Annotated in this window: 37 protein-coding genes and 1 pseudogene; 16 read left to right on the top strand and 22 right to left on the bottom strand. The window is 67.0% G+C overall.

Annotated features, from left to right (window positions below; translation table 11 throughout):
• From QRO93_RS11465 to QRO93_RS11485, 5 genes are all read left to right on the top strand, one after another.
• Positions 1 to 639, top strand: a 639-nt coding sequence (locus QRO93_RS11465; protein WP_285304212.1) for an AraC family transcriptional regulator, incomplete at its 5' end; no start/stop codon positions are given.
• A gap of 116 nt (positions 640 to 755) precedes the next feature.
• Positions 756 to 1,133 carry a copper homeostasis periplasmic binding protein CopC gene (copC, locus tag QRO93_RS11470; RefSeq protein WP_180878630.1) on the top strand — a complete coding sequence of 126 codons (378 nt, stop codon included), beginning with the start codon at positions 756 to 758 and terminating at the stop codon, positions 1,131 to 1,133.
• A 10-nt stretch (positions 1,134 to 1,143) separates the two neighbouring features.
• Positions 1,144 to 2,028: a copper homeostasis membrane protein CopD gene (gene copD, locus QRO93_RS11475; RefSeq protein WP_180878631.1), complete on the top strand. Its 885-nt coding sequence runs from the start codon at positions 1,144 to 1,146 to the stop codon at positions 2,026 to 2,028.
• Positions 2,029 to 2,073: 45 nt separating this feature from the next.
• Positions 2,074 to 2,772 carry a heavy metal response regulator transcription factor gene (locus QRO93_RS11480; RefSeq protein WP_180878632.1) on the top strand — a complete coding sequence of 233 codons (699 nt, stop codon included), beginning with the start codon at positions 2,074 to 2,076 and terminating at the stop codon, positions 2,770 to 2,772.
• Positions 2,769 to 4,175, top strand: a complete 1,407-nt coding sequence (locus tag QRO93_RS11485) for a heavy metal sensor histidine kinase (protein ID WP_180878633.1) — start codon at positions 2,769 to 2,771, stop codon at positions 4,173 to 4,175. The genes QRO93_RS11480 and QRO93_RS11485 overlap by 4 nt, the downstream gene beginning before the upstream one ends.
• Here the strand turns inward: QRO93_RS11485 and QRO93_RS11490 are convergent.
• From QRO93_RS11490 to QRO93_RS11505, 4 genes are all read right to left on the bottom strand, one after another.
• On the bottom strand, positions 4,135 to 5,028 hold the full coding sequence (locus tag QRO93_RS11490) for a LysR family transcriptional regulator (protein WP_180878634.1): 894 nt from the start codon (positions 5,026 to 5,028) through the stop codon (positions 4,135 to 4,137). The genes QRO93_RS11485 and QRO93_RS11490 overlap by 41 nt on opposite strands.
• 228 nt (positions 5,029 to 5,256) lie before the next feature.
• A complete protein-coding gene (locus tag QRO93_RS11495) occupies positions 5,257 to 8,328 on the bottom strand; it encodes an efflux RND transporter permease subunit (RefSeq protein ID WP_180878635.1) in 3,072 nt (1,023 codons plus the stop codon).
• A complete protein-coding gene (locus QRO93_RS11500; protein WP_180878636.1) occupies positions 8,325 to 9,497 on the bottom strand; it encodes an efflux RND transporter periplasmic adaptor subunit in 1,173 nt (390 codons plus the stop codon). The genes QRO93_RS11495 and QRO93_RS11500 overlap by 4 nt, the downstream gene beginning before the upstream one ends.
• Positions 9,494 to 10,741, bottom strand: coding sequence for a TolC family protein (locus QRO93_RS11505; protein ID WP_180878637.1), 1,248 nt, complete (start codon positions 10,739 to 10,741; stop codon positions 9,494 to 9,496). The genes QRO93_RS11500 and QRO93_RS11505 overlap by 4 nt, the downstream gene beginning before the upstream one ends.
• 62 nt (positions 10,742 to 10,803) lie before the next feature.
• Here QRO93_RS11505 and QRO93_RS11510 point away from each other — a divergent pair, with 62 nt between their 5' ends.
• The 4 genes from QRO93_RS11510 to QRO93_RS11525 all read left to right on the top strand — a co-directional run bounded on the left by QRO93_RS11510 (position 10,804) and on the right by QRO93_RS11525 (position 15,102).
• Entirely contained in the window at positions 10,804 to 11,478 is a 675-nt protein-coding gene (locus QRO93_RS11510; protein WP_053449888.1) for a response regulator, read from the top strand.
• On the top strand, positions 11,471 to 12,853 hold the full coding sequence (locus QRO93_RS11515) for a sensor histidine kinase (protein WP_180878638.1): 1,383 nt from the start codon (positions 11,471 to 11,473) through the stop codon (positions 12,851 to 12,853). The genes QRO93_RS11510 and QRO93_RS11515 overlap by 8 nt, the downstream gene beginning before the upstream one ends.
• Before the next feature lie 214 nt (positions 12,854 to 13,067).
• Positions 13,068 to 14,066 (top strand): SUMF1/EgtB/PvdO family nonheme iron enzyme, encoded by a 999-nt coding sequence (locus QRO93_RS11520; RefSeq protein ID WP_180878667.1) that lies wholly within the window; start codon positions 13,068 to 13,070, stop codon positions 14,064 to 14,066.
• A 64-nt stretch (positions 14,067 to 14,130) separates the two neighbouring features.
• Complete coding sequence (locus QRO93_RS11525) at positions 14,131 to 15,102, top strand: SUMF1/EgtB/PvdO family nonheme iron enzyme (protein ID WP_080374926.1); 972 nt, start codon at positions 14,131 to 14,133, stop codon at positions 15,100 to 15,102.
• 58 nt (positions 15,103 to 15,160) lie between these two features.
• Here QRO93_RS11525 and QRO93_RS11530 read toward each other — a convergent pair whose 3' ends face one another.
• The 3 genes and pseudogenes from QRO93_RS11530 to QRO93_RS11540 all read right to left on the bottom strand — a co-directional run bounded on the left by QRO93_RS11530 (position 15,161) and on the right by QRO93_RS11540 (position 23,943).
• Positions 15,161 to 18,250 carry a DNA repair protein gene (locus tag QRO93_RS11530; RefSeq protein ID WP_180878639.1) on the bottom strand — a complete coding sequence of 1,030 codons (3,090 nt, stop codon included), beginning with the start codon at positions 18,248 to 18,250 and terminating at the stop codon, positions 15,161 to 15,163.
• Positions 18,251 to 18,277: 27 nt separating this feature from the next.
• Positions 18,278 to 21,091: a type VI secretion system Vgr family protein gene (locus QRO93_RS11535; protein WP_180878640.1), complete on the bottom strand. Its 2,814-nt coding sequence runs from the start codon at positions 21,089 to 21,091 to the stop codon at positions 18,278 to 18,280.
• Between the two features lie 502 nt (positions 21,092 to 21,593).
• Positions 21,594 to 23,943, bottom strand: a pseudogene (locus QRO93_RS11540) (GH92 family glycosyl hydrolase).
• A 403-nt stretch (positions 23,944 to 24,346) separates the two neighbouring features.
• Here QRO93_RS11540 and QRO93_RS11545 point away from each other — a divergent pair.
• Positions 24,347 to 24,592, top strand: coding sequence for a hypothetical protein (locus QRO93_RS11545; RefSeq protein ID WP_008267939.1), 246 nt, complete (start codon positions 24,347 to 24,349; stop codon positions 24,590 to 24,592).
• Between the two features lie 76 nt (positions 24,593 to 24,668).
• The gene (locus tag QRO93_RS11550; RefSeq protein WP_164086362.1) at positions 24,669 to 25,265 is read left to right on the top strand and encodes an NUDIX hydrolase; all 597 of its coding nucleotides are present in this window, start codon (positions 24,669 to 24,671) and stop codon (positions 25,263 to 25,265) included.
• A gap of 18 nt (positions 25,266 to 25,283) precedes the next feature.
• Here QRO93_RS11550 and QRO93_RS11555 read toward each other — a convergent pair whose 3' ends face one another.
• Both QRO93_RS11555 and QRO93_RS11560 read right to left on the bottom strand, forming a co-directional pair.
• Positions 25,284 to 25,607, bottom strand: coding sequence for a thioredoxin family protein (locus QRO93_RS11555; RefSeq protein WP_180878642.1), 324 nt, complete (start codon positions 25,605 to 25,607; stop codon positions 25,284 to 25,286).
• A 5-nt stretch (positions 25,608 to 25,612) separates the two neighbouring features.
• The gene (locus tag QRO93_RS11560; protein WP_053449896.1) at positions 25,613 to 26,029 is read right to left on the bottom strand and encodes a host attachment family protein; all 417 of its coding nucleotides are present in this window, start codon (positions 26,027 to 26,029) and stop codon (positions 25,613 to 25,615) included.
• Positions 26,030 to 26,211: 182 nt separating this feature from the next.
• Between QRO93_RS11560 and QRO93_RS11565 the strand changes: the two genes are divergently transcribed.
• Both QRO93_RS11565 and proP read left to right on the top strand, forming a co-directional pair.
• Positions 26,212 to 26,340: a hypothetical protein gene (locus tag QRO93_RS11565; RefSeq protein WP_258010884.1), complete on the top strand. Its 129-nt coding sequence runs from the start codon at positions 26,212 to 26,214 to the stop codon at positions 26,338 to 26,340.
• Between the two features lie 190 nt (positions 26,341 to 26,530).
• Positions 26,531 to 28,018, top strand: coding sequence for a glycine betaine/L-proline transporter ProP (gene proP / locus QRO93_RS11570; RefSeq protein WP_053449897.1), 1,488 nt, complete (start codon positions 26,531 to 26,533; stop codon positions 28,016 to 28,018).
• Between the two features lie 72 nt (positions 28,019 to 28,090).
• On the opposite strand, the gene QRO93_RS11575 is transcribed toward proP, so the two are convergent.
• The 10 genes from QRO93_RS11575 to QRO93_RS11620 form a co-directional block, all read right to left on the bottom strand.
• On the bottom strand, positions 28,091 to 28,717 hold the full coding sequence (locus QRO93_RS11575) for an AAA family ATPase (protein ID WP_053449898.1): 627 nt from the start codon (positions 28,715 to 28,717) through the stop codon (positions 28,091 to 28,093).
• A 3-nt stretch (positions 28,718 to 28,720) separates the two neighbouring features.
• Entirely contained in the window at positions 28,721 to 29,062 is a 342-nt protein-coding gene (locus QRO93_RS11580; protein ID WP_053449899.1) for a type II toxin-antitoxin system prevent-host-death family antitoxin, read from the bottom strand.
• A 71-nt stretch (positions 29,063 to 29,133) separates the two neighbouring features.
• Entirely contained in the window at positions 29,134 to 30,720 is a 1,587-nt protein-coding gene (locus QRO93_RS11585; protein ID WP_285304219.1) for a PAS domain-containing protein, read from the bottom strand.
• 9 nt (positions 30,721 to 30,729) lie between these two features.
• A complete protein-coding gene (locus tag QRO93_RS11590; RefSeq protein WP_053451320.1) occupies positions 30,730 to 31,134 on the bottom strand; it encodes a response regulator in 405 nt (134 codons plus the stop codon).
• 117 nt (positions 31,135 to 31,251) lie between these two features.
• Positions 31,252 to 32,706 carry a surface lipoprotein assembly modifier gene (locus QRO93_RS11595; RefSeq protein ID WP_180878644.1) on the bottom strand — a complete coding sequence of 485 codons (1,455 nt, stop codon included), beginning with the start codon at positions 32,704 to 32,706 and terminating at the stop codon, positions 31,252 to 31,254.
• A 90-nt stretch (positions 32,707 to 32,796) separates the two neighbouring features.
• The gene (locus QRO93_RS11600) at positions 32,797 to 33,561 is read right to left on the bottom strand and encodes a Slam-dependent surface lipoprotein (RefSeq protein ID WP_053449902.1); all 765 of its coding nucleotides are present in this window, start codon (positions 33,559 to 33,561) and stop codon (positions 32,797 to 32,799) included.
• A gap of 53 nt (positions 33,562 to 33,614) precedes the next feature.
• Positions 33,615 to 36,737 (bottom strand): TonB-dependent receptor, encoded by a 3,123-nt coding sequence (locus QRO93_RS11605; RefSeq protein WP_180878645.1) that lies wholly within the window; start codon positions 36,735 to 36,737, stop codon positions 33,615 to 33,617.
• Positions 36,738 to 36,919: 182 nt separating this feature from the next.
• Entirely contained in the window at positions 36,920 to 37,876 is a 957-nt protein-coding gene (locus QRO93_RS11610; protein ID WP_180878646.1) for a FecR domain-containing protein, read from the bottom strand.
• An 82-nt stretch (positions 37,877 to 37,958) separates the two neighbouring features.
• On the bottom strand, positions 37,959 to 38,462 hold the full coding sequence (locus tag QRO93_RS11615) for an RNA polymerase sigma factor (RefSeq protein WP_008266486.1): 504 nt from the start codon (positions 38,460 to 38,462) through the stop codon (positions 37,959 to 37,961).
• Between the two features lie 138 nt (positions 38,463 to 38,600).
• Positions 38,601 to 39,527, bottom strand: a complete 927-nt coding sequence (locus tag QRO93_RS11620; protein WP_180878647.1) for a LysR family transcriptional regulator — start codon at positions 39,525 to 39,527, stop codon at positions 38,601 to 38,603.
• A 150-nt stretch (positions 39,528 to 39,677) separates the two neighbouring features.
• On the opposite strand from QRO93_RS11620, the gene QRO93_RS11625 reads away from it, so the two are divergent.
• From QRO93_RS11625 to QRO93_RS11635, 3 genes are all read left to right on the top strand, one after another.
• The gene (locus QRO93_RS11625) at positions 39,678 to 40,544 is read left to right on the top strand and encodes a pirin family protein (RefSeq protein WP_053449906.1); all 867 of its coding nucleotides are present in this window, start codon (positions 39,678 to 39,680) and stop codon (positions 40,542 to 40,544) included.
• Positions 40,545 to 40,620: 76 nt separating this feature from the next.
• On the top strand, positions 40,621 to 41,301 hold the full coding sequence (locus tag QRO93_RS11630; protein WP_180878648.1) for an isochorismatase family protein: 681 nt from the start codon (positions 40,621 to 40,623) through the stop codon (positions 41,299 to 41,301).
• 61 nt (positions 41,302 to 41,362) lie between these two features.
• Complete coding sequence (locus tag QRO93_RS11635) at positions 41,363 to 41,761, top strand: OsmC family protein (RefSeq protein ID WP_180878649.1); 399 nt, start codon at positions 41,363 to 41,365, stop codon at positions 41,759 to 41,761.
• Between the two features lie 63 nt (positions 41,762 to 41,824).
• On the opposite strand, the gene QRO93_RS11640 is transcribed toward QRO93_RS11635, so the two are convergent.
• The 3 genes from QRO93_RS11640 to QRO93_RS11650 form a co-directional block, all read right to left on the bottom strand.
• Positions 41,825 to 42,154: a hypothetical protein gene (locus QRO93_RS11640; protein ID WP_008264586.1), complete on the bottom strand. Its 330-nt coding sequence runs from the start codon at positions 42,152 to 42,154 to the stop codon at positions 41,825 to 41,827.
• 98 nt (positions 42,155 to 42,252) lie between these two features.
• Positions 42,253 to 43,998, bottom strand: a complete 1,746-nt coding sequence (locus QRO93_RS11645) for a putative porin (RefSeq protein WP_180878650.1) — start codon at positions 43,996 to 43,998, stop codon at positions 42,253 to 42,255.
• 42 nt (positions 43,999 to 44,040) lie between these two features.
• The coding region (locus QRO93_RS11650; protein ID WP_285304220.1) for a TonB family protein at positions 44,041 to 44,429 on the bottom strand (389 nt) is incomplete at its 5' end.

Here is a 44,429-nt window from a genome sequence, read left to right on the forward strand (position 1 = left end):
CGACCGGGCCAGTTCAACGTGGTCCTGCCTGGCGACAGCGGCACCTACGCCAGCCCCGCTGTCGACGTGCTCGGCATTGCCATCGACACCCACGCGTACCCGCACCACGCGCTGGCGCTGCAGCAGCTGCAGCCGCTGGCGGCGCGGCTTCACCAGGATCCGGTGGTGGGCTCGGTGCTGCAGGCGCTGTGGTGCAGCGCGCAGGCCGGTGCGTGCCTGCCCGGTTTTCTCGAACACGGCGCGCAGGTGCTGCTGCATCGCCTGGGCCAGCTTGCCGGCCAACGGCGCGAGGTGGGCGGCACGGCCACGCCGCTGTCGGCGCAACGGCTGCTGCAGTTGAAGGACTACATCGATGCACAGCAGGGCCAGCCGCTGGGCGTCACCCAGTTGGCTGCCGCCGTGCAGATGCAGCCGTCCAGCTTCAGCCGCGCCCTGCGCGCCGCCACCGGGCTGCCACCGTACGCGTTCCTGACCCGGCACCGCATGCAATGGGCCCGTGCCGCACTGGCACAGGGCCGCACCGTCACCGACGTGGCCCTGGCCAGCGGATACGCCAACCCCAGCAAGTTCAGCGCGGCCTTCCGCCGTGTGCTTGGCTGTTCGCCCTCGGCCTGGATCGCGCAGGCGCGCAGCCGGTGATCCGGATCGCCGCTGTGCAGCACCGGCCAACCTTACAGACCGGTAATGTCCAGGTCAGGCCATCGAAAGGTGCCGGCCTCCACCCTGAGGGCCACAGTCCCCACAGGTGCTCCGCAATGATCCGCTCCCTGCTGCGTCCCGCCCCGCTCATGCTGATGCTGGCCGGCCTCGCCATCGCGCCACTGGCGTTGGCCCATCCCAGCCTGGTGCGGGCCACCCCGGCCGCCGATGCCACCGTGGCCCCGGCCAGCCAGATCGAGCTGCAGTTCAGTGAGAAGGTGATGCCGCGTGCCACCCGCATCGAGCTGAGCATGGACCACGGCCGCATGAAGATGGCCATGCCGACCACCGCGCAGGAGGTCTCCGAAGACGGCCACACCCTGCGCGCGCGCTTCGGCAAACCGCTGCCCGCAGGCCGTTACGCAGTGCAATGGCGTGCAGTCGGCCAGGACAGCCATCCGGTCACCGGCACCTACCGCTTTACCGTGAAGTAAGGCCGCGCTTGTGGTCGAGCTCCCGCCGTACGGGCTGAGGCTGGCACTGTATGTGGCGCTGATGCTGCTGTTCGGGCGCACGCTGTTCGTGCGTCCGGTGCTGCCGCGCGGCCCCTTGCTAGCAATGACCTTCATCGCGCTGCTGCTGGTGGCCGTCGACGCGCTGACCCGGCTTTCCGGCGTGCTCGGCATCGCGCCAACCGACATCGACGGCGCGACCGCACACTGGTTCCTCACCGGAACGCCGGTGGGCCAGGCAGGCCTGCTGCGGGGTGCGACCCTGCTGGCGATGCTGCCGCTGCTGGCGATCAACCGCCCATTGCAGGGCCGATGGCGTGCCGCGCTGATGCTGCTGTCGGCGGTCGCGTTGGCCAGCCTGGCCTGGAACGGCCATGCCGCCGCCGGTGACGGCCCCGGCGGCACGCTGCGGCTGATCGCCGGCATCGCGCATCTGCTGGCCGCGGGCGCCTGGGCGGGCGCGATCGCCGCCCTGCTGCAACTGGCGCTGCGCCCGCAGGGCGTGGGCCTGCGCGAGCGTACCCATGCACTGTGGCGGGCGGCGCACGGCTTCGCCCTGCCCGGCACGCTCATCGTCGCGACGCTGGCGATGACCGGCACCTATACCTATGTCGATCTTGGGGGATCGGTGCAGACCCTGGCCGGCACCACACATGGACGCTGGCTGCTGCTCAAGCTGGCGCTGGTGGGCGGCATGCTGGCGCTGGCCGCATTGCATCGCTGGCGGCTGGTACCCGCGCTGGCGGTGTCCATCCGCGGCGGCTGGCAGCCGCGCCCACTGCGCGCCCTGCGCCACAGCCTGGCCTGCGAGTCGGTGCTGGTGCTGCTGGTGCTGGCCTGCGTGGCGGTGCTGGGCACATTGGATCCGCTGGCATGAGCGGCCCGGCCCGATGCAGGCGCAAGCTGCGATGATGGGCGCACCATGAAACTGCTGATCATCGAAGACGAACCCAAGACCGGCAACTACCTGCGCCAGGGCCTGATCGAAGCCGGCTACGTGGTCGACCTGGCCTGCAATGGTGTCGATGGACTGCATCTGGCCGGCACCGGCGAGTACCAGCTGGTCATCCTCGACGTGATGCTGCCCGGGCTGGACGGCTGGAACGTGCTGTCGCGGCTGCGCGCGGAAGGCTGGCCGCTGCCGGTGCTGTTCCTTACCGCACGCAGCAGCATCGCCGACCGGGTGCAGGGGCTGGAGCTGGGCGCCGATGACTACCTGGCCAAGCCCTTCGCCTTCGCCGAGCTGCTGGCGCGCGTGCGTACCCTGCTGCGCCGAGGCCAGGCGTTGCCGCAGGCCGAGCGCATCGTCATCGCCGATCTGGTGGTCGATACGCTGCGCCGCCGGGTGGAGCGGGCCGGCCAGCGCATCGCGCTCAGTCAGAAGGAATACACCCTGCTGGAGCTGCTGGCGCGCCGCCAGGGTGAAGTGCTGCCCCGCTCGCTGATCGCCTCGCAGGTGTGGGACATGAACTTCGACAGCGACACCAATGTCATCGACGTGGCCGTCCGCCGCCTGCGCGCGAAGATCGACGACGCGTTCGACGCCAAGCTGATCGTGACCGTGCGCGGCATGGGCTATGTACTGGAGGCGCCGGAGGACGGCGCTGCGCGCGACGGATGAGCCTGCGCCGGTCAATGGCGGTGCGGTTGACGGTGCTGTTCGCCATCGTGGCCACGGCGGTGCTGGCGGCGCTGGGCATGGCGATCTATGTCAGCGCCCGTCACGATCTGGTCGCGCAGGATTTCAGCGAACTGGAGAACAAGGTGGCGCTGATCAATGATCTGGCCAGCCGTGGGCCGGCCGATGCACGCGCGCAGCGGCTGGCCGAAGCACTGGGCCACCATCCCGACATCGCCTTCCATATTGCCGATGATCGCGGCGGCGTGTTGTTTTCCACGGCACCGGCACTGCTGCGCGAACATGCCCGCCGCCAACCCGTCGATACGGTACCGCGCCGGCATGACTGGACGCTTGCCGATGGCCGCTGCATGCACGCCCTGCACCTCCGTCAGACCCTGGCCGACGGCAGCCAGCTGGTCACCCTGCTGGCCATCGACGATGCCCGCCATGCTGCGTTCCTGCAGCGCTTCCGCCATCTGCTTGCCATTGCGATCGTCGCCGCCGCGGTGGCCAGCAGCCTGCTCGGCGGCTACGTGGTGCAGCGCACGCTGCGCCCCCTGCGCACGCTGGCCGATGACGCCCGCGAGATCACCGCCGGGCGCCTGCAGCGGCGCTTGAGTGCGCAGCGGGCACCGGCCGAGCTGGAACAGCTGGCGCAGACCCTCAACGCCATGCTGGCGCGGCTGCAGCAGGATTTCGCGCGCCTGACCGAGTTCAGCGGCGACCTTGCCCACGAACTGCGCACGCCGATCACCAACATGCTGACCCAGGTGCAGGTCGTACTGGCTCATCCGCGCAGCAACGAGGCCTATCGGGAGACGCTGGCCTCCTGTGCGGAAGAGCTTCAGCAGCTGGCGCAGACCGTGGGTGACCTGCTGTACCTGGCGCAGACCGAGACACCCGGTGTACTGCCTTCGCGCGAGCCGGTGGCGCTGGATGCGGTGGTGGATTCGCTGCTGGACTTCTACGGCCTGCTGGCCGAGGACCGGCAGTTGACGCTGCGCCGCGAGGGTATCGCGCGCGTCGATGGCAACCCGTTGATGCTGCACCGTGCGATTGCCAACCTGTTGTCCAATGCGTTGAAGCACGCCCGCGCGGGAAGCGAGGTGCGGGTACGGCTGGAACAGGGGGCCGGCCTGTGCAGGATCAGCGTGCACAACCTCGGCACGCCGATTGCCGCCGAAGCGCTGCCGCGCCTGTTCGACCGCTTCTATCGTGGCGAGCGCAGCCGCCATGAAGGCGCCGGGCTGGGCCTGGCGATCACCCGCGCCATCGCCCAGGCGCACGGCGGCAGCGTCGGCGTCGCCTCGGATGAAACCGGCACCGTGTTCGAACTGCTGCTGCCGGGCGCAGCGGCCGGCACTACCCCGCCCGGTCGAACAGCGCCGCCACCCAGTCGATGAACACCCGCAACCGCGGCGAGGGCGTGCGGTTGCGCGGGTAGACCAGGTTCAGCGGGCTCGGCGTTGGCGGCATCTGCGGCAGCAGTTCGACCAGCTCGCCCCGCGCAATGTACGGATCCATGCGGTAACGCGGCGCCTGGATGATGCCCAGCCCTGCCAGCGCGGCGCCGAGGAACGCATCCGCACCGGACACCAGCACCCGTGCCGGCAACGGCACGTAGCGCACCTGCCCGTCCTGCTGGAACTCCAAAGGAATCAGCTGGCCGGTGGCGCTGGAGCGATAGCCGATCATTTCGTGGCCGTCCTTCAGGGAGTCGATTCCCTCGGGCAAGCCCCGGGCCTGCACGTAGTCCGGCGAAGCCACGGTAACCTCACGCAGCAGCGTCAGCCGTCGCGCCGCCAGGTCGCTGTCGGCCAGCGTGCCGACCCGGATCGCCGCATCCACGCCTTCGCGCAGCAGGTCGACATAACGGTCTCCCTCACTGACGTCCAGCTCGATGTCCGGGTAGCGCTGCAGGAAGTCCGGCAGGTGCGGAAACAGCAGATGCCGGCCCAGCGTGCCATGCACCTCGATGCGCAGCGGGCCACGCGGTGGCACGTCACGGAACGCGGCCTCGGCGTCGTCCATGTCGGCGATCAGGCGCAGGCAGCGACCGTAGAAGGCTTCACCCTCCAGGGTCGGTGCCACCAGCCGCGTGGTCCGGTTCAACAGGCGCACCCCCAAGCGCTGTTCCAGCGCCTTGATCGCGTCGGTCACCGTGGCCCGTGGCAGGCCAAGGTCCTCGGAGGCGCGGGTGAAACTGCGGCGCTCGACGATACGGACGAAGGCGCGCATGGCCGTAAAGCGGTCCATTGTTCGGCTGTCCGGATGGTGTGGGTTGATTATGCACGATTGTCCGCCGTGGGCAGGTGCTGTATGCCAACCAAGGTTGGCATCTACCAGATCACGGCACGCTGTTCGTCGCCCGCTGGGTGGCCGCCTTGGCGCATGCCAGCCGAGGTTGGCATCTACCAGGGCACGGCACATCGGTAGCCGCCCACCTTGGTGGGCGATTGGCAACATGCCAACCAAGGTTGGCATCTACCGCGCCTCGCGGCGGCGGTGCACCCAGTAGTACAGCGTGGGCAGCACCAGCAGGGTCAGCAGCATCGCCGACAGCAGGCCGCCGATCACCACTACCGCCAGCGGCTTCTGGGTCTCGGCACCAATCGCGTGCGAAGTCGCCATCGGCAGCAGCCCGAACATTGCCAGCAGTGCGGTCATCAGCACCGTGCGCAGGCGCTGCAGCGAACCCTGCACCACCGACTGCAGCAGGTCCATGCCCTGTTCGCGCAGCTGGGCGAAGCGACTGAGCATCACCACCCCGTTCAACACGGCTTGCCCGAACAATGCAATGAAGCCGATCGCCGCCGACACCGACAACGGAATGCCGGTCAGCCACAGCGCCAGGATGCCGCCGATCATCGCCAGTGGCACGTTGGCCAGGATCAGCGCCGCACTGCTGATGTCCTTGAAGGCATCGAACAGCAGCACGAAGATCAGCAGCACCGACAGCGGAATCACCCAGCCCAGCCGCTTCATCGCGCGCTGCTGGTTCTCGAACTCACCGGACCACTCCAGCCGGTAGCCCTCCGGCAGCTGCACGCTGGCATCCACGCGCTTGCGCATGTCGGCCACCACGCTGCCCATGTCGCGCCCGGCGATGAAGATGCTGACCGCCTTCACCCGCTGCGCGTTCTCGCGCGAGATGTTGATCGCGCCGCTGGCCATGCGGAACTCGGCCACATCGGACAGCGTCACCGCGTGGCCGTCACCGATGCCCACCGGCACCGTGCGCAGCCGTTGCAGGTCGCGGTCGGCGTCGTCCAGCCGCAGCGTGATCGGGAACCTGCGGTCGCCCTCCCACAGCTCGCCGACCTGGCGCCCACCCAGTGCGGTCTCGATCACTTCGTCGATGTCGCGCACATTCAGGCCATAACGCGCGGCCCGGTCACGATCGATCTCGATCTGCAGCTGCGGCAACGCGCCGTCGCGGTCGATGAAGGCGCTCTCCACGCCGTCCACGCTGCGCACCTGGCCGAGGATCGCCTGGGCCTGCCGGTTCAACACGTCCAGGTCCGAACCGCTGACCTTGATCACCACCTGGCCCTTGATCTGCGAAATGCTCTCCAGGATGTTGTCGCGCACCGGCTGCGAGATCGAGAATTCCGGCCCTGGTATGCGCTGCTCCAGCGTGCGCTGCAGGTCGCTCACCAGCTGCCGCTTGTCCACGCCCTTCGGCCATTCCTTCTCCGGCTTCAATGCCACCAACGCCTCGATCTGGTTGGCACCCTTGGCGTCGGAACCATCTTCCGGGCGCCCCAGCTTGGCCACCACCGTCGATACCTGCGGGAACGTGCCGACCAGTTCGCGGATGCGCCGCGACTGCTGCTGCGCGTCGGCCAGGCTGGTGCTGGGGTCGAGCGTGGCGGTCAACCAGATCGAACCTTCGTCCAGCTCGGGCAGGAACTCCGAGCCCAGCCGGGTGCCAAGCGCCAGCGTGCCGACCAGCAACGCCGCCGCGGTCAGCACCACCGCGCGCGGGCGGGCCAGCGCACGCTCCAGCACCGGCTTGTACCACCCGGTCAGGCGGTCCATCAGCGGATTGCCGTCGCGCATGCGGTCGCGCCGCAGCCACCAGTAGCAGAACAGCGGCACCACGGTCAGCGCCAGGATCAACGCACCGATCAACGCCGAGGTCACCGAATAGGCCATCGGCGCGAACATGCGGCCTTCCTGGCGCTGCAGGGTGAAGATCGGGATATGCGCGGCGATGATGATCATCATCGAGAAGAACGTCGGCCGGCCCACTTCCGATGCCGCTGAAAGGATGGTCGAGAAGCGCGTCTTCCTGTCTGCCGTGGGGGGCAGCTTCGACAGCCGCGAGACGATGTGCTCGGTGACGATCACCGCACCGTCGATGATGATGCCGAAGTCCATCGCCCCCAACGACAGCAGGTTGGCCGGCACGCCCCACAGGTGCAGGCCGAGGAAGGTCGACAGCAGGGCCAGCGGCATCATCGCCGCCACGATCAGCGCCGCGCGGGCGTTGTACAGGAACAGCCACAGCACCAGGAACACCAGCACGGCGCCTTCCAGCAGGTTGCGGAACACCGTCTTCAGCGTGGTCGAAACCAGCCAGGAGCGGTCGTAGAACGGCTCGATGCTGACCCCGGCCGGCAACTGGTTCGCCTCGATCTCGGCGATGCGCGCATGCAAGGCGTCGAGCACGTCGGACGGATTCTCGCCCTTGCGCATCAGCACCATGCCGAACACCGCATCGTCGTTGTCATCCTGCCCGACCAGGCCCTGCCGCGGCAGCCCGGTGTCGGCGATGCCGGCCAGGTCGCGCACCAGGATCGGCGTACCGCCGCGCTGCCCGACCACCACGTTGCCGATGTCGGCTGGCGAACGCATCAGGCCCACGCCGCGGATCAGGAACTGCTGCTGGCCACGCTCCACGTAACCGCCGCCGGCATTCGAACTGCCCTTCTCCAGGGCCTCGGCGAACTCACCGAGGCTGATGCCGCGGTCGCGCAGCTTGTCCAGGTCCGGCTTGACCTGGAAGGTCCGTGCGAAGCCACCGAAGCTGATCACATCGGCCACGCCCGGGACGGTGCGCAGGCTGCGCTCCATCGTCCATTCCTGCACGGTGCGCAGCTGGGTCGAGGTCAGGTGCGGGCCTTTCAGTACGTAGCGGTAGATCTCGCCCACCGCCGAACTCATCGCCTCCAGTTCCGGCGTCACCCCTTCCGGCAGCTCCACCCCCTGCAGGCGTTCCAGCACCTGCTGGCGCGCGAAGTAATCATCGGCCTTGTCATCGAAGGTCAGGATGATCATCGACAGGCCGAACTGGGTATGCGAGAACACCCGCACCGAATGCGGAATGCCGGACAGCGCCACCTCCAGTGGCATCGTCACCTCGCGCTCCACCTCTTCGGCGGCGCGGCCCGGGTGCAGCGAGACCACCGTCACCTGGGTGTCGGACACGTCCGGGAAGGCCTCCACCGGCAGCACGCGGAACGCGGCGATGCCCGCGCCGATGAACAACAGCAGCGCCAGCATCACCATCAGCGGCTGGCGCAGGCAATAGGCAATCAGGCGATCGATCATGGGGCGGCGTGCCCCGTGCCGCTGCTGGCCGCCGTCGGCGCACTGTCGACCAGCTGCTGCAGAAGCAGGCCACCTTCGACCACCACCCTGCTGCCTGCCGCCAGGCCCTCACGCACCCACAGGCGGCCATCGCCCAGTTCTTCGGCAAGCACGGCGTGGCGCACGAAGCGGCCCTTGCCCTCCTCCACGAACACCACCTGCGTGCCGTTGATCAACAGCACCGCCGCATCCGGCAGCGAAACGCCGCCCTCGGCCGGCAGCGCCACCTGTGCGCGCACATACTGCCCGGCCTTGAATCCGCGCGAGCGGTTGTCCAGCTCGGCGCGGGCCTGCACCACGCGACGCTCGCTGTCGACGAAGTCATCCACATGCTGCAGCGTGGCCTGCAGGGGTTTGCCATCGGCGCCGGGCACGCTCACCGGCATGCCGGCCTTCAATCGCCCGGCCAGGCTTTCGGGAATGTCCAGCAGCAGCCACAGGCGATCCGGATCGCCGATCACCGCCAGCGGCTGTTCGCTGTCGGGGCTGACCGACATGCCCGGGCTCATCCGCCGTTCCACCAGCAGACCATCAATGGGCGCACGCAGCGGCAGGCGTTGATCGACGTGCTGGCCGTTGCCATAGGCCTTGGCGAAGGCGGTTGCGCGCGCATGATCGGCCTGGCTGCCGGCGAAGTTGGCCTCGGCCTCGTCCAGCTCGCGCCCGGACGCCACGCCAGCGGCGTGCAGCTCGCGGGTGCGCTGCAGCTCCTTGCGCGCCTGCTGCAGCTCGGCGCGGCCGCGTGCGCCCTCGGCCTGGGCCTGGCCGAACTCGGGCGAAGTGATCCAGGCGATGACCTGGCCCGCCTTGACCTGCTGGCCCGGCTGCGCCTCGATGCGCGCGACCTGCCCCGGCAGCGGCGTGCGCAGGGCGCTGGAGCGGGTCTCATCCCAGACCACACGGCCTGGCAGCTGCAGGCTGGCACTGGCACCGGCGGTCACCGCCTCGGTGCGCAGCACGTCCAGCTGGCGGCTGTCAGCCGGGAACTGGATCTGGCCGGCACTGACCTGCGGCGCATCTTCGGCATACGACGCCGGCTCGCGGCCACAGCCACTGAGCAGGGCCAGTGCCAGCAACGCCGGCAGCAGCGCAGGGCGCGCGCGCGGGCGATGGGCGACGGTGGACTTCATCGGGACTCTCCTTCGGTAACGGATGTGGCGGCTTCCCAGCGCGCCAAGGCAATGGCATGGTCGGCACGCGCCTCGATCAGCGCGGCCTCGAAGTCGCGCCAGCTGCGGCGCGCATCCAGCAGGTCGGTCAGGCTGGCGGCACCACGGCGGTAGGCCAGCTCGATGCCCTGCACCGCCTTGCGCGCGGCATCGGACTGCAGCCCTTCGTAATCGGCGCGACGCTGCGCGGCGGACTGTGCGCTGGCCTGCAGCTGGTCCAGCTCGGCGCGCGCTTCGCGCTGCAGCACCTGCAGTTCCAGTGCGGCACTGTCCCGATCTGCTTCGGCGCGCTGGATGGCACCGCGTGCGCGCGACGGTCCACCCAGCGGAATCGTCAACGACACCCCCCAGGTGACACCGCTGATGTCGGTCGGCTCACGTTCGGCCTCCACGCCCAGCTGGATGTCGCGGTGGCGCTCGCTGCGGGCCAGCGCAACACCCGCATCGGCGGCAGCCAAGCGCGACTGTGCGGCACGCAGATCGGCCCGCTGCTGCGGGTCGAACGCACGCGTGGCGGCCACACTGCGGGTGTCGGGCCACGGGTCGTCGGCACTGAGGTTGCTGCTGTCATCGCTGCCGAGCAGCAGCCCCAGCGCGTGCCGGGCGTCGCGCAGATCCAGCGCCGCCTCGCGCGCGGCATCGGCCACGGCAAGATCGTCCACCGCCAACCGCGTACGATCGACCGGCGCCATCGCCCCGGTTGCGACCTGCTTGTCCGCTGCGGCCATCTGTTCGGTCGAACTCTGGCGGTTGGCCTCGGCAATCTGCACCCGCTCCTGCGCGCTCTTCAGGCCAAAGTAGGCCTCGTGCAGCGCCACCTGCTGGCGGCGTCGGGTATCAAGCATTTCCAGCCCGGCCACCTGCAGCAACGCGTCCGCCTGGCGGATGCGCAGCGCTCGCTTGCCACCACGCTCCCAGGTCCAGCCCACACCCAACGTGCTGTCCACCCGCTTGTCCTGCCAGCGGCCGGGGCCGATGCCATGCGTGGGGCTGATCTTGCTGCTGCCGATCGACAACTCGGCTGAGGGCCGCAGGGCGGCGGTCTGCGCGTCGCCCTGCACGCCGCGCAGCTCCAGCGCCGCCGCACGCAGGTCCGGATTGTGCGCCTCCATGGCGCGCTGCGCATCCGCCAGGGACAGCGCCGAAGCTGCAGGCGCCCACACGAGGGCGGCCAGCACAGCCGCAAGTCGAGAGGAGAAATTCATGCGCGTCACGGTAAGGTGACGCACTTGCGCCAAACTTGCCCCAACCTTGCACGAAGCTTGCAATGCGAATCCTGCTGATCGAAGACGACGCTGCCCTGGCCGATGGACTGATCCGCGCCCTGCAGGGCGCCGGGCACCTGTGCGACCACCTTTCGCGCGGGCTGCATGCGCCGGCCGCGCTGGCCAGCGCGCCGTATGACGTGATGGTGCTCGACCTGTCACTGCCCGATGTCGATGGCCTCGACCTGCTGTCGCGGTTACGCAACGACGGCGTCACCCTGCCGGTACTGATCCTGACCGCGCGCGATGGCGTCGACGATCGCATTCTGGGGCTGGACCGCGGTGGCGATGATTACCTGGCCAAGCCTTTCGCACTGGGTGAGCTGGAAGCGCGGCTGCGTGCTCTGTCACGCCGCCGCAGCGACGCACCGGCGCAGAAGCGGTTGGGCCGGTTGTGCTTCGACAGCATCCGCAACGAGGCGCAGGTGGATGGCCAGCGTGTCGAACTGACCGCGCGTGAGCTGGCGCTGGTCGAGGCGCTGATGCAGCATCCCGGCCGTACCGTCACCAAGCAGCGCCTGTTCGATGCGCTGTACAGCTGGGACCACGAGGCCAACCTGTCGGTGATCGAAGTGCATGTCAGCCGCCTGCGCCGCAAGCTGGAACAGGCGCGTGCCGGCGTTGGCATCCGCATGCTGCGCGGTCTTGGCTACCGGCTGGAGGCCGGCGGTGACTGAGCGCGTGCACAGCCTGCGTGGCCTGCTGTTGCGGCGCCTGTGGCTGCCGCTGCTGGTGCTGATGTTGTGCAGCGCAGTGGGCTCGTTCGCGTTGGCGCGCTTCTATGCTGGCCAGGTCTACGACCGCTGGCTGCTGGACTCGGCAATGTCGTTGTCCGAACTGGTGGAGGTGCAGGATGGGCGGGCCTCAATCGAGATCACCCCAGCGGTATCGCGCATGTTCACCTGGGACACCACCGATGAAGTGCATGGCGAAGTGGTCGATGCCGGGGGCGGACGCCTGTACGGTGACCTGCCCGAAGCATTGCCCCGCCCTGCCGTTGCCGCCGGAGGTGATGGCGAGGCCGTCTACTACGACGCACGACTGCGTGGGCAGCCGGTGCGCATGGTCGAAGTAGTGGTCAGCGCCGGGCCCGGCCACGAGATCCGGCTACGCGTGGCCGAAACACTGCGCAAGCGCCACCGGCTGGAGCGCAAGCTGCTGATGACCAGCATCCCGTTCCAGGCTGCGATTCTCGCGCTGGCGGCGTGGCTGGCGTGGTCGGGTACCGGCGCCGCCGCGCGCCATGCCAACCAGGTGGCACGCCGCTTGGCCAGCCCTCGCCCGGACCCGCTGGCGCCATTGGAGCCTGCACAGGAGGCGCCGCGCGAACTGTGGCCGGCGGTAGAGGCCTACAACGCGCTGCTGCAGCGCCTGGACGCGATGCAGGCCGCGCAACGGCGTTTCGTCAGCAATGCCGCGCATCAGCTGCGCACGCCGTTGGCGGCAATGCAGGTGGAACTGGAGAGTTCATTGCGCCAGCATGATCCGCAGGCGCAGCAGCTGGCGTTGTCCGGCACGCTGGCCGGGCTTGCGCGGCTGCAGCATCTGGTCAACCAGCTGCTGATGCTCAGCCGTTCCGAAGATCCGCAGGGCAGCGCGTTGCCGCTGCAGCCGGTGGATCTGGCGGTGCTGGCACGCGGCGTGGTGGAGCGCTATGCGGACAGGGCGTTGGCCGCAGGCGTAGACCTGGGTTACGACGGCCCCGACGAAGGCGTGTTGATCCAGGGGGATCCGCAACTCCTGCGCGAAGCGCTTGGCAATCTGCTGGACAATGCGCTGCGCTATGGCAGCGTGCGCGGCGTGATCACGCTCGGCCTGCAGCAGGACGCTGAAGGCGTGCAGGTGTGGGTGGACGACGACGGCGCCGGCATCGCCGAGGCCGAGCGCGGCCGTGTGACGGAACGCTTCTACCGGGCCAGCAGCGAAGGCGATGGCTGTGGCCTGGGCTTGGCGATCGTGGCGGAGATCGCACAGCGGCATGGTGCGGCATTGGTGATCGATACCGCTCCGATCGGTGGCGCGCGGGTGGGGCTGCGGTTTCGTTCCCGGTAAATGCCAACCTTGGATGGCACCCACTGCGACCGTAGCGGGACATATCGATGGACGCCAACCTTGGTTGGCGCTGCCCATCGGCAGCCCTTGATTACGAAGCGACCAGCCGTGTCCGCCCGCACCTGGCACGATGCCCGAGCCGTGGAGCCGCCACGCGCCTAGCGCCTGCATTGCTACGCTGATTCAGTCCATCCGGAACTGATCGGTGCTCCTCATGCCGCCTCTTCGACCTTCACTTCTGAAATCCCTTGTGCCAACAGCACTTCTGCTGACGGCGTGCCAAGGCCCGACCGTCAAAGCGCCCCAGAAGCACTCTGCTGAGCTCACAGCGCGCATCGAAGCACTGCCGCAAAAGACCAAAAAAGACCTTGTGGAGGTAGAAGGCGGCACCTTCATCATGGGTGATTTCGGCCCCATCGATCCGCGCGCGAAGATGCCTTACAGCGGTGAGCGCGACGACGACGCGCTGCGCGAGGTGACATTGAGCAGCTACGCAATCGGTGCGAAGAAGATCACCTACGCCGACTTCGATGTGTACACCGATGCGACGGGGCAGCCACGAACGGCGCAGTACCCGTTCGACCTAGAGTACAGAAACATACCGGACGACCTACCGGTAGGTGTGAACTGGGAGGCAGCGCAGCAGTACTGCGGATGGGTAGGAAAACTGATCGGGCGGAAGATGGAGCTGCCGACAGAGGCGCAGTGGGAATACGCGGCGCGTAACCGGGGCCAGTTCGTGATCTGGCCCACCGATGATGGCAGCGTCGACGACGGAAGGAATGTTGGCGACTACAAGACGCTCCGAGCGTATGCCTCCAAGCATGGCTACACGGTCGGTCCAACTCCTCTTGGTCAGTACCCGCCCACCCCACTGGGTCTGTATGACATGATCGACCATGGGTATGAGTGGGTCTTTGACTGGTATCGGGATCCTTATGACATCTCCGACACACAAGACCCTCGCGGACCAGTGCATGGCGATGAAAAAGTCCAGCGAAGCAGCGGCAATCAGGGTGGAGGCTCTCTTTTCATCGTATCGATGACATTCACTCGATTCAAACGCCATCCAAATCCGGGTCCAGATCCACTTCTGGACGACGATGCGAAGTATCTCTTCGACCCTAACAGCCTGAACAGGTTCCGATGCGCCGCCACTGCATCTCTGCGTCCTATGGAAAGTGCCGCCTCACACTCCTTGACCCCGTCATAAGTGCCTCCCCATATCTGGCATTGCTACGCTAATTCAGTCCATCCAGAACTGATCGGTGCTTTCCATGCCGCCTATTCCACCCGTCCTTCTGAAATCCCTTGTGCCAACAGCACTTCTGCTGACGGCGTGCCAAGGCTCGACCGTCAAAGCGCCCCAGAAGCACTCTCCTGAGCTCACAGCGCGCATCGAAGCGCTGTCGCAAAAGACCAAAAAAGACCTGGTGGAGGTGGAAGGCGGCACCTTCATCATGGGTGATTTCGGCCCCATCGATCCGCGCGCGAAGATGCCTTACAGCGGTGAGCGCGACGACGACGTACTGCGTGAGGTAACGCTGAGCAGCTACGCACTCGGCGCCAAAAAGATCACCTACGCCGACTTCGACGTATATACCGATGCAACGGGCCAGCCCCGGACAGCGCAGTACCCGAAGGATCTGAAGTACAGGAACCTGCCAGACGACCTCCCGGTCGGCGTGAGCTGGGAGTCGGCGCATCAGTACTGTGGATGGGTTGGCGGGCTTATCGGGCGCAAGATGGAGCTGCCGACGGAGGCGCAATGGGAGTACGCGGCGCGCAACCGAGGGCAGTTCGTGATCTGGCCCACCGATGATGGGAGCGTCGACGATGGAAGGAATGTCGGGGATTACAGAACCATCACGCACTATGCTTCCCAGCGTGGCTATATGTCTGGCCCTACTCCGCTTGGACAATATCCGCCCACCCCGTTGGGCCTGTACGACATGATTGATCATGGATTTGAGTGGATGCTTGATTGGTATAGCAATACTTACGACATTTCAGACACGCAAGATCCACGCGGACCTGCACATGGCAAGGAGAAGGTCCAACGAAGCCACAGCAATCGAGGAGGGGACTCGCTCTTCATCGTGTCGATGACGTTTACCCGGTTCAAGGACATTCCAGACCCTTCTCCAGACCCGCTTCTCTCGGAAGAAGGAAGGCGACTGTTCAATCCGAACAGCTCAAACAGGTTCCGTTGCGCAGCCGCCGGCCCTGCCAGTTCAAAGGACAGCTGACGCGGCCCAGCAACGGGCCTGCACCGCTATTCATTTCTGGGGTCGTGACGCCTGCAAACTAGGATGCGTTTGCAGGCGAACCACTGTGACCAAGTATCGCAACAGCCCGTTGTTCCTGCCCACGCGAGCGCAGGTAGTCGCCATCAATGCTTGCAAATGTAGGCGCGTCCCTGCCGTCAAGCGCCAGGAGCGCATCGAGGTCCATCCGCTGCAACTGCACTACCTCATACCCCTTTGGAAAGCTACCCAGCAGTCTTCTGCGATGGGCAATGAACTGCTCGACGTAGCTGCTCCCCAGCCGATCTGATGGCACATCACCTTCCACATTGATTGGATCAATTACTTTTCCTCTAAGGTCACCTGACAGCGAGTTCCCATAGTCAAGAAATTTAATTACATCGCCTTCAAGCTTGCCCAGTGACTCACCGCTAATCTCGCCGTCGGCAGTCATGTACTGAAACATCGCCAGCCATTCACTGACAAGGCTGACGCCCCTTATCACGCGGATTACAGCCTTCTTGTGATCAGGAAGGTAGTGCAGCTGAGGATCAAAAATCCCCTCGAATTCAGCTGGACTATTCATATGCGTTATCCAGTTGTGGCGAGTGATGGTGTAGAGGATCATTCCACGAGTCACAGGTGTTGCGTACAAGAGCCATGCACTATTGAGATCTGAATTTCCCGTAGCGGAGTTGATTCTTCGAACCAGTTCAATTCGATTCCGCGCAATCTGCGCTTTGCCAATCTGATCTTCTACAGCCTTGAGCGCGCGGTCGATGTTCTGGGCGAGGAACCTTTCTACAGATCCTCCGGCGGACACCTCGAGGAAGGCGATCTGGGAGAAGTACTTCAGCGCATCTCGCGCAAAGAACATCAGCTCCCTGAACCCCGCATGCGCCAACTGGTAATACACCCACTTGGCGAACTCCAGCATTCCCTCCACTCCCACCACGAAATCCAGCGCCCCCTTGCAGCCAATGCCCAGGCACAACCGCGCACTGACCTTGATCCTGAAACGTCCCTTCGCGTAGTACACATACAGCTGCGCCTTGGCGCCCACGCCCGCAGAACCCGCCGTATCCAAGCTCAGCTTCGCAAGCGTCACCGGTGTTCCCTGCTGGGGCGGCAGCCATTGCAATTCACCCGCAGGCGTCAAGCCCGCCTCAACACCTACGAAGGCTTCCGCATTCACCTGCATGCCATTCAAGGTCTCCGGCGGCTTCTCGCCCACCGCAGCCATCACCACGCGTCTCGACGGCCGACCGTCTTCGCCCGGCGGATCGCCCATATCAGCCCGCGGCATGCCGCGCACGATGTCGAAGCTGGGCACGAAGCTGTCATCACGATCACGTGGCTGCGCGTCAACCTTGGCAGCACCACGATCAATGCTCACGCCGGCAGCGCCCATCAACGCCCGTTTCGCGCCAGCAAAGCCGTGCAGCTCCAACGACATTTGGAATACGATCGCGCCCAGGTCGATATCGCCGTAGCGCTGCATCCACCCGGTACGCGAGGGAATCGACCACGTATGCACGGCTTTTGCTTCAAGCAGCGCCAGTTTGTAATGTGCACCCGCATCGACCTTGGCGCTGGCCTTGCGGTGCAGTGGGTCCCACTCGACCTGGGCACTGGCCCCGGCACCCGCCACAAACCGCAGCCACTGCGCGGAGGTCTCCACCGAGTAGGTCTCCGACGCGCGCACCAGCTCGGAGAACTGGTTCCCACCCAGCTCGATAAGGTCGAACTGGATGTTCGGCGCCTTGACGCTCCGGCCAATCTGGGCCTTGATCGTCATCAGCGATTCCATGAACTTGCGTGAATCAAAGTTCTGGAAGGCCGGCCCCTTCTGCCGGGCCGCGCTGCCCACGGACATCCCGCTGTCGCCTGCCCGTGTCGACATGCCCAGATCCACGCGGGTGGGCACGCCCATCACCCGGCGCCCCTTGAACTCGTCGTACTTGAACCGCGGCAGGTAGTTCCGGCGAAGGCCCACCTCCTGCTGCGCCCCGCCGTCCCCTTTGCGACTGTAACTCTCGAAGGTGATCACTTCGACCAGATCGGCCTTTCGGGCGAAGTTGCGGTTGAGCATGGCCGCTGCACGGTCCTCGGCCATGCCCAGGTTCTCCTCGGCCTGGGCCACCGCCTCCAGGCTGCGGCCGGCCAGCGCCTCCTCCAGTTGCCAGCGGGCGCGCGGCACGGCTGAGAGGCTGCCTTCAATGGATCGCGCAACCTCGCGGAACTCCTCCCAGACCTCGGGTGTCAGCAGCAGGAGTTCTTCGTCGGCCACATTCAGCAGCGCCGGTGCACTGATCTTCCCGGCCAGCTCCAGCGTGGCGCCTTCGCCGGGGCCGCTCACCACCGCATGCATCTTCACCGGCACCATCGGCACCAGGCGCGGTTGCCCGACCACCCGTGGCTCGGACAGCGCACTGCGCAGTTCGCTGCGGCTGCCCGGCAGGGTGAACACCAGCCGCAGATCCTGTTCGCAGAACAGACGCGGGGTCATCCCCTGCATATCCGTTACGCCACGGACCGGCCGCCCGTGCACGTCGAGGGCGACCACCTCAGTTCCATCGCGGTCGCGGCGGTAGCCCACAAAGCCGGCCTCCGCCACCGGTGTTGGCGGGCTCTGCCGCTGCAACTGCAGCTGGTGAAACGGCCGCAACCGCAGCCGCCGCACCTCCAACGCAGGCCGCAGCGACGCGTCGGCCCGTGGATCTTCGCTCCAGGGGCCCAGCTGCGCGGGCTCATGGCAGTCCGGATGCAACAGCGGATCGGTCCACTCGCCGCTGGCGTCATCGCGGACCTGCAGCTGGTATCGATGCTCACTCTGCGGCAGGCGGGCGCCCTGCCCGGCCCCGGCGGCTGCGTCCGGCACGTTGCGCCGCGGCCAGGGCAGCTTCAGGCCGGCCGGCCCCGGGCCGAGGTTCGGCCAGCCTCTGCGCCAGTTGGGTAGGGCCGGTGGTGCCGGAGTTTGCGCGCGCTCCGCCAGCGTCACCAGATCGGTTTCGCCGAGCGTGTCGGTCGTGCCGGATGCCACGACGGCGAAGCCATGCAGTACATCGCGGATACGATAGGTGACGTCCGCGCAGGGCACGACGTTGCCATGCCCGTCATGGCGGAACAGGGTGAACTTTCCAGAACTCATGTACCAGATTCCTTTCTTCTGACCCGCTCAGCTGTTGCCTGCGTCGCGCAGGTAGCCTTCGTGCCGTTCGTCATCCACGAACAGGCCCACCTTCTCCGGGCCATCGGTGACGACCTCCTCGGTGAGTCCGTCGCCGTCGGTGTTTCCACTCAGCCAGCGGCCATCCGGCAATTGCATCGAGTAGGCCGCCCCCACCAGCGGTGCACCGGCGTGATCGCGTACAAGGAAGCGGGCACGGCAGGGTGCGGCGCCCAGCGTGTGCAGCGGATAGGCCAGCGACGCCGGACCGATGAAGCTGTGTTGGCCCGCGTGCACCGTCAGGGTTCCCGGGCAGTTGAACTGGATGTTGCCGCCTTCGATCGTCAGGCTGGCGCCGCCTTCCACCTGCACCACCAGCGCACGTCCTGCCGCCAGTTCAACCGCTGCATGCGTACTGGCCAGGCGCTGTGATTGCCGAGACTGCAGCTTTACCGCGTCGCCCTGCGCCTGGATGTCGACCGGCTGCTCGCCGGCAGCGATGGTCATGCCGGACGGACATCCCGATGCAGAAGCAGAGGCCGAAGCCAGCACGCCGACAGACTGCGACGCATGAAGCCGCGCGTGGCCTTTCACCACGGCCTGCCCGGCAGCGCCTGCTCCCAGGAGCAGGCTTTGCCCGGCCTGCCAGAACACAGCCTGCCCCGCCACCAGCGCCTTGCGTGGCGCCACCATGCCCAACAGGGGTGCCGTGCAATGCGGGACACCACCCGCTGCAACCGTGTCACCGGCAGCATCACGCGCGCGGCCGAAGTCATCGGCCGCAACCACGCCCATTGCCGCGTCGCGCAGGGGTGTCAACGCAGTCGAGGCATGCAGCCCGGCAGTACCGTGCAGGCGCGCGCTTTGGCCGAACGCAGCGGCCAGCGTCCTACACTGGGCCAGCAACGCGCCGGCCTGCACCGCCGTACCTGCTGGCTGGGCAGCCCCTGCCGGATACGCACCAAGCCACAGGCCGCGCTCGCTGCGCACCACGCCCGCCGCATCGCTGCGCAGCTCGAAACCCTGCCCACGCAGGCTGCCACGATAATTGCCGCGCTGATGGATGACGTGGCCCAGGTTCAATTGGGTGCTGGCCTGTGTCGTGGCCAACTGCAGGCGGAGCTGGTGGTCGGTGTCGTCGAACTGGAGCGTGGAGCCGCCTTCACCACCCCACTCCCGGGAGCGGATACCCCAGAGCGCACCCGGATGGCGATGCGCCTGCTCGCCCTCGCCTGCTGCATGCCAGGCCGGCGCATTGCCACCGGCAAGGTTGCCGATGCCGCCAACGTGCGTATCGCAGGCCTGCGCGTGCAGCGATGGATCGTTCTCACCGCGTCCGTTGTACAGGGCACCCAGTACGATCGGGCGTTGCACGTCCCCTTCCAGAAAGCCCACCAGCACTTCCTGGCCCACGCGCGGCAGGAACTGGCTGCCCACCCCCGGGCCCGCAAACCGCTGCGCCACGCGCAACCATGCGCTGTGCGCCGGCCTGCCGGTTGCATCCATCAGAGGAAAGCGCACGCGGATCCGCCCGAGCGCGTCAGCGTGCACCTGATCGCCTTCGGCTACCCCGGTGCGATCGTCAGGACCGATCACGATGGCCGTCTGCCGACCTACCACCTGGGCTTCGCCCTCCTGCTCCGGTGCGCGCGGCCGCCAGGGGCGCTGGCGGTCAACGGCATGGAATGCAGCCGCATAGCCCAACTGCTGGGCATGGCGCTGCAGCGCGTCGGGCAGGAACCCATCCCGCTGCAGGGCGTGCTCCGGACGATGCTGGCGCAGCCGCGCGGGCAAGGTGTTGACCCCGGCATGCTCCACCGAGGTGAGCAGCAGCTCGGGCACCTGCTGCGGCGACCATTGGCTGATGCTGGACCACGTGCCGGCGCCTAGGCAACGCACCGTGGCAATGCCCTGCCATCCCTGCCGCTCCGCTTCATGGCGTTGAGCCAGAAGCGCGGCACGCCGCTCGGCCTCGGCATGCGACTCAAAGGCCTGGGCACCGCACGCCAGATATTGCTCGACAGGCGAATGACCGCCGCCGTCCACCGGCAACTGGACGGCCAAGGTACGGTCCTGCCGATAGTCATCGCTGACCATGCTCAACCGGCGCGGGCCAAGCCGCGCATGCCGGGCCAGCTGTACTACGCTGTCTTCCTGCTCGGCCGCGTGGCCGCGGTGGAAGCGCAGCGCGCCATCGCGTGCCGACAGCGGGTCCTGCGGCAAGGCTGCGCTGTCGAAGAACAGGACGATCCGATGCAGCGCGGGCGCCTCCGCGTCCGCCTCGACACGCCAGCCGATGCCTTCCTCGGCCAACAGGCAGGCCACGAAATCCATATCCGACTGGCGGTACTGAGCGCAGTAGTGACGCGGCGGGAGGGCGTCCAGGCGGGCCCGTGCATCATCGCTCCAGTGCCAGCAGGCACGTGCCTGATGCTCGGCGAACACGGCATCCACGATCTGCCTGACGGCTGCGTCACGGAAGACGCGGCTGTTGCGCTGCTGGCCCAGCCACCAGGTCCATGCCGCCAGGCGTATACGGTAGCGGGTGAATTCCCGATCGCCGTCCAGCCGACGTACCTCGCGCACCAGCCCTGCCCTTGGAATGTCGCGCCCCTGCGCATCACGCGTGTGCAGCGTCGCAGGCCGGCCCAACCAGTGTTCGCAGGCAGCATCCGCGCGCGCCGCAAGTACATCGATGTGGTAATCCAGACCTTCCGACAGTGCCTCGCGTCCGTGCCAGCGCTCCACCAGCAGAGACCCTGCGCCGGGCAGTTCAAACCGGTGCAGCAGCGCTGCATCCTCATGCGCATGCAACGTGTGCATATGACCTACACCCCGTGCACCACCCTGGCGCACTTCTGTGCGCAGGACCCTAGCAACGGGATGGGAGAGGTGAAATCAGAATGCTATGAATGTGGCCTGGAACGGTCCGGCGGCGACGCTGCGTCACCGATTCCGGTGCGAATCCTTCCGTTGAACCCTGATCCGCACTCGACAAATCATGCAGATCGCGACAGGCATCCGGGCAATGCATCGCAGACATCCAAGGCCCGCAGCGATCGGGTTCCGGTAGAGGCCAACCTTGGTTGGCGATGTTGACCTCCCGCGTGCCAACCAAGGTTGGCACCTACCAGAAGCGGGAACCACCCCATGTCGCCCCAGTGCGCAGCACCGGCATCTGGGCGATGCATCGCGGACACCCACGGCCCGCAGCGATCGGGTTCCGGTAGGGGCCAACCTTGGTTGGCGATGTTGACCTCCCGTGTGCCAACCAGGGTTGGCACCTACCAGAAGCGGGAATCACCCCACGCCGCCCCGGCACGCATCACCGGCTCATCGAATACGGCGCTTGCGCGCCCTGCCCCGGCCACTCCTTGTTCGGCTCTGCCTGCATGCTGAAGCGCAGTTCGCCACCGGCCAGGATCTCGTCGTGGCGCAGGAAGGTGCGCTGCAATGGCTTGCCGTTGAGGCTCACGCTGCCCACGTAGGTGTGCTTGTCGTCCAGCCCGTCGGCCACGATGGTGAAGGTCTTGCCGTCCGGCAGACGCATCGCGGTCCTGGGCAGGAACGGACGGCCCAGGATGTATTCGCCCGATCCCGGCGCCACCGGATAGAAACCCAGCGCGGTGAACACGTACCACGCCGACATCTGGCCGACGTCATCGTTACCGGCCAACCCGTCGGGGCGATCGGCGTACTGGGTGTCCATGATCTGCTTCAGGCGCGCCTGCGTGCGCCACGGCTGGCCAGCGTACGAATACAGGTAGGCCACGTGGTGGCTGGGCTCGTTGCCATGTGCGTACCAGCCGATCAACCCGGTAATGTCTTCCATGTGCTCGAAGATCGACGGATCGACCTTGGCGTTGAATACCTCATCCAGCCGCGCCAGCAGTTTGTCGCTGCCCCCGTGTGCTGCGGCCAGGCCGGCCACGTCCTGCGGCACATACCAGGAATACTGCCAGGCATTGCCTTCGGTGTAGTCGGTGCCGTAGCCGCTGGCGCTGGGGTCGAACGGCGTGCGGAAGCTGCCATCGCGCTTGCGCGCGCGCATGAAGCCGGTGTCCTTGTCGAAGGCGTTGCGCCAGTTGCCGGCGCGCTTGTCGAAGGTGGCCGCAACATCGGTCTTGCCCATGGCCTGCGCCATGCGCGCGATGGTCCAGTCGTCGAAGGCGTATTCCAGCGTCTTGCTAGCCGCTTCGCCTTCCTCGTCGATCGGCACGTAGCCCAGCTCGCGGTACTGCGCGATGCCGTCATAGGGACCGTAGTTCGCGGTCTCGACCATCGCCTTCAGCGCCTTGTCGGCGTCGAAGCCGCGGATACCCTTCACGTACGCATCGGCGATCACCGGCACCGCGTGGTAGCCGATCATGCACCAGTCTTCCAGGCCGTGGAACGACCACACCGGCAACATGCCATAGGGGCTGTGCTCGTGGTGGGCGAGCATGGAATTGACGAAGTCGCTGTTGCGCTTCTCCGGCTGCACCAGGGTCAGCAACGGATGCAGCGCACGGTAGGTATCCCACAGCGAGAACGTGGAGTAATTCGTGTAGCCCTCTGCCTTGTGCACGGCGTTGTCCGAGCCGCGGTACTGGCCGTCGGCATCCATGAACAGCGTCGGCCCCAGCATGGTGTGGTACAGCGCGGTGTAGGCACTGCGGCGTGCATGTTCCGGTGCATCGATATCGAGCACCGACAACGCCTGCGTCCATTCATGTTTCGCCTGCGCGCACGCGGTCGAAATCGAAGTCGGCCACTTCGGCGTCGAGGTTGGCGATGGCGCCGGCCTCGCTGACCGGCGAAATGGCCACCTTCAGCACCAGCGGTGCGTCCAGCTTGCCGAAGGCGAACGTACCGACCAGCTGCCGGCCCTCGATCTGCGCACGCTGCGCCGGGTCCTTCTCGCCCGGCGGCGGGAAGCCCTTGTAGACGATGTCCTGCTCGGTGTTGTGCAGTTCATGCCCGGCCAGCGGACGCGAGAAGCGCATCGCGAAGTACAGCTGGCGGCCCGGTGCCCAGCCGCGGGTTTCGCGGAAGCCGGTCACCGTGCCATCGGCGCGCACCCGCACCCGCGACCACAGCACCTTGCCCGGGTAGTCGTACATGCTGGTACGCATGTCCAACAGCACCTTGGCGTCGGTGCCCTTCGGGAACGCATAGCGGTGCACGCCCACGCGCGCACTGGTGGTCAGCTCGGCGCGCACCTTGTAGTCGTCCAGGGTAACCGCGTAGTAGCCCGGCTCGGCCTTCTCATCGTCGTGGCGGAAGCGCGAGGCATAGCCGCTGCGGGGCTTTTCCGGATCGCCGCGCTCCAGCCCCGGTGTGCCGGTGAACGGCATCAGCAGGATGTCGCCCAGATCGGAGTGACCGGTGCCGGAAAAATGCGTGTGCGAGAAACCGACGATGCTGCTGTCGTCGTAGCGGTAGCCGGCCGCCCAGCCATAGGCCTTTTCACGCGGCTGGATGCGCGTGTCCGGGCTGAGCTGGACCATGCCGAACGGCACCGTGGCACCGGGATAGGTGTGACCTTCGCCGCCGGTACCGATGAACGGGTCGACTGCCGCATAGGCGCGCTCGGCAGCGGATTTCGGTGTGGCAGCCAGGGCGGCACCGGAAGCCAGCATGGCAGTGGCGGCAACGGCGATCAGGAAACGACGGTCCAGCGTGGGCATCGGCATTTGGATCGATTCAGGCGATGGCCGATGCTAGCACCGGTATTGCGATGTCGCATGCTGCAGTGCGGCCGTCGGGACTGGCGCGCCGGTTTGCACTTAATTGCATGGCGGCGTGACGAATCGCCTCATAGGCTTGTTGCCTACCTCTCCATTAGCTGACTGCCATGCGTCAATTGTTGTCCATAACCTCCCATCTGAAAGACCACGCCTTTTGCAGAGGACGAAACAAGACGACACATCAATTGGCGCGTCGCGCCATGGCCTGTGCAGGATGGCGCCGCAGCGGACATACCGCTGCCGGGATTGGAACCCCCGAAAAGAAAGAGGGACAGACATCGCTCGTCATAAATGCGACGGGCACTGCCCGCCACCCTCGCGGTGGCCATCACACCCAGGGAGTTCCCGCATGATCCACGAACGTCCGCTCAGCCCGGCCATGGAATCGCTGCTCCATCGCATCGAACAGGCCTTCAACAGCGCCGAGGGCATGGCTATCCTCATCGGCGAGCAGTACGGCCCCGAGCCGAAGCCGCCGGCGCCGATGGGTTACAACCCGAAGCAGATTGCCACGGCGATGATCATGCTGAGCCAGCACGGGCGATGCCTGCTGCAGGCGCTGCGTGAGGAGGCGGAGAAGGTGACGCTTCACTGACCCCGACGGGGGTGAGTCGGCACTTGTCCGGCCCTCTGGGCCGCCCTACCCTGCGCCCAGACCAGGGAGACCCCGCATGGCCCGCCGCGCTGCACGATGGATCGCGATTGCAGGAATGATCACCACCGCCTCTGCTGTCCATGCCGATCCGCCACCACCGCCGCCCGCCGCAGCCCGCACCGCGCAGGACGACTACACCATCCTGCGCCTGTTGGTGGCCGACGATCAGGGCCGCCTGCTGCTGGAACACAACCGCAGCGGCTGGATGACGCCTGCCGTGCGCGCCAACCGCAAGCAGAGCGTGCAGGAAGCATTGCAGCAGCTGGCAACGGAGCTTGGCCTGCAGGTGTCACCATTCACGCTGGCGGCCCTCTACAGCTATCGTTTCAACGAGGACCCGCCCGACCCGACGCACGACGCGGTGTCGTTCCGCCAGCACTATCGCGCCACGCTGCGCAGCGGGCAGCCACCCGCCACCACTGCGGACAAGCAGTACCGCTGGGTGAGCCGCGACGAAGCCGCGCATCTGATTGGAATGCAGGCATTGCGCATGGAAACCCTGCAGGTGCTCGACCACCCCGAAACGCTGTGGGGTGGCGCCTTCGAGTTGTCGTTCAAGGGCGATGAGGCCACCGGCACCGAGCTGATCGAGCCGTTCTACCCGTTGCGCTAGACGCACACGTGGCTGCACTCAATCCGGCAGTGCCGCCTGCAGGGTTGCCAGGTCGGCACTGTCCAGTGGCCGCACCACGCGTGCCACCTCGTGGCCGTCATGCAGCAGCACGGCGGTCGGCCACAGCTTCACCTTGAACGCGCGGCCCAGTGGCTTGCCCTTGCCATCCTCGATTTTCCAATGCACCAGATCGTTGGCATCGACGAAGGCCTGCAACGCCGCCTGTGCGGCCTGGCAGTGGCCACACCAGGGTGCGCCGAACTCCAGAAGTTGCCAGCCCGGCTGCGCTTCCACATCCGCCGGGGCCGGCTCTGCCGAGAGGTGATCACGCATGAACGGCATGCGCGTTACGCCGCCAGCGCCTTCTGGATATCGGCCAACGGTGCGTTGGTCAGATCCTTGGCGATGTCCCCCAGCAGGCGCGACTGCACTTCCTTGTGCAGCAGCGGGCGGATGCGGCCCAGCGTGGTCGGGTCGGCCACCAGCACCAGGTGTGCATAGCGGTTGTTGAGGGCATCGTCGTTGAGCTGCTCGGCGACCTGCTTGGCGAAGGTGGCTTCATTGAGCTGCGAGATTGACATGTCTTTCGGCACCGCGCCGGCCGGCCCCTGCCCCGAGATGCCCTGCTCGCTGATGTCCTGCAGGCGCAGCTCACCTTCCTGCTTCAAGCTGAGTTGATGCTCGTTGCCAACGTTGGTGAACACGCGGGCAGAGCCGCCATCGGCGACGATGATGAGGGTGCCTTCGGGAATGCGACGGGTCATGCGATGTTCCTTGTGGAGTGCGTTCACCTGCACCGTAGCCAGCTGTGCGTGAGCAGCGCGGCCACAGTTCGTTCAACGCATGTCATCGCAGACGCGCTGCGGATGAACAGGCGTGATGGAACACAGCGTGCAGCTCAGCCTGCTTCGCTGCACGCTCACGCCGATGCCGTTATGATGAACGGATGATCGACACGACCCACTACGTGACGGGCGCACCTGTTACGTGGGAAGCACTGCCGACCGGCGCTTCGCTTGCCACGCATGTTCCCGCCCAGCATTTCCATCGCCTCGCGCTGGATCCTGGCGGCTGACGCCCGCAGGCCCTTCTGCCTGCATTCCCCACGCTGATGTGACACCCGGCCGCTGACTGCGCTGCCGCGGTGATCCCGTTTCCGTGTTTCCGCCCCTGCGGCGGTGCCGTGCCGTGCGCGTGGCATCGCGCCTGCACCTGTTTCCGGAACACACCCCATCGCTCATTCCCCCACCTGACAGGGAGCCTCCATGCAGGACACCCCCGATTCACATGCTCATTTCGGCTGGTTCAAACGCCGCCGCCACCTGAAGGTCGATGAGATCACCGTTGTCGACAAGCCCATGCTCAAGCGCGCCGTCGGTGCGGCTGCACTGGGCAATGCCATGGAGTGGTTCGACTTCGGTGTGTACGGCTATCTGGCCGTCACCATCGGCCAGGTGTTCTTCCCCTCCAGCAATCCCACCGCACAGGTGATCGCCGCCTTCGCCACCTTCACCGTGGCATTCCTGGTGCGGCCGCTGGGCGGCCTGGTGTTCGGCCCGCTGGGCGATCGTTACGGGCGCCAGAAAGTGCTGGCGTTCACCATGATCCTGATGGCGCTGGGCACCTTTGCCATCGGCCTGATTCCCTCCTACGAGCGCATCGGCATCTGGGCGCCGGTGCTGTTGCTGCTGGCGCGCGTGGTGCAGGGCTTTTCCACCGGCGGCGAGTATGGCGGTGCGGCCACCTTCATCGCCGAGTACTCCACCGACCGCAACCGCGGCCTGATGGGCAGCTGGCTGGAGTTCGGCACGCTGGGCGGCTACATCGCCGGTGCCGGCACCGTGACCGCGCTGCACATGCTGTTGAGCAGCGAGCAGATGCTGGACTGGGGCTGGCGCATCCCGTTCCTGGTGGCCGGCCCGCTGGGCCTGCTCGGCCTGTACATGCGCATGAAACTGGAAGAAACCCCGGCGTTCCGCGCCTTCGCCGAAGAAGCCGAGAAGCGCGAACATGACCGGCCAGGGTTGGGCGCGCTGTTCCAGGTGCACGGCCGCCAGCTGCTGGTGTGCATGGGCCTGGTGCTGGTGTTCAACGTCACCGACTACATGCTGCTGACCTACATGCCCAGCTACCTCAGCGTCACCATGGGCTATGCCGAGAGCAAGGGCCTGCTGCTGATCATCATCGTGATGCTGGTGATGATGCCGCTGAACATCGTCGGCGGGCTGTTCAGTGACAAGCTGGGCCGCCGCCCGATGATCATCGGTGCGTGCATCGCGCTGCTGGTGCTGGCGGTGCCGTGCCTGCTGCTGGTGGGCAGCGGCAACGACTGGATGATCTTCCTCGGCCTGATGCTGCTGGGCCTGGCGCTGGTGTGCTTCACCAGTTCGATGCCGTCCACGCTGCCGGCGCTGTTCTATACCCCGGTGCGCTACAGCGCGTTGTCGATCGCCTTCAACGTGTCGGTGTCGCTGTTCGGTGGCACCACGCCGCTGGTGACCGCGTGGCTGGTGGAGCGTACCGGCGATCCGCTGGTGCCGGCCTACTACCTGATGGGCGCGGCGGTGATCGGCCTGGTCACCATGCTGTTCGTAAAGGAAACCGCCGGCCTGCCGCTGCGCGGTTCACCGCCGGCGGTGGGCAGCGACAAGGAAGCGGCCGCGCTGTTGAAGAGCGACGTGCCGGTGACGGTGGACCCGAGCTTGCCGCCGTTGCCCGACGTTGCGGAGCCCGAGCAGGTGAAGCCGGCCTGAGGCTGGGCGCGAAACGGCATCCACGCATGGCGTGGATCTACTGAAGCTGCGCCGGCGTCGCATGGCGTGGATCTACGGTGTGGTGTTCAATTCCATCGCGCGCATCACGATGGGCTTCGCCCAGTCCGGGGTGTGCAGCAGTTCGGCCACCGACACCGGGTATTGCAGCCGGCCCTGCGCCATTGCCAGCACCGGCAGCGGTTCGACACAGCCCTCGGCATCGGCCGGGGCGCTGTTGTCGTAGACATGCAGTTCGGCCAGGTGCGGCAGCAGGTCCAGCAGGTTCTCGCGCGCGGAATCGAAGCGCGCGTGGATCTTCTCGACCGGGATGTCGTGGCCACCGGCTGCCACCCGCGCGGCCACGCGGGCAATGTGCAGTTCGACATCGGCCAGGCCACAGAACCAGATCGCGACGTGGTGCCGTTCGCAGGCCTCGCGCAGCAGGCGCGGAATGGTGTTGCCACCCAGCGTGGTCTCGAAGGCGAAGTCGGTGCCGTCGGCCATCGCCTGGCGCAGGCGACGGGTGCCTTCCTGCCACGCTTCGGCGTTGGCCTCGGGCAGCGGCCAGCCAGCCTCCACCAGGCGCCGGGTGAACGAATCCGGGTTGAACCAGCTCAGCCCTTCGGCCTCCAGCCAGGTGCCCAGCAGCGAACTCTTGCCGGCGCCATTGACGCCGGCCAGCACCAGGATCCGCCCCATCGGTCAGAGCGGACGGCCGAGGGTGACCTTGCCGCCGCGACGGATCGGCTGGCCCAGCACCTTGCCCAGCCCCTCGCCGCGCTGCAGGCCGGCCAGGGTCTGGTCGAACTCGCTGCGCAGGCGCATCAGCTCCTCGCTGCGCTCACCGGCATCACCGCCGGCCGCCTTGGCCAGCAGTTCCTGGTAGGTGCGGATGTCCACGATCACCGCTTCGGGGTGGTTGTGGTTGGTGATGACCAGCGCCTGCTTCTCGCGCACGGTGCGCATCAGGCTCGGCCAACCACGGGTCTTCACCGACGAGGCCGGGGCCTTTTCAAGGCCTGGCAGATCCAGCGGCAGGGTCATGGCACAGCTCCGGGCAGAGGTGGACTATGGCCACTATACCCAATTTGGCCAAATTGGGGATAAACCGGGTTTCACCGGCCTGGCCCGACCTGCGGCGCATCGGTCTGCAGCAGGCTGTCGCGCTCGCGCAGCGGGAACCGGATCCAGGCGTCCAGCCCCTGTGGGCTGAAGCGCAGCTCGCCAGTGCCGGCCAGTTCATACGGTACGCGCTGCTCGATCAGGGTGCGGCCGAGGCCGCGCTGCTGGGGCAGCGCCCAGCCCTCCACCTCGGCATGGCGTTCGCACCAGTGCAGGCCCAGCCACGGCTGCTCTTCCTGTACCTGCAGATGCCAGGACACCTCGACGCGGCCGCTGTCATGGCTCAGCGCACCATGCCGGAGTGCATTGGTGGCCAGCTCATGGATGGCCAGCGACAGCACTTCGGCCGCCTTGGGCGGCAGCAGCACATCCTCGCCCTGCAGGCAGTAGGCGGCCATCGACGGCGTCTCCGCCGCGATCTCCTCGTTGAGCATGCCGCGCAGGCAGACCCCGGCGTTGGCGCCGCGGGTCAGCAGGCTCTGGGTGCGCGCCAGCGACATCAGGCGCCCGCACAGGCGCTCGGCATATTCATCCACGCTGCCGACCGACGCGCGGGTGCGCCAGGCAAGCGCGTGGATGGTCGACATGATGTTGCGCACCCGGTGCTGCAGTTCGGCCAGCAGCACCGACTGACGCTCGGTGGCGCGCTTGAGGTCGTCGATGTCCACGGCAATGGCGAACACGCCGCTGACCTCGCCATCGGCATCGCGCAGCGGCGCGGCAGCGACGCGTGTCCAGCGCGCGCGGCCATCGTCGTGCAGGTACTGAAACTCCAGCCCGGGCACCACGGTTTCACCGCGCATCGCCCTGGCAATGGCGAAATCATCGGGCCCGATCGCGCTGCCGTCGGTGTGCCAGCCCCGCCAGCGGTGCTGGTTGTCCGCATCGGCGGACGGCACCTTGCCGGTGGGCAGATAGGCGCGCATCTGGTCGTTGGATAACAGCATGCGACCGTCCAGATCGACAATGCACAGACCTACCGGCAGCATCCTGAAGGCCAGCTCGAGGCGACGCTCGCTCTCGCGCCGCCGCACTTCTTCACGCTCGCGCGCGGCCTGCGCGAGCTGCGCGGCGGTGGTCTCGAACATGGTCACCAGCACGCCATTGATGCGCCCTTCCTCGCCGCGGATCGGGCTGTAGGTGATGGTGAACCAGATGTCCTCCAGGCGGCCGTGCCTGGCCAACGGAAACAGCTTGTCCTCGAAGGTGAGGGTTTCGCCCTGCCAGACACGGGTGTAGAGCGGCCCATTGATGTGCCAGACCTCGGGCCAGCACTCGCGGGTCGGCTGGCCGAGCCCGGCCGGATGCCTGTCGGCGAGGATCTCGGCATAGCCGTCGTTGTAGAGCTGCACCAGCTGATCGCCCCACAGCACGATCATCGGGAAGCCGTGGGCCAGCATCAGGTCCACCGTGGCGCGCAGGTGCGGCGGCCAGCGGTCCATCCCGCCCAGCGGGGTCGATGCCCAGTCATGGCGGGCAATGCGCGCAGCCATCCCGTCGTGGCGGGCGTGCAGCCGCAGCGCCGGCGGCATGCCGGCCTGCCGGTCGGCGGCGTGGAAACCTTCGATACGGCGCCCCATACGGCCCGGTCAGGCGATGCCCGCAGACGCCTGCGGTGCAGCGACAAGCCCGGCCAGCTGCTGGACCAGGGCCTCGATGTGATAGGGCTTGGTGCAGCGCGGGGCGGCGGCGAAACGGCTCGGCAGGTTGTCGTCGTAGCCGGAGGTGAGCAGGAACGGCGTCCCTGCCTCCGCCAGGCGATCGGCCAACGGATAGACCTGTTCGCCGCCGAGGTTGATGTCGAGCAATGCGACGTCGATCGGATGGGTATCGACCAGCCGCCCCAATGCCTGCAGGTCACCGGCAGGGCCGATCACCTGTGCGCCCTTCAGCTCCAGGTAGTCGACCAGGAACATCGCGATGGCGAATTCATCTTCCGCCACCAGCACGCGCAGCCCTTTCAGGCCCTCTGGTTTGTTACCGGCTTCCAGCACGCCCTGCACTCCTCGATGCACGCGACCCGCCTGCGGTCGCAACGAGGGCAGGATGCGCGATCCGGCCTACAAGAGCGCGTGACGATCAATGAAGAACCGGTACTGCCGGCCTCTACCTCAGAACGCGCGCTCCCACTTCAGGCTGAGCAGGCTGCGGTCGTGGCTGTACAGCCAGCCGACATTGCTGTCGATGCGCGCGTAACGCAGGCTCAGGCTGGGCACCAGCCCGGCGACCGCCAGCCGTTCGCTGCGCACGATGGCGATGAGGTTCTGTTCGCTGTCCTCGCGCCGCGCCTCCAGCAACGGGCTCCACGCATCGTAGTCACGCTCGCGCAATGAAACGAACACGGTGGCGGTGGTACCCGGCCACTGGCGCGCGGCCCCCAGGCGCAGGCCTCGCTGGCGGTAGCCGTTGGCCGGATTGGCGGCACGGCTGTCACTCAGGTCCAGTCCGGCAAAGAGGGTCCAGCGCGGGTTGAGCGCACGGAACCAGGTGGCATACACCGCAGCCAACTCACCGTCGTAATTGCTGGCCAGGCCGCGCTGGCGATAGCGTTGGCGCTTCCAGTCGGCCTCCAGCTTGAGCAGGCTGCGCGCATCCAGCGCATATTGCCATTCGCCATGCAGCCCGCTGCCGCCCTGCAGGGCCCGATTGCCCAGGCCCTGGTAGTCATAGCTCGGCGCGATCTGCAGGGTATGCCGTGCGCTGCGCCAGCTGTAGCCGGCCTGCACGCTGGCATTGAGTTCGTTGTAGGCACTGTGCCCGCGCCAGGCCTGGCCGAACGCAAGCCCGCGCACATAGACCCCATGATGACCGGCCAGCGCCCAGCGACGTTCCAGGTTGCCGTCGTAGTCCAGGCCCATCGCGCGTTGGGCATCGGGAAGATTGCGCTGGATGATGCAGGTCTCGCCGACGCCGAACAGGCAGGTGCGGCTGGCCGAGCTGCGGTTGATGTTGTCGCTCCATGCCGGGCCGGCGGCCAGCGCTCCTTTCCAGCGCTGGCGCGCCTGCAGCGCGGCCAGGTAGGCGTCCACCCGTCCGCGCACACCTGCGGTGGCGGGGTCGTCGGCATTGATGCCGGCGGCGATGGCCGTGAACAACGCCACGGCATCGCGGTCGCGCTGGTCTTCGGCATAGACCCGCGCAAGTTCAAGGCGCGCCGGCAGGAAATCCGGTTGTGCCTGCAGCAGCGCCTCGTATTCGCTGGCCGCACGGCGGTGATTGCTGGCTACCCGCGCCAGGCCGCCCTGCGCATAGTGGCGCAGCAACGGGTCGTGGCCGGGCAGTTCGATGTATTCGTCCAGGAAGCGTTGCGCGGCGCCCCATTGCTGATGCTGCAGCGACAGGTACAGCGCCTGGCCCAGATCGTCGACGGTGCGCTCCACGCGCAGGGTCTGGCCGTCGATGGTGATGGTCGGCCGCTCCGACTCGGCCTGCCGCAGGCGCTGCTGGTCCTGCTGCTGGTGGCGCAGTTCGCTGCCCTGCTCAAGCACGCGACGCAGATCATCCTGCTGGGCGCGCACATCGGCAGCGGCCAGCAACAGGATCACAAGGAAGATGGGATGGCGCATGGTCGATCCGTGGTGATGCATGCAGCGGGCCGAAGCAGGGACTGGCGGATCGCGGCTTGTCCCTGCCCTGCCCCGTCAGGGGCGTGGCAATCAGTTCTTGCTGCCGCCGAAGGCGGTGTCGTACTGGCTGTTGCCGGCGAAGGTGGCGATGCCGGCCAGGGTGGCGGCGTTGGCGCCGAAGAACTGGCCCTGGGTGGTGCCGTTGACGCTGCCATTGACGTTGGCCGAACCGGCGAACGATGCGTCGGCACTGTTGATGTTGGCAACGATGGCCAGGTTCAGGCCATTGCCGGACAGTGCACCATCCAGGGTGCCGGCACCGAAGTCGGCGTCGAAGGTGCCGCTCAGCAGGTTGCTGCCGTTGAACTTGTTCAGGCCAGCCACGGTGTAGGACGCCACGCCGGCGGGCAGCGTGGTGCCGGCGCGGTCACCGACGAAGTAGACCTGGCGGTTGTTGAAACCACCGGCGGCGCCATCCTTGGACCATTCACCGAACCAGACATCGCCACTGCCGACCTTGACGAAGTTGAAGTGGCCCATGCCGGCGTGGCTGCCCGGTGCGCCGGTGATCGGCATGGCCAGGGTACGTACCGTCACGCCATTGACGGTGGTGGGTGCCGAGTAGGCGCTCAGGCCCTGGAAGTCCACCGGCTTGGCCTGGGACACGGTGCCGACACCGATACCGGCCTTGCCAGCGCGGTGCGGGCCGCCATTGACCTGCGATTCGCCCACCGCCACGTACAGCTCGGCATCGGTCTTGGCACTGGCGGCACCGACGATATCGGCAGCATGCGCGGCACCGACCAGAGCCAGCGAGGCGGCAACGGCGAGAACCGAACGGGAGATCATTTTCATGGTATTGCTCCTTGATTGAGGGAACTACGGGTACAACGCTTGAAAGTGGGAGATCAGAAGCGCGCGGTGACGCCGAGCTTCAGGGTGCGACCCGGCGCCGGCAGCGTGGATCGCGTGGCCGGATCGACGTAGTAGCGGTTGCCGAGGTTGCTGCCGACCAGTTCGACGCTGGCATGCTCGTTGAAGCGCCAGCGCGCATAGGCATCGACGGTGGTGATGTTGCCCCAGGTGAACGGCACGTTCTGCCAGAGCAGGCCGCTGCCGCCGCTCAGCAGGCGGTCGCGGTAGGCCTGCAGGTCGGGGTTCTCGTGGCGCTGGTAGTGCACGATGCGGCTGCCCAGTTCCAGGCGCTCATCGAACAGGCGCGTGCCCAGCGACCAGTTGATCGACAGCTTGGGAATGGCCTGGGTCAGCAGGTAGCCACCGACGAAGCCGTCCTGCACGCAGTTCGGCACCAGGCCGCGGTTCGCGTCCAGCAGCACCGCCGTGCTCTCGTCACACACTTCGTTTTCCAGCGTGCGGGTGATGCCCAGATCGGTGAAGAAGCGCCGGTTGTCGAAGCGCGCCTGCAGCTCGATGCCGCGGATGGTCTGCTTGTCGATGTTGTCGAACAGGAAGTTGCCGTCGCGCTCGATCACGTCCCGGGTCTTGTGCACGTAGTACGCCAGCTTGACGTCGGCATCGGCGGTGTTGCCGAACAGGGCCGACAGGTTGTGCACGTAGCCAATCTCGTAGTTGTAGGCGTGCTCGGGCTTGAGCGCGTACAGCGGATTGAGGCTGCCGGAGAAGGCGATGGTGCTTTCGAACATGCTCGGGAACCGCACTGCTTCGCTGTAACGCACGTAGGCACGCGCGGCCGGGGACAGGTGAGCCGTGGCCGAGAAGGTCGGCAGCCAGGCATGGTCGCGCCGGCGGCTGTTGCGCCCATCCACCGGCCGCGACTGCACGCTGTTGCCGATGTTGCAGACCTGGTCGCTGCCGGCAAACACCGGCTGCACGCCGGGAATGGCCGCCACTTCACCATTGAGGCAGGGGTTGCCTGCGCGCGTGTAGTTGCCATCGGCATCGGGCAGCCAGGGCCGGGTGTGTTGCACCGGGCGCGGGGTCTCGTACGGCGCCAGCAGGTTGCGGATGCTCTGGTCGATGAACCAGCCCATGCCCCGCTTTTCCCAGACGGCGCGGCGCGCCTCCAGTGCATCGATGCGTGACTGCAGGTCCGCCGGGCGGGGCAGCAACTCGTTCACGGTGTACTGCGCTTCCTTGCCACCTACGCCCTTGGTCAGCAGCTCGGGGTGCGCCTCGAGGAAATCATCGAAGGCCCAGTAGCGGCTGTAGCGAACACCTGCATTGAGGGTGAGGAAGTCAACCGGGCGCCACTCCAGAGTGAGGTAGCCTTCACCCTCCTGGCGACGCCCGGCACGCGGGAACATGCGCCAGCCATCGGTGGTACCGAAGTACGGATCGCGGGACCCCAGCTTCTCGTACTGCCAGTTGCCGCCCACGGTCAGGTCCAGGGTCGAATGCAGCGCGAAACGGTTGCTCAGGATCAGGCCCGTGCGGTCGTTGCGCGCGTTGGCCAGCGCGGTGTTGCGCAGGATCGGGCTGGCGTCCGGGTTCCATGCCGGGTTGCCCACCGCGAAATTGGGAAAGCCACCGGCGGTGTAGGTGTCGCTTTCCGTTTCCGTGCGCCACAGGTTGGCGTACAGGTCCAGCCAACGACTGCCGGCTGGCTGGAAACGGTACTCCAGGTTCCAGGCATCGGAGTCGACGCGGCTGAGCGGCCACTGGATGCGCCCATAGTCCGGCGCGGACAGGATGCGCGAGGGCATGATCTCGCCGTAGTGCGACAGCGTGCGCCGCCAGGTGGCCTTCAGCTGCTGGTCGTCGTTGATCTGCCAGCTGCCCTTCACCAGCCACGATTCCTGCTCGCTGGAGGTGTTGGGCACTTCATCACCCGGCTTGAAGTAGCGCGCCAGCGTGGTGATGTAGTCGATGCCCTGGTACTCGTACTTCTCGCGCGGGTCCTGGTCGTAGTAGCCGCTGCCCTTGCTGCCGGAGAAGTAGTTGCCGCGCTTGCGCCAGGCGTAGGCGGCCATCAGGTCGACGTTGTCGCCGCGCACGCCCAGCGCCAGGCGCCAGGCCTGGTCCTCGCCGTCGAAGGGATTGTTGCCGCTGCGCGACTTCACCGGCACCACCAGGGTGCGGTCGTCATAGGGCGAGTTCGGCGAGCCCTGCGGGAACCCCGGCACCGTGCGGTAGTCCTCGCCGGTATGCAGCCGCGGCAGGCGCGGCGCCACCGCATTGCTGCTGCCTTCGATCTTCAGCTCCCCGCCGAAGCGCTCGCCGGCCGCAACAATGTCGTCAACGTCGATGGTCTTGATCACCAGCGCGCCGCCGATCCCGCTGTGCACATCGCGCACCAGCCCTGGCCCCTTGATGACCTGGATGCCACCAATCAGGTTGGGATCGATGTAGTTGCGGTTGCTGACGCCGTTGTAGCCGCGCCAGACGGTCAACGCCTGTTCGCCCCCGTCGATGCTGACCGGCACCCGCCCCGGCCCTTGGATGCCGCGGATGTTGATGTCCAGTGCGCCACTGTTGCGCGCATCGCCACTGAACACGCCGACCAGATCCTTGACCACGTCGGCCGGGTTGGAGCCGCGATAGCGTTCCACCCGGTCGCGCCCCGAATACGCCGTGGTCAGGTCCAGCGCGAACACATCATCGTAGCCGCGCCGATCGCGGGCCTCGCCCCCTTCCGACTGCAGGCGACCGGCCACGTCCAGTGTCTCGGTCACCCGCACCCCTTCCCCTTCACCCGCCTCCGCTGCGGCACGCAGGCTCCAGGTGCCGTCCATGCCGCGTTGTGCGCGCACCCCGCTGCCGCGCAGCAGCTGCTGCAGGGCCTGCATCTGGCTGTACTCGCCGCTCACCGCACTGGAACGACGGCCTTCCACCAGGTCACTGCGGAACACCACCTGGGCATCGGCCTGGCGGCCGAACGCACGCACGGCATCGGCCAGCGGCTGCTCGGGAATGGCGTACTGGCGCAGCGGCGCGACGACCGCCGGTTGCGCCTGCGCGGTCGGCACCCCGGCCAACGGCAGCAGTACGGTGGAGATGGCCAGGGCCAGGACGGTGGCGCGACGGTGACAGGCGGATGCCGTGGACGGCATGGACAGGAACTCCTCAAGCGGGGCGGAACCGCCGGCACATCCGGTGCCGGTGGCATGTCTGGCTTGAGGAAAAACGGTGTTTCGCTCTGGCTATACCTCTATAGACAGCCGCATGCGGCGACTGCCCACGGTTTTTTCATGTTTTTTTCATGTGGCCGATCCAGCGCTGCGCCAACCGGGCTTCACCAGACCACCAGCGCCCCGCCGGGCAGGCGCTGCACGCGCAACCCGGCCTGTGCAGCCACCGCATCGATGCCCGTTTCCGGGTGCTGCAGGTGGAACAGGCCGCTGACCCGCACGCGGGCACCCTGCCCGCCCAGCACCCAGACCGGTGCACGGCGGTAGCGCCCCAGATCGGCAATGGCCTGTGCCGCCGGCAGATCGTCGATCACCACTTCACCGCGCCGCCACGGCGCTACGCCATCGGGACCTACCTGCTGCAGCGGTTGCAGCCAGCGCCCGTCACGGAACACACGTGCCTGCCCCGCATGCAGGCGCTGCACGCTGCCATCGCCCGGGCGCACATCGACCACGCCCTCGCTGACCTGGGTGGTGACCGTGCTGTCCTGCATCGACACGCTGAACGCGGTGCCGATGTCATGCACCTTGCCACCCGCCGCCTCGACCTGGAACGGCCGGGCCTCGTGTGCCACCTGGAACCAGGCCTGGCCGCGCAGCAGGCGCAGGTGCCGTTGCTGGCCATTGAACTCGATGGCCAGCGCGGTACCGGCATCCAGCACGGCAGTGCTGCCATCTTCCAGCTGCACCACGCGCGGCGCATCGCTGCTGCGCAGGTCGCTGCGTGCCAGCAGCACTGCCTGCGGTGCGGCGGCGACCATCAACACCACGGCAGCGGCCGAAGCCAGCAGCCACGGCAGGCGGCGGCGCGGCGCCAGCGGCCGCAGCCCTTCGCGATCGCCGGTCAGCCCGGGCAGCGCGGCCAGCACCTCGGGCCCGGCGGCATCCAGCCCCTGCCAGAAGGCCTGCTGCTGGCGCCAGGCCAGTGCATGGCACGGATCGGCCTGCAGCCAGCGCTGCAGGGTTCGTTGCTGGCGTTCGGGCAGCGGGCCTGCACTGCACCGGATCACCCAGCGCAACGCCTGCCTGGCCTGACGCGGCGAGGGTTCGGACGTGGTCATGGTTGTGGCCTGCCGCACCGCGAACGGGTGCGCTTTCCTGTTGTGACAACGGCGGGCGCGATCTGCCCACGGCAATCGCCGCTCATCGCCGCACTCCCTGCTGGTGCTGCTGGATCAGCAGCGCCGCGCGCAGTACGTGCTTGCCGACCAGGCTCTTGGAGATTCCCAGGCGCGTGGCGATCTCGCGCTCGCTCAGGCCCAGGTAGCGGTTGAGCACGAAGCACTCGCGCACCTGCCCGGGCAGCGCAAGGATGGTCTGGGTGATCTCACGCAGCTGTGCCTGGTCCAGCGCCTGCGCCTCGCCATCGTGGCCGGCCCCGGCCATGTCGGCGGCGTACTCGGCCATCGCGCGCCGCTCGCGGGCATCGGCCTGGCTGCGGTTGAGCGCGTGGTGATAGGCCATCCGGTACAGATAGCCACGCGGCTCCAGGATGGGCGGATCGCCGGGCACGCTGCTGGCCTTCAGGTACAGGTTCTGCAGGGTGTCCTCGGTACTGGCCGGGTCGAGATAGCGCGCGATGAAGCGAGACAACGCACGGCGCTCGCGGATCAGCAGCTCGACCAGCGCCAGGGCATTGGGAGACATAGGTGCCAAGGCCGGACCGGGGAATGATGGGCGTGATGGCGACGGTCCGGAGGTGAATTGTGGGCTGCGTGGCCACGGGCGGCAAGCACAGTCGAGTCGACACATTCGGTAGATTCACGCCATGCGTGGATGCTGGGGCTATGGCTCGTCCAACGCCTCGAAGCGCTCGGCCAGGAAATCGAGCAGCGCCCGCACGGCCGGCAGCAATCCGCGCCGCGATGGGAACACGGCGTGCACGATGCCGTGCTTCGGCACCCACTCGGGCAACACCGGCACCAGCGCACCACGGGCCAGCTCCTCGCTGATCATCATCCGCGGCAGCATCAACACCCCGACCCCGGCAACCGCGGCTGCGCGCAGCGCGATCATGTCATCGCTGACCAGGCGCGGGCGATGGTGCACGCTGGCCTGCACGCCGCCGGGCCCGGTGTACTCCCAGACGTGCTGCTGGCTGGGCGATGCCAGATCGACGCTCGGCATCATCGCCAGGTCGGCCGGCACCTGCGGCGTGCCCAGCTGATCCAGCAGCGCCGGGCTGGCACTGGTGCACCAGGCGCGGCGCGCCAGCACGCGCACCACCAGGTCGCTGTCCTCCAGCGGCGGCGGCCGTACCCGTATCGCCACGTCCACACCCTCGCCCACCACATCGACGCGGCGGTTGGTGGCCTCCAGCTGCACCGTCACCTGCGGGTGCAGGGCCAGGAAGTCGGCCAGCATCGGGCCGATGCGCGCGTGCAGGATCGCGATCGGGCACGCCAGGCGTACCGTGCCGCGCGGCTCGGCACGTGACAGTGCGATCGCCTCTTCAGCGGCCTCGGCCTCGACCAGCATCGCCTTGCAGTGGCGGTAGTAGTCCTGCCCGACCTCGGTGACCGAGAAGCGCCGGGTCGAGCGCTGGATCAGGCGCACCCCCAGCCGTTCCTCCAGCAGCGCGATGCGCCGGCTCAGTTTCGACTTGGGCATGGCCAGCGCACGGCCGGCCTGCGAGAAGCCGCCGTGCTCCACCACCATGGCGAAGTAGAACAGGTCGTTGAGGTCGCAACGGCGGATATCAGCAATGAACACGGGGCGAATTCCTGCGGCGCAAGGCCTGGGCCCATTGTTCACCATATAGGACTATGACGGCAAATAATGGCGTCTACCGAGCTAATTGTTGCAGCGATATCGTCTCCGCAACGAAGAGCAACGGCCGGCAGCCCCGGCCAGGAGATCGCCATGAAGCGTGTCACCGGTACCTACAGCGCGCCCCGCCCGCATTGGGTCGGCGACGGGTTCCCCGCCCGCTCGCTGTTTTCCTACAACACCCACGGCCAGCACCTGAGCCCGTTCCTGCTGCTGGACTACGCTGGCCCGTACAGCTTTGCGCCCAGCGACACCCCGCGTGGCGTCGGCCAGCACCCGCATCGTGGTTTCGAGACGGTCACCATCGTCTATGAGGGCGAAGTCGCCCATCGCGATTCAACCGGGGCCGGCGGCACCATCGGCCCGGGCGACGTGCAGTGGATGACCGCTGCCTCGGGCATCCTCCACGAGGAATTCCATACGCCGGAATTCAGCCGGCGCGGCGGCACGCTGGACATGGTCCAGTTGTGGGTGAACCTGCCGGCGCGGAACAAGATGGGTGCGCCGGGCTACCAGACCCTGCTCGATGCAGACATTCCCTCGGTGGATCTGCCTGGGGGCGCTGGCCGCGTGCGGGTCATCGCCGGTCGCTTCGACGGCCGTGCCGGCCCGGCCCGCACCCACACGCCGATGGATGTCTGGGACATCCGCCTGCAGCAGGGACACCACGCCGAACTGCCGGTGGCCGATGGCCGCACGCTGGCGCTGGTGGTGCTGAAGGGTTCTGTGCGGATCAACGGCGGCCCGCCGGTCGGCGAGGCACAGCTGGTCACCTTCGACCGCGCTGGCACGGACGTGTTCGTCGACGCCGACAGCGACGCCACCGTGTTGCTGCTCAGCGGTGAGCCGATCGACGAGCCGGTGGTGGGCTATGGCCCGTTCGTGATGAACAGCCAGGCCGAGATCGCGCAGGCGGTCAACGACTTCAACAGCGGCCGCTTCGGCCAGATCGCGCACTGAGCGCTTCAACGCGGCGGGCCCCGGCCCGCCGCCGCCATCGGGCCACCCCCGGCCCTTCCCCCACAGGAGACTGACCATGAGTTCCCCCGCCAACTTCAACGGCGCACGCCCGGTGATCGATCCGGACAATGCCACGTTGCTGCTGATCGACCACCAGAGCGGCCTGTTCCAGACCATCGCAGACATGCCGTTCAGCACGGTGCGCGCCCACGCCACTGCACTGGCGAAGATGGCCATGCTGGCCCGGATGCCGGTGATCACCACCGCCTCGGTGCCGCAGGGCCCGAATGGCCCGCTGATCCCGGAGATCCACGAAGCTGCCCCGCATGCGCAGTACGTGGCGCGCAAGGGTGAGATCAACGCCTGGGACAATCCCGAGTTCGTTGCCGCAGTGAAGGCCACTGGCCGCAAACAGCTGATCATCGCCGGCACCATCACCAGCGTGTGCATGGCGTTCCCGTCGATCGCCGCCGTCGCCGACGGCTACCAGGTGTTTGCGGTAATCGATGCCTCGGGCACCTATTCGAAGATGGCCGAGGAGATCACCCTGGCGCGCGTGGTGCAGGCCGGCGTGGTGCCGATGGACACCGCCGCGGTGGCCTCGGAGATCCAGCGCAGCTGGAACCGCGACGATGCACAGCAGTGGGCGGAGGTCTACACCAGGATATTCCCGAACTACCAGCTGCTGATCGAGAGTTACCTGAAGGCGCAGGACGTGCAGAAAAGCCACGAGCCGCTGGATTCGCAGCGCAGCTGAGCGCGCAAGGCGGTAGAGTCCAACGCGTCGGGCATGGCCCGACGCTACAGAGGAGATCCGCATGGCCTACGCACGCATTGTTTCGACCGGCGACAACTACCTGCACCACATCAGCAATGGCAGCTTCGATGTCGATGCGGACGAGCCCGCAACGCTTGGCGGCCAGGGCAAGGGCTTCGCCCCGTTCGACCTGTACCTGGCCTCGCTGGCGGCCTGCACCGCCATCACCCTGCGCATGTACACGCAGCGCAAGGGCTGGGAACTGGGTGAGTTCCATGCCGAACTACGCTCCGAGCGCGACGAGGACGGGCGCTTCCACGTGCACCGCGTCCTGCATGCCAGCGCCGAGCTGAGCGATGCACAGTGGCAGCGCTTGCTGGAGGTAGTGGAGAAGACCCCGGTGACCCTGGTGATGCGCGAGGGTGCACGCATCACCAGTGAGCGTGGGGGCGCGGCGTAACCCCATCCACGCATGGCGTGGATCTACCGTGGAGCCGAGCATGGGCCCGGCTCCACAGACAACTCAGCGCCGTGAATGCAGTACGGTGCGCTGGCGCATGGCGTTGAACTCCTGCTCCACCTGCTGGATGTCCTCGGCCTGGAAGCCGGCCGCATCCAGCAGCTGGTCGGCAGCCGCCGCCGCCAGCGGATCGTCATCGCGCTGGCGCCAGCAGCGCGCCGGCAGGAAGTAGCCCACTTCACTGCGCCCGCGCATGATCACCACCGGCCGGCCCGCATACAGCAGGAACTCCGCCAGATGCTGGCGCAGCCCTTCCACCGATACATAGGCCGGCCCGATACCCAGCACCTGGCTGGACGGTTCAGGACTTTCAAACAGCTTGCGACGGCTCATCCACTCCTCCTTTCGTGCAACGCGTGGTCTCCTTTCCTTAGACGGGCGCATCGCTGCGCCCCCGCCACGCCCGGCGTGATCTGCATCACGCGATCCGGCTAGAAGCCGGTATTGAACTCCAGCTGGAACACGTCGATCGACAGTGGCGCACCGGACACTTCCTTGGCCGCCATCCACTTGCCGCTGATCCAGCTGCGCGCATCCAGCGCGTAGGCACCGCCCACGTAGTAGCCGCGGGCATTGGTGCCGCCCAGGTGGAAGTTGGGGTCGTTGTAGGCATCCGGCAGCGCATCGGCCTCGATGCGCTTGTAGCCCAGCAGTGCCTGCCACTGGCCCTTCTCCCTCAGCTCGGTGGCACCGAAGGTGGCCTGCACCATCCATGCGGTATCGCCGCTGCGGAAGGTGTTGATGCTGGCGGTGCCGCCCGCGTCGTAGTTGTTGACGATGCCATTGTTGGCACGGCTGAACATCGCCTGCTTGTCGTACGCCAGATTGCGGATGTAGTCACCGTCCAGGCGCAGCCCGATACCCTGCGCCAGCTGCGTATCCCAGCGCAGGTTCAGCGTGGCCAGGCGGAACGCCGAGGCCAGGCCGACGTACTGCGCGGTGGGCGTGTTGGCCGGGTCCAGCGGATTGCGCGCGATGTCGCGGATCAGCATCAGGGTGTTGCCCTTCTGCATGAAGGCCGGGCGCGACCAGTCGGTGTCGCAGCTCACCGCACCTGCATACAGTGCGCACGGCGAAGACAGGCGGCCGCTGATGTTCTTGAAGTCGTAGTAGCCCAGCGCCGCGCGCAGCGCGTTGTCATCGTTGAAGCGCCAGTTCACGCCCACCTGCGCACCGGACAGCCACTTGTTCTCGTTCGGGGTCTTGACCCGGCTCTGGCTGGGCGAGCTGTCGGAGGTGTACTCCAGCGGCACCACCGCCAGGTTGCCGAACAGGTCGAGGTCACCGCCGTCGAAGTCGTACTTCAGGTTGGCGGCCAGGCCGTCGAAGTTCAGGTCGTTGGAGAACAGCGTATCGCTGGTCCAGAACGGATTGCCGAAGCGGCCACCGCGCACCGTCACCCAGTCCGCCGGGCTGTAGGCCAGCCAGGCCTGGTCCAGCCACACATCCTTCTTGCTCAGGCCGCCGCCCAGCTGTTCGGTGGTCGACACCGGGCCATTGCTGCTGCCGCTGGCCAGGCGCACGCCGGCGGTGGTGTGCTGGCCGATGGTCGCTTCGATGCCCAGGCGGGCACGGATGCGCCACAGGTTGCGGCGGTCCTGGCGGCTGTTCAACAGCGGCGGCAGCTGCAGGTTGGTGTTGGTGTTGGTATCGAAGCCATTGCCGGAATTGATCGCCGGCCAGTTGCTCACGATGTCGCTGTTGCGCTCGGAATAGAAGCGCGATTCGCTGCGCACGCGCATGTCACCGGTGACCTTGATGCGCTTGGTCCATTCGGCCACTTCGTTCGGCGCCGCCCAGCCTTCCGATTTCGCTTGCGCCATCACATCCTGGCGCACCTCGTCACGGATGCCGTCGCGCACGCTCTGCGGCACGTAAGGCACGCGCACATCGCCGGCTTCCAGGGCCACGCCGCCGCTGGCGGCCGCACTGCCGCTGGCTGCGGTGCGCTGTGCGGCGGCCGCTTCGGCTTCGGCCTGCACCAGCAGCGCCTGGCCGTCTTCGGGTTTCAGCGCGCCGCTGGCGATCAGGCCCTTGATCAGCTTGACCATGGTGGTTTCTGCGGCCATTGCACCGGCCGGGGCCGCCAGGCTGAGCAGCACGGCGCAGCACAGCAGCGCCCGTCGGGCCGGCCGCGGGCGGCGGGAGTCGGTTCGTGCGCGGTCGTGGTCGTTCATCACGGTTCTCATCGAAAGAGTGGAAATCACGGAAGTCGGGAATCAGGCCCCGGGCCGGCGGCCCTGGATCAGGACGCGGGCGGGGAAATCGAGCGACGGCGGCGGTGCCTGGTCGACCTTGCCGATGCGACGCAGCGCATCGAGCACGGCCGCATCGGCCTCCTCGTTGCCACTGCCGCGCACCAGCTCGACCTTTTCCAGGCGGCCATCGGCGGCCAGCCACACATTCACCTGCAGCTGGAACGCCAGGCGCTTGACCTTGTCGTCGCGCGCGATCGCCTGCTGCATCAGGTAGCCGAGGTAGCGGCCGTAAGTGGCATTGCCGGCACCACCGCGGCCCACGCCGGACGTGCCGCCGCCTGTACCGGACTGGATACCGAAGTTGTCACCGCCGGCCTGTGCGTCGGCATTCATCGTTACCGGGTCGGCGT

The sequence above is a fragment of the Stenotrophomonas maltophilia group sp. Smal17 genome (assembly GCF_030237045.1).
In the GTDB taxonomy this organism is placed as follows: domain Bacteria; phylum Pseudomonadota; class Gammaproteobacteria; order Xanthomonadales; family Xanthomonadaceae; genus Stenotrophomonas; species Stenotrophomonas forensis.

Excerpts from the sequence above, each read along its gene's own strand:
- copC (WP_180878630.1), top strand. The coding sequence starts at position 756 with ATGATCCGCTCCCTGCTGCGTCCCGCCCCGCTCATGCTGATGCTGGCC.
- QRO93_RS11480 (WP_180878632.1), top strand. The coding sequence starts at position 2,074 with ATGAAACTGCTGATCATCGAAGACGAACCCAAGACCGGCAACTACCTG.
- QRO93_RS11485 (WP_180878633.1), top strand. The coding sequence starts at position 2,769 with ATGAGCCTGCGCCGGTCAATGGCGGTGCGGTTGACGGTGCTGTTCGCC.
- QRO93_RS11490 (WP_180878634.1), bottom strand. The coding sequence starts at position 5,028 with ATGGACCGCTTTACGGCCATGCGCGCCTTCGTCCGTATCGTCGAGCGC.
- QRO93_RS11495 (WP_180878635.1), bottom strand. The coding sequence starts at position 8,328 with ATGATCGATCGCCTGATTGCCTATTGCCTGCGCCAGCCGCTGATGGTG.
- QRO93_RS11500 (WP_180878636.1), bottom strand. The coding sequence starts at position 9,497 with ATGAAGTCCACCGTCGCCCATCGCCCGCGCGCGCGCCCTGCGCTGCTG.
- QRO93_RS11505 (WP_180878637.1), bottom strand. The coding sequence starts at position 10,741 with ATGAATTTCTCCTCTCGACTTGCGGCTGTGCTGGCCGCCCTCGTGTGG.
- QRO93_RS11510 (WP_053449888.1), top strand. The coding sequence starts at position 10,804 with ATGCGAATCCTGCTGATCGAAGACGACGCTGCCCTGGCCGATGGACTG.
- QRO93_RS11520 (WP_180878667.1), top strand. The coding sequence starts at position 13,068 with ATGCCGCCTCTTCGACCTTCACTTCTGAAATCCCTTGTGCCAACAGCA.
- QRO93_RS11525 (WP_080374926.1), top strand. The coding sequence starts at position 14,131 with ATGCCGCCTATTCCACCCGTCCTTCTGAAATCCCTTGTGCCAACAGCA.
- QRO93_RS11530 (WP_180878639.1), bottom strand. The coding sequence starts at position 18,250 with ATGAGTTCTGGAAAGTTCACCCTGTTCCGCCATGACGGGCATGGCAAC.
- QRO93_RS11535 (WP_180878640.1), bottom strand. The coding sequence starts at position 21,091 with ATGCACACGTTGCATGCGCATGAGGATGCAGCGCTGCTGCACCGGTTT.
- QRO93_RS11545 (WP_008267939.1), top strand. The coding sequence starts at position 24,347 with ATGATCCACGAACGTCCGCTCAGCCCGGCCATGGAATCGCTGCTCCAT.
- QRO93_RS11550 (WP_164086362.1), top strand. The coding sequence starts at position 24,669 with ATGGCCCGCCGCGCTGCACGATGGATCGCGATTGCAGGAATGATCACC.
- QRO93_RS11555 (WP_180878642.1), bottom strand. The coding sequence starts at position 25,607 with ATGCCGTTCATGCGTGATCACCTCTCGGCAGAGCCGGCCCCGGCGGAT.
- QRO93_RS11560 (WP_053449896.1), bottom strand. The coding sequence starts at position 26,029 with ATGACCCGTCGCATTCCCGAAGGCACCCTCATCATCGTCGCCGATGGC.
- QRO93_RS11565 (WP_258010884.1), top strand. The coding sequence starts at position 26,212 with ATGATCGACACGACCCACTACGTGACGGGCGCACCTGTTACGTGGGAA.
- proP (WP_053449897.1), top strand. The coding sequence starts at position 26,531 with ATGCAGGACACCCCCGATTCACATGCTCATTTCGGCTGGTTCAAACGC.
- QRO93_RS11575 (WP_053449898.1), bottom strand. The coding sequence starts at position 28,717 with ATGGGGCGGATCCTGGTGCTGGCCGGCGTCAATGGCGCCGGCAAGAGT.
- QRO93_RS11580 (WP_053449899.1), bottom strand. The coding sequence starts at position 29,062 with ATGACCCTGCCGCTGGATCTGCCAGGCCTTGAAAAGGCCCCGGCCTCG.
- QRO93_RS11585 (WP_285304219.1), bottom strand. The coding sequence starts at position 30,720 with ATGGGGCGCCGTATCGAAGGTTTCCACGCCGCCGACCGGCAGGCCGGC.
- QRO93_RS11595 (WP_180878644.1), bottom strand. The coding sequence starts at position 32,706 with ATGCGCCATCCCATCTTCCTTGTGATCCTGTTGCTGGCCGCTGCCGAT.
- QRO93_RS11600 (WP_053449902.1), bottom strand. The coding sequence starts at position 33,561 with ATGAAAATGATCTCCCGTTCGGTTCTCGCCGTTGCCGCCTCGCTGGCT.
- QRO93_RS11605 (WP_180878645.1), bottom strand. The coding sequence starts at position 36,737 with ATGCCGTCCACGGCATCCGCCTGTCACCGTCGCGCCACCGTCCTGGCC.
- QRO93_RS11610 (WP_180878646.1), bottom strand. The coding sequence starts at position 37,876 with ATGACCACGTCCGAACCCTCGCCGCGTCAGGCCAGGCAGGCGTTGCGC.
- QRO93_RS11615 (WP_008266486.1), bottom strand. The coding sequence starts at position 38,462 with ATGTCTCCCAATGCCCTGGCGCTGGTCGAGCTGCTGATCCGCGAGCGC.
- QRO93_RS11625 (WP_053449906.1), top strand. The coding sequence starts at position 39,678 with ATGAAGCGTGTCACCGGTACCTACAGCGCGCCCCGCCCGCATTGGGTC.
- QRO93_RS11630 (WP_180878648.1), top strand. The coding sequence starts at position 40,621 with ATGAGTTCCCCCGCCAACTTCAACGGCGCACGCCCGGTGATCGATCCG.
- QRO93_RS11635 (WP_180878649.1), top strand. The coding sequence starts at position 41,363 with ATGGCCTACGCACGCATTGTTTCGACCGGCGACAACTACCTGCACCAC.
- QRO93_RS11640 (WP_008264586.1), bottom strand. The coding sequence starts at position 42,154 with ATGAGCCGTCGCAAGCTGTTTGAAAGTCCTGAACCGTCCAGCCAGGTG.
- QRO93_RS11645 (WP_180878650.1), bottom strand. The coding sequence starts at position 43,998 with ATGAACGACCACGACCGCGCACGAACCGACTCCCGCCGCCCGCGGCCG.